This is a genomic window from Aquimarina longa SW024 (assembly GCF_001401755.1).
Classification (GTDB): Bacteria; Bacteroidota; Bacteroidia; order Flavobacteriales; family Flavobacteriaceae; genus Aquimarina; species Aquimarina longa.
The window spans coordinates 1-57,671 of sequence record NZ_AVQK01000023.1 but is presented as its reverse complement, the minus strand read 5'-3'; the positions used below and the strand labels follow the sequence as shown (position 1 = coordinate 57,671).

Below are 57,671 nucleotides of genomic sequence, written 5' to 3'. Positions count from 1 at the left end.
TTATCTCTTCTCTGGTTTCTAGATTGTATTTAAATTCTTCGCCTAAGACATAATTTGGTACAAAATCGAGCAATTCAGGACAGATTGTATAAAGGTCTACTTTCTTTTTAGAATATTTCCAACCTATTAAAAATTTTTCGTCTTCAGAAACTTCAAAAGTTTCACTTACCGTTTCAAAATTAGAAACAGTTTGATTTTTAATATTGATTATGACGTAACTTCCACCATTACCACCTTCCTTAAAACCAAAAATAATATAGTTTTTTAAGAGGCTCTTTATATATGACCATTCTGAATATTCTGGTTCTATTTCGCTTTTTTTCTTCGTGAACAGTGCATCTTTGCTATTTAATATAAATGTGTTTTCTAATTGTTTCGGTTTTTTAAATTTTGGTTTTTTAAAAATATAATAATCTGAGGCATCTGCGCTATCTGAATATTTTTCTAAAACGCCGTAATCAATTCCCTTTTTTGTATGAAACGTAAATAAGGAATCTTCCTCTTTTTGCTCATATAATAAATATTCTGGGTTATCTTTATTCCTATAATCCGTTATTTTTTGAAGCGTATAGTTTCCTGTTTTGGACGTATTATTACAAGACAGCAAAAAGGATGAAAGAATAATTATGAATAGAATATAAATCTTCATTTTCTTTTTTATAATAATGATTAACATCAGTCTAGATTATATATTTATTTCAGTCAGTTCAAAAAACCGATTAATTTGGGCTATTAATTCGTTTTTCGGATTGTTTATCGATTTATCAATAATCATTTTGGTGAGGATCAAGATTTGTTATGGTTCATTACTTTAATCCCTCATTGAGGGTTTAATTCCTCGGCTTGCCTCGATATCAAAATATTTTTTTCGGAAGCATACCTAGTGAGCTTGTTCCGAGGTTGTTGATTACTTAAAGCCGATTTATGTTATAATATCTTTATTACTACAAAAGCTGTATTAGTAGTAGCTATTTTAAAATCCATTACGCAAAACGTCTGTTCCTTTTATGAGTTTTTGTAAGAAATCTTCCATATTTTCGGCTATCCAGCGAATTTTATTTTCGTCAGCTCCAAAAGCAATTATTTGTCCTGATTTTCCTTTGCTACCAGGTGCGTAATCTATCGCTATAAAATTTCCGTCCCCCATACTCATAAAAGGAATCCAATATGGGGTTGTATAGATACCTATTGTTTTTCTTCCGTCTGGGTGATTATTACCAGTCAAATCAATTAACATCCAATCAACACTATCATAAATCTCTTTCCAATTTTTCCATTCATCAAATATTTGTCTTGCAGATAGAAATCCTATGTTTTCAATTCCATTATAGGTATTAAGTAACACTTGTAATTCTTTAGGGAATGAAAAACCTGCCAAAGTTTCAAATTCCTTATAAAACGGTGTGTTGCTTACAGGAGGGGTTGGTTTAAGTTGTTTTATCTTGATAAACTCATTGAATAACTCTTTTAATCTTACTTCATCAATAGTACCATATCCAGTAGTGTCAATATATTTTTTAATATAGTTCTTTTTTTCTTTAGCTATTTTGGTTTCATTGTATTGCTGCGGTGCATTTTTATGTAAATAAGACCCTGTATTTTCATAAGGTCTTTCATCTATCAACATTCCAGAATTCACCCATTTTTGAGAAAATTGCCCCTTTCCTAAAACAAGCATAAATTGTGGATTTGGATTAAGTTCTGGTTGTTGTTCAAATTGCCCATCATTTTTATATTCTTCAAGCTTTTTATATTGTTTTTCAAATATAATATTCATCCATAACCTAAAATTACTGGTATTTTCCAAACGTATTCCAACTATTTTTTTTTCAGATAAATAGGCAAATGCATCATATGATGATTCCTGATTTTTTGGAGTAATAATTAATAGTTTTAAAACTTTAGTTCTTAAATAATCTGATAATTTTTCTAATATAATGTTCTTAAACTCCATTGTATCATACGACTTATAATTTCTGGCGGTAGCACTTTTATGATGCGAGTAATCCTTATAAAATGGCTCAGGAATTTCGGTTAGTGCAATGTCATGGAATATTATATCATCGAATTTTATTTTTTTTAACTGATTGTCATAAGGTATTGTATTCATTTCATTTTTACAGTTTGTAATTAATATCATTAGATTTATGAGTAAATAGTATTTCATCTTAGGCTTCATGATATCACATGTTAAATGGTTTTATTCAGCTAACCCTATAGACATTAAATAATCTAAATAAGGAAATAAATCTACAAGTTCTGGTGGTGTTGCATCTTTTATATTTACATGAAAACATTTAAACTCATTTTTATTCCTCCAACTTTGGTTTAAATCCATAAGATAACTAAATTATAAATGAACAAACCTTAGATTAAGTAACTGTAAGTGTCAATTTATAAGTTGATACCTTTTTAAGGTATTTTAGGTAAGTTCAGACTTTATTTTTTCACTTTTATTATAGGACTAAACCACTATTATTAATAAGATGACTTATTTATATTAATTCAAGTTCAATAGGTGTTTTATAATTTTTAGTTACTAATCCAGCGCTATATGATTTTTTAGCTTTAAGTATGATTTTATTGTCTTTTACGCCAATATCACCAATCAGCGAATAGATGTCTTCATAAAATTTTAATTCAAAATTCTTGGAGTGTGTAACATCATTCTTTTTGTCATAATATTCAATAATTACATTAGATAACTTTCCAAAAGGTGCTATCTGATAATAAATAACTATTCGATACGATTTAGTTTCTTTGGTTTTAAAATAAATTTTAATCTCGCGCCCATATTTTGATAATGCTAAAGCTACTTGATTAACAAGGTCTTCATTATTTCTGTTACTTATAAACTTAAGAATTTTCAAAATTTTATTTTCGATAAACTTATCTTTGTCCTCAATTTTTAGAGAATTAAAATGGCTCGTAGATATTCCATAATCTATATATTTAATTCTTTTGTCAATATTACGACTCGAAATTTTAATTTCGTTTTCTCTAAGAAAAGTTGTAAGATTAATGTAAATATGATCTACCTCTCCGTATGAATACTTTAACTCGTTTAATTTTCTTGCTATTCTTTGCGCAATGAAATTTGTGTTTTCAGTTGGGTTTAAAATACTTCCTAATTCTGATGGTAGATTCTGCCCTGAAATATTTTCAGTTTCACTCTCATAAAGTCGTATGTCCTTTAATGCTCTATTGGTCATTTTTGAGTTATGTGTTAATTACTGCAAATGTTGTAGTGTGTTTTGATAATATTCCAATTCTGGGTTTAGCCCAAATTCTTTGAATATTTTGATTTTAGATTCTTTATTTTTGGGGTTACGTAAATCTTTTTTGAATGTATAAAAGGCGTCACTATTCCAATAGTAATCATTTGAATTGTCCTTAATACAATTGATTAAGATTTTTTTGTTCAGTCTTAATCCAACACCGACTCCCTCATTTCTAAAATAATTCCCAACTATACTTTTAGAAATTTGTTTTATATTTTTCTCTTTGTAAATAAAACCCCATTGAAAATAGATCAGTCCTTTATTGCTGTAATCAATACTTTCTGAAAAAGACATGGGGAATTCCATTTCTGAGTTTTCTAATGGGAGATTTCCAATAATTTCATAATCACCATAGAATAATCTGTTATCCATAATATGCTCTGATGGAAAACACTTTTTATTTTTTAAGATTGAAACATCTATATTTTTAGTCTCAGAAATATGGTGGTAAACCTTTATTGTTAATGGTTGTGCCATTAAATTAGACAAACCATAATGATTTTCTTTTTCAAAGAATTTTTCTTTATGAAGTTTTCTTATGTCTAGGAGCACTCTGCCAAACCCATAATTTTTTCTATCAACTTTGAAAGTGAAAAAATCTCCTTCTTTTACTTTAACTCGTTTCCTTTTCTCTTTTCCAAACTTATTTATATCGAGCAAATGGTTTTTGGAAGATGAATTAATAAAATTATCTAACCACTTTCTCAGTTCCGAAAAATTATTAATCTCTATTTCTTGAAAATAGGTTTCATAAAAAGTTTTTTGAGTAGTATAGTTTCCTATTATTACACCTTGATTACCAGCTGTAAATGAGAAGTAAGTTCCTATTCCATTTCTGGATTGAAACGAAGAAAAATTCAACTTTTTAGGTTTCCCTCTTCCGGTCTTAGGAAGTAATATTGTTCTGTTATTAGATGTTTCTTCGTTCATATCATTTTCCTGATATGAGTTTTGATTTACTGTAATTGATTTTATAATTGTACTCCCATCAAAGAACAAGTATATTTCATCCGTTAGCTGAACAATATCCCAATTGGATTTAACAGGTTTAAGCCCTAAATATTTTCTATCTGTTTTAGTTAATTGAAATATCACTTTTGTTATTTTTTATATATCACAACTTTTAATACTCTCTAATCATTTTTGAGTTTTGTATTAATTACTGTGAGTGTTGTACAGTCATTTTTATTCTAGCCGACAGCATATTCAGACTTAATCGAATCCACTTTTATTACGGTTATATATTACTACATAGAGTGATTTTTTTGCTTTTTTAAAATTAAAAAGTAATTCTCTTGTGTATAATTATCTAAACCTATTTAGTCTATTCATATTTTGATATATAACAAAGTAATTAAATTGTAACCAAATCTATATACTGATGAAGCTATTGTACGTGCCAATTTATAAGTTGGTACGTTTTTTAATGTATAATACTTAATTTTATCTTGAGTAGAATATTTGTTATTAACTTGGTAAGTTTCATTAATTACATTGATTATGCAGTTTATTTATTGATCTACAAAAACAGAAAACATATACAAGAAAATACTCATCTTTTATTTTCAACCAATAATGCTTTTTATGGATATAAAATTAGACAAAAAGGATTTCGAAGATTTAAAGTCTGTATCAATGTGTTATACTGGTAATAATCTTGAACTGGAATTGCAACAGAAAACTGGACAATAAATTAAGCTGCTATTTTGATATTAAACAAATTTTCTATTTCTAGAGATCTAACATAGTTTAAAGTCGAATGTCTTCTTTTTCTATTATAATGTTTTTTGAGGTCTTGTTAAGGCAATCAAAAGAATGTCCAACTAAAAGGACATTTTTTTTTGATTTTTTAGGTAATATCTACACTATTTATTGCCTTTTATTTGTGCGTTTTCATTATGATTAATAGTCAATATGTAGTTTTTTCTTTTACAGTAAATCTAAGGTATAACTGGTATTAAATTCTTTTTCATATTTCGAGGCTATATTCAAGGATACTATCATAGGTAGCATTACAGAAAAGAATAACTCCTAATAATTGCAGTAGTTCATTTGGGGTATAAGCTCTGATACGGTATATCAAAACTGTCATTTTTTCTAATCATACTATTGGTTTTTATCCCGATATAATTTTATATACTATAGGTTTACTGGGAGAGGCATCATTTACGAAAGGTGCTATCTGTAGATTAAGGAAGTATGTCCCATCCGCAATATGATCATTGACATATATCAATTCTGTAATAGTCGCATGATGACGAATCGCATTAGGGTAACCCCAGAAGGCTTTATGAGCTATTAATTTTCCATCATCTTTTTCTTTATCGACAGATGGGAGATCAATGAGGAGATGTTTAACCTGTAATTCTTTGATATATGTAGCTGCTTCTTCGGTAAGGTATGGCCAATTGGTGTTAGAATAGTGTTTATTACGCTTATGTTCTATATTGGGGAGTGTTCTTATTATTAATGCTTCTGGAGTAGAAGTTGTTAGTGCTTCTATAATATGATTCTTGGTTATTATAGTGTCTTTTCCTTTCTGTTCTGGCTGAATAGAAATGATTTCGGCAATAAAAAAAAAATGTGTTAAGGCATCATTGATGCTATAAAACTCAGAAGTGATATGACCAACACATTCGGTATGAGTGCCATGACCATGTGGATTAAAGGTAATCGTATTAAAATTGGTAGAAGCTCCTTTAGATACCTTTCCAATCCATTCTCCATCAGTTACAGGTTCGATTGTTGGTTCATTGATATACCATGCATTTACATTTTCTTTAGAGGCTCTTAAAGGAATGGATAGATCTAATGGTTTAGAAAGATCAATGGTGTAGGACTGATTATTGTGTATTACTGTTGTAACCATATATTAATTAGTAAGTTTTTTTGATAACCATAAAAAGGTAATCTCCTGCTGTATTTTCATATTTGGTGATGACATCATTTATTTTTCCTGATAAGATATCTTTTTTAAGAATATGTAATCCGTGTGTTACTTCTTTGGCATTTGCTAAAGAAGAGAAAGAGGATATCCCATAACGTACTTTGGGATCTAAATATAGTGATGGTTTGTGTTTTCCTGAGTATAAAAAGAGATCTTGTAGATCGGGTTGGATAGTATATTTTTCTGTAATGTCTATATATAGCCCATTTGTTTTTAGGTTAGCTTCGATATTTTTATAAGAAGGCATCTGAGTGATAGAATCTTCTAACATTTTTGGAAAATAGTGATTCAGCCAGTATCCTTTCATTTGCTCAGAGGTAGCTGTAAAGAGTACCATTTTTCCATTTGGTTTTAGTACTCTACCAAGTTCAGAAAAACTTTTGTTTAGATCTTGCCAGTGATGTAGTGTTAAGCTGGCAATAATACCATCTATACTCTCTGTAGGGAGGTCTGTTTTTTCGGCTTTTCCGATTTTCCAGTTCACTGAATTATTTTGACATTTTGCTTTTTTCAACATTTCACCAGAAGGATCGATACCAATAAACTGATATCCTTTTTTAGCAAAAGCTGAAGTATAATTACCGGTTCCACATCCAATATCAAGATATGTTTTGTCGGATAAAGGGTTTAGAAAAGCCTGTAATTTAGTAAAGAGATATGGATCGGCTTTTCGAGTACTATTGTAATGTACTCCTATAGTATCATATTTTTCTAGCATGACTCTTTGATTATAAAATCACTTTAAATTTAATAAGAAAAGATCACTTGCGATACCATCGCTTAAAAACTTTCCTTTTTTGGTGACCAATAATGTATCATTGTCTAAAAATAAAAGATGTTCCTTAATATGTTTCTGAGCATGCTGAAGAAGGTATTCTTTGTATTTTTGCCCAAAATTTTGCTCTATTTTCTGTAAGGATACTCCCCAAATGGTACGTAATCCAGTCATTATATATTCGTTGTAGGCATCAGTGGTGGTTAAATCTTCGATTTCTCTGGGAAGTTCATTTTGCTGTATGGCGTTGATGTATTTTATATTGTTATTAATATTCCAGCTTCGTTGTTTTCCATTATAAGAATGTGCAGAGGGTCCAATTCCCAAATAATGTTTCCCCTGCCAGTAGGCAGTATTATTTTTGCTAAAATATCCTGACTTGCCAAAATTAGATAATTCATAGTGTTCAAATCCTTTGTTTTCTAAGGTTTTTACCAAAATTTCAAAATGTTGTTGTGCTAGATCATCATCAATAGCAGGGATTTTTCCTTTTTCAATTAATTTAGGTAAAGCAGTATTCGGTTCGACAGTTAAAGCATAACAAGAGATATGGGGTATCCCAAAATCTAAAGCGAATTGAATATTTCGTTTCCAGTGTTCTATGGACATATTAGGAATGCCATAGATAAGATCTATTGAAATATTCTCGAAGTATTTTGTTGCCAGAGATAAGCATTGCAGTGCTTCTTTAGCATTATGAGCACGGTTCATCATGCTAAGATCTTCTTCAAAAAAAGATTGAATGCCAATACTTAAGCGATTTACACTACTTCTAGCAAGTGATTCTATTTTTTCTTTAGTTAAGTCATCAGGATTAGCTTCGATAGTAATCTCAGGATCTTCTGTAATGTCATAATGGCTATAAATTACATCGATAATATGTTGTAACTCCTCTACTGATAGTACGGTAGGTGTACCTCCTCCAAAATAGATGGTCTTAATAGTCTGGGGAGTGCTGGTTTCTGATTTTCGTAATCGTATTTCATTACATAATGCTGCAATCATTTCATTTTTTTTCTTCATTGAAGTAGAAAAATGAAAATCGCAATAGTGACAGGCTTTTTTACAAAAAGGAATATGAATATAGATACCAGACATGTAATGTATTTAATTAGGACAATCATCCCAGAATTCTATGCAAGGTTGATTTATTTCTTTATAATTTTTTTTATGTTCAGTATTTACATAAACTCCGTGATCGATCCAAGACCCTATACCTTTGGCTGAATCAAGAATATGTAATGAAAAATTGAATTCAGAATCATTTTTTATAGAGTAGAATGTATATAGATCATTTTTTTTGATGATATTATGGATAGGAAACTCTACAAAATCATGGCTATGAGAGATTGATAATAACGGATTTTCCTCAGGACTTCCTTTTATTTGTATCCATAGATTTCCTGAATCACAAGGGTTTAAAATCACCATTTCATTTTTATATTTGGTTATTGAAGTCCATTCTTTTGAAATTTCATTAAGAAGTTGTAATCCTTGCTTTTCATTAGAGCAAGATATACTAATACTAATCAAAATAGCTGCTATTATTTTTTTCATTGAATTTATGTTACACTCTGATATACTAAATGTAAAACCTTCATTCTGATTTTATCCCCCTGTTTTCAGGGAAAAATGAAATGAATTAATCAGTAGTTTTTTCATAAATTGAATTGTAACAAAAAATTATTTTTTTACTCTTTTTTCGTTTTGTTTTACAAAAGCAGCCCAACCAGTATAACTTTTGCCTATGATATCTGCACGCCCCATGTTATAGAAATGACAGACAGCTGCGGCAAGTCCATCAGTCGAATCTAGGTTTTTTGGTAATGTTTTGAGCTGTAAAAGGTTTTGTAACATTTTTGCAACTTGCTCTTTACTTGCATTACCGTTGCCAGTAATTGCCATTTTTATTTTTTTAGGAGAATACTCAGTGATAGGGACTTCTCGACTAAGCCCTGCTGCCATAGCGACTCCCTGAGCGCGACCTAGTTTAAGCATGGATTGTACGTTTTTGCCGAAAAAAGGAGCTTCGATAGCTATTTCATCTGGGTGATAGGTATCTATAAGTTGTATGGTACGTTCAAAAATAAGTTTTAGTTTTATATAATGATCATCATATTTACTAAGCTGAAGTTCATTTAGTTGTAAAAAAGACATTTTTTTATTTAGGACTTTAATAAGTCCAAACCCCATTATAGAGGTCCCTGGGTCAATACCTAGTATGATTTTTTCGGTGCTCAAAAGAAAGATGCTATGTTAGAGTACAAAATTACACAATTAAGAATAAGTTAGAGACTAATCGATATGTATTACCAAAGGAAGTTTATATAATGTAGTAACGGGTGTGCTACGAGTATGTGCCGGTTTTACTTTTGGTAAGGAAAGAATACTTTTTTGAAGCGTATCTTTTAAATTAGGAATCTGAGTTTCTATAGTTGGTGGTAATTTAAAATCTTCGAGTATAATTTTTCCTTTATTAGTAATAAGTAATGGAACCCAAATAGTGTCATTAATAGCAGTTTTTACGACTATAGTGTGTTTTATGAAGTAGTTGTATATATGCTGGGTGATCGTATTTTGAAAACATTGCTCGAGTTGTTCGATAGGCTTTTGCTTACATACATCGAATAGTGGGGGTTGTTCTACTTGGTTCCAGTTAAGTTTCTCCAAACTCTCTTTTACGATATCATTTTTATGTTCTTTTTTAAGAACAAAATCTTTGCATGAAAATATCATAAAAACCAATAAGCCTATATACCAATTTCTTACACTCATTATCCATAAACTATTTTCCAATCGCCAAGCTACATAAAATTTTTAAGAGAAAGAAGTGTTCTTTGTCTTTGCTATCTGCATCTATTTAAAACAGATATAATTATGATTAAAAATTTGATCTCTCTAAGATTTGTTTAACTGCAATGTGTTTAACATTTTATTTTTAATTTTTAGTATTATTTTAAGATTAGACAAATAGGGTGATCCGTAGATATACTGTTGTGTAGATATTATGAATCATTTTAACTAAAATCACACAAATGAAAAGTATTTCAAAAATTGCAATTGCCGCAGTAGTATTCGCAGGAGTATCTTTAACTTCTTTAAATGCACAATGCACTGTAAGTACCCCATGCGGACAGTATACAGTACCTAACTGTGTACAAAATTCATCAGAAATAATTACTTCTGGTAACTCGACTGCTACAGTCAACTCTAGTTCATCTTCTGTTTCTGTTTCCTCATCAACGTCTAATGGAGTAACCTCAACAGAGATTTTTGTAAATGGAAAATTGTATAAAAAAGTTACTTGTAAGGATACAGGAAACACTTCTATTGGAGCAAAACCTTTTAAGTTTCCTAGTTTTGAGGATTTTTTTAAAAAGTTTTCGTTCTCTTCATTTAAATTTTAGTAGTTAGATCGGGAGGTTTCTTTTATAATACAATAAAAGAAACCGTATAAAGAAAGAGTTCGGTACATCCCAGACCGAACTCTTTTGTTTTGTATTAGTTTTTATAATATGATTTTATTTTAGAGAGAAAAAAATAAATGTTATTTCTGATACATTTGATATAACTTCACTTAGTGTGTTCATTTTTAGTTTTTTCTTTTTTTAGCGATATTATTTATATTAAAAATAATAGGTGATATCTAATACTATAAGACACCAACTTTTTTTCCACGATTATTTGCGGGATAAAGTATAGTATTTTTAACTCCTAATTCTATTTCAAATATTGGTCTACGAGCTTTTATATTAATAACCTCACCGGTTTTATCAATCTTCAAAATTGACATATATTTTATTTACTCTAGGTTTACTAGTATGATTGCATAACCTTTAGATCGAAATTCTCATTTACAAATATCAAATAGGTATTTAGAATAAAAAAAGAAGAGGTTCTTAATTGTCTGTTATTCTTCCTTGGGGTTGAGATAAATCTATTTCGATCATTGTAACCTGAAACGTAATAGGTAGGGTATATGTGTCTTCAAAAGTCTTATTTTTGGTAGTTTCATCATCAGAGTCTTTTGTAGAAATCATATTAGGAAACGATTCTAATGTTCTTATAGCTTCTATTTCTAATTCTGGAGCAGATCCTTTAACCTGAATATCTACTATCTTACCGATTTCGTTAATTCTAAATCTGCTATAAATACGATTAATGCCAGGTTTAGCAAAAGCTGCTACTGCAGAGGTGTTGTAATTAGTATCTACATATTCTTGGATTTCGGTAGTAATACAGTTTTTTCTTATACGTTCATTTGTTACATTTTTACATTTTGGAGTGGTATGATTATTCTGAGAAAATGACATAGAAAATATCATTAAACAAAGGGGTAATACTAAAAAAGATTGCATGTCTAGGGGGGATTTTAGAATCAATTAAAAGTTTAGTGTGTATATTTCGAGAACAAAATAAAAGAATAAAAATGTATTTAAATAATTTTGTAGTTGTTAATGAATTTAACATCCAATTAATTGATGTTTGCGTAACAAATTAGAAACATTACCGTCATATAAATAAAGTGAGATGTGGATATAGTACTAGTGATTCTTGGATTTTTGTTTTGTCTTTTAGGTGTTATAGGAAGTTTTCTTCCTGTATTACCAGGACCATTTACCTCATGGGTGGGGTTATTAATTCTTCATCTTACTAATACAGTTATTTTGGATTGGACTTTTTTGGGAATTACTTTGGTGATATCAATAGTGGTTTGGATATTAGATTATATTGTTCCAGCAATAGGTACAAAACGTTTTGGGGGGACTAAATATGGTATGATCGGAAGTTCTATTGGTCTTATCTGTGGTCTTATCTTTATGGGACCTTTTGGGATTATTGTAGGCCCTTTTGCAGGTGCTTTTATAGGAGAATTAATAAAAGATAGTAAAGAGTCCTCAAAAGCGTTAAAAGCTGCTTTTGGTTCTTTTATTGGTTTTTTAGCAGGAACTTTTCTTAAGTTTATAGTATCTATAGGATTTCTTATATTTTATTTTAAAATAGTTTGGAAAAATTGGGCAGTTTTTTTTTAAGACATTGATGTTTTTAAAAATAATATATCCAGTAAGGTGGACTTGCAAGAGAAATTCGGACAATTTTTCTAAGACCTATGCTACATTTTTAAGTTTATAATATTCTATTTAGACTTCTAAGGGAGTTTTGTATCCCAAATAAGAATGTAATCTTTTCCTATTATACCAGACCTCTATGTAATCAAATACAGTTGTTTTAGCTTCTTGTATTGTTTTAAAACTATGATGGTAAACAAGTTCTGTTTTTAATGTTTTAAAGAACGATTCTGCTACTGCGTTATCCCAACAATTAGCTTTTCTACTCATCGATTGGGTAATTAACTTATTAACAGTAACAACTCTTCTAAACTCTTTACTAGCGTATTGCACACCTCTATCGGAGTGAAAAAGTAAAGGTGCTTCTATTTTTCTTTTAGAAACTGCCATTTTACAAGCGGGTACTATCGTTTGATCAGTAAACAAAGAAGTGCTGAATGACCAACCTATCACCTGGCGGCCATAAATATCAATTAATGTTGTTAAATATAACCATCCTTTATTGGTTTTAATGTAAGTAATATCAGAGACCCAAACCTGGTTTAATCTCTTGGGGTTAAAATCCCTATCCAAATGATTTTTGAATATGGGAAAAGAATGATTGTAGTGGTCTTCTATTTCTTTTTTAATTTACTTCTTACCCCATTAGATTTCATTAACCGGGAGATCCTACTTCTAGATACCTTATATCCTCTTCTAAGAAGTTCTTGTTTAATCCTTGGACTTCCATAAGTTTGTCTACTAGCATAGAAGATGTTTTTTATTTCTAGAGTTAATTTCTGATCTTCTAAAACCCTATTAGAAGGACCACTACTATATCATCTATAATAACTACTCCTACTAACTTTTAACACTTTACACATTCTCTCGATGGGGTAATGTTTATATGAGACTATGAATTGATAGAGTTCCCATCGCTCTTGGAGAAAATGTGAACGGCATTTTTTAAGATTTCCAGTTCTAATTGAGCATCTTTAAGAGCTTTACGCAACTCCTTTGCTTCCTGATTATCTACTTGAGAAGGTGGTTTAGAAACCTTTTTTGAAGATCCCTCTTCACTATCTAGCTTTACGCCATCGATAAATCCTATCAACTTTGATCCCTAGCTCATCGGCTAATTCCTTTATGTTTTCTCACTGATAGCTTAACCGAACAGCTTCTGATTTAAATTTTGTACTATAAAATCATTTCTTCATTGTTCTAAGATATTTATTTAAACATAAAGGGTCTTAAATATCTGTCCGAATAAAGGTAGCAACTCCAATTTAGATTAACCAGAATATTTGCATAAACATAACAATTGGTCTTGATCCCAATCAATTATTGACTTTGATTGACTGTCTATAATTAAAAAAAGCCTCTCCAGATTTATGGAAAAGCTTCTCATTGGTTTACTACTAAACCGCGCTCACGATTAACGTGAGACAACACAACATTTTCTTGCAAAAAAAAGCTTCAAAATATTTTGAAGCTTTTTGCAATTTTGCGGTCTGGACGGGACTCGAACCCGCGACCCCCTGCGTGACAGGCAGGTATTCTAACCAGCTGAACTACCAGACCGTAGCGTATTGCGGATGCAAATATACACCTCATTTCCGTACTCACAAATATTTTTTTGCTTTTTTTTGAAAATATTTTCAAAACACTAATTAAATTTCTGTCTTTCAATGAAATATGAGGTTAAGATTTTGTCAAAATTTTTGGTAGTATCAGCCTCTACGTACTTTATACCGTATTGAATACATTTCATTTTTAGATTATAAAAATAAGAAGCTACCGTTTTTTGATAATCATCCTTAATAGAATCAGCATATAAGTTTATAAAATCCCCAGTTTCTACATCTACAAATCGTGTTGGTTGATTACTAAAGTCAAAATGAACTTCTTTTTCACTATCAAATGTGTGAAAGAGGATGACTTCATGTTTGTTGTATTTAAGATGCCTAAGAGCTTCAAATAACTTTTCAGGATTAGATGTCGCTTGTAGCATATCAGTAAATAAAAAGATAAGTGATCTACGGTGTATTTTTTCTGCTATTAGATGTAAGAAAGTATACGTATCTGTGTTTTTACCTTCAGACGGATTGAGTAGTATTTCATTTAACTGATTAAGTAGCATCTGGTGATGTCTTTCGCTTCCTTTTTCTGGGGCATAATAATCATATGCATTACTATAGATGCTGAGACCTATAGCATCACGTTGTTTTTTTAAGATGTTCATTAAACAAGCAGTAGCTAAAACCGAAAAACTGATTTTATTTAATGAGTCTAGATGATGTTTTTTTACTGCAGGATAATGCATAGAAGAAGAATTGTCTATAATAATATGACATCTTAAATTTGTTTCTTCTTCATATCTTTTAGTAAAAAGTTTATCTGTTTTTGCAAAAAGTTTCCAATCGATATGTTTTGTACTTTCTCCATTGTTATATACCTTGTGTTCTGCAAATTCTGCAGAAAATCCATGAAAAGGGCTCTTGTGCATACCAGAGATAAAACCTTCCACAACTTGTTTTGCTAATAGTTCTAAGTTAGTAAATCCACCAGTTTTATTGATCTCTTTTTGAATATCCATAAATGAATCTTTTATAAAAAAATGAAGGTTATGTTTATTTGATAGCACTCTAGTTTGAGTTATACCAATTAGATTTTTAATTCAATACTAAAGAAAAATACTGTTTTTTATTCTATTGAGTTCAAATTTTGAACGATATTAATTGTGTAATATACAGATTGTAAATTATGATTCATAAAAAAAGAGGTTTGACCTTTACATCAAACCTCTTAGTTTTTATGAATTTTATATTTTTTACAAAAGAGAATCTAACGCTTCTGCATATACATTTTTAGGAGAAACACCAACCTGACGACCTACTACTTCGCCATTTTGGAAAACCAGTACTGTAGGGATATTTCTTACACCATATTTTGCAGCGAATTCTTGATTTGCATCAACATCTACTTTACCTACAATAGCTTTTCCATCATACTCTTCGCTAATCTGTTCAATAATAGGACCTACCATTCTACATGGACCACACCAAGTTGCCCAAAAATCAACTAATACAGGTTTTTCACTTTTAAGTACTACCTCATCAAAGGTTGCATCTGTTATTTCTAGTGCCATAGTTATTTTTTTTAATTCTTATTATTTTAATATTTACAAAATTAGTCAATAATTCTGCCAAAACTTACATGTACAATATTTGTTTTGACTATGCAGCTATTTAATTTTCTAATACCAAATATAGTGAACTCATTTAAACTTTTTGTGTTACCTGTATATTTTACATTTTGACTGCTTTAACAAAAGCATAGTATGCAATTGAGTTTCTGAATGATCTAAAAATGAATGGTTGTATAATGTAAATTTTGTAAACCAAGAACAATGTTAGTGTTAGTGTGGTGAGTAGAGAGGTGAAAAGGGAAATAAACAAGTAGATTTAAGAAGCTTATGTATTAGTTTTTAATTATGATTTTGTTAGACATAATTAACAGTGTGAGAATTTAAATTTGAAGTATAACTTTTAAAACCTAGAGAATTATGTCTACAAATTTTGAATATCTTATTATAGGTGCAGGTCCTGCAGGCTTACAATTAGGGTACTATTTAGAGAAATCAGGAAGAGAATACCGTATCCTGGAATCAGGAGAACAACCAGGGGTTTTTTTTAGAGATTTTCCTCGGCATCGAAAATTAATATCGATTAACAAATATAATACAGGAAGTGACGATCCAGAGTTTAATATGAGGTTTGATTGGAATTCGTTACTTTCAGAAAGCGATGAAATGCTGTTTAAACATTACAGTAAAAAATACTTTCCTGAAGCAGAAAATTTAGTCGATTATTTAAGAGATTATGCTCAGTTTTTTCAATTAAAAATAGACTATGAAACAACTATAGAGCGTATTGAAAAGAAAAAAGATTTTTTACTTACAGATAGTAATGGTAATACATACTCATGTAAATATCTTGTTATAGCCACAGGGGTTTCAAAACCTTATATTCCAGAGATATCAGGGATAGAACTTACAGAAAACTATTCGGATGTATCTGTGGATCCGGATGATTTTATAAATCAAAAAGTATTGATTATTGGTAAAGGAAATTCTGGTTTTGAAATGGCAGATGGTCTTATGGATACAACAGCTATACTTCATGTAGCGGGACCAAAATCCATTAAAATGGCATGGAAAACACATTACGTTGGAAACCTAAGAGCTGTAAATAATAATTTATTGGATACCTATCAGTTAAAATCATTAAATGCAGTCTTAGATGTGCATATAGATAAGATAGAAAAAAGAAATGATAAGTATTATGTATCCTACAGGTTTGTGCGTGCAGAAGAAGCTCAGAAAAATATAGAGTATGATAGAGTGATTACTTGTACTGGTTTTAGTTTTGATAATGAGATGTTTAGTGAAACTTGTAAGCCTAATTTATGTATTAATGATAGGTTTCCTGAACAGACTAATGAATGGGAATCTTCTAATATCGACAATATGTATTTTGCTGGGGTCTTGATGCATATGCGAGATTTTAAAAAATCTACTAGCGGGTTTATTCATGGCTTTAGGTATAATATAAGGGCACTGCATCACATGTTAGAGTGTAAAAACCATAAAAAGAGTTGGCCACATAAGATTATAGATCTAGACTCAAAAAAAATAATGAAAATAGTAATTGATAGAGTGAATAAAACCTCTGCGTTATGGCAACAATTTGGGTTTTTAGCGGATCTGATTGTGATTTCTAAAGAAGACCAAAATGCTAAGTACTATGAAGAATTACCTGTAGATTATATCCATAATAGCGAGTTTGGTAGAAATGATAGTTATTATGTACTTACTCTAGAGTATGGTCCTAATCATGATAAGATGGATCCATTTGATGTTGATGTGGTTAGAATAAAACAATCCGCTATAAAAAATACAGATGAAAGTCATTATTTACATCCAGTACTCCGGCATTTTAAAAATACAAAACAAATAAGAGAACACCATATTGTAGAAAATTTAGAAAATGAGTGGTTTCATGAGATACATACCCAACCATTAGAACAATTTTTTAAAAGCGATATAAAAAGAATCGAACAAGAGCTAATAATTGGAATTGATGAGTAATTCTTCAGCAATTAAATTGGCAGGTTTGAGAGACTTTGAATCTGCTGCATGTACAAAACTTTCAAGAGAGATTTACGATTACTTTTCTGGTGGAGCTAATAATGAAATTACAATTTCCGAAAATGATAGGGCTTATGATCGAATAAAACTGAGACCAAGAATTTTACAAGGAGTGAGAGAGAGGGATACTTCGGTTATGATACTTGAGGAATCATTGTCAACTCCAATTTGTATAGCTCCAACTGCATTTCATTGTCTAGCACATAAAGAAGGGGAGTTAGCGACAGTAAAAGCAGCTGTAAAAGCAAATGCAATAATGATGGTGAGTATGGCTTCTACAGTTGCAATGGAAGAAATTGCATTAGTAGCAAAAAATAACTCAGAAGGACTTACACCAAAACTTTGGTTTCAATTGTATATACAGCCAGATAGAGAACTTACTAAATTATTTGTTAAAAGAGCAGAAGATGCTGAGTATAGTGCTTTAGTTGTTACTGTAGATTCTCCCGTGTTCGGAATGAGGGATCGTGATATACGAAATAATTTTCATGAACTCCCTGATGGACTTTCTTTAAAGAATTTTGATAGTATTAAGAGTAATTCTTCAGTTAGACCAACATTAGAGTTCAATTCAGGTCTTACTTGGAAAGATATAGATTGGTTACGATCAATTACTAAACTACCAATATTTATTAAAGGAGTATTGTGTGGAGAGGATGCTCAACTTGCTATTCAGCATGGGGTTGATGGAATTATTGTCTCTAATCATGGAGGAAGACAATTAGATACGCTACCAGCTACCATAGATGTACTGCCAGAAATAGCGAATGCGGTAGAGCATAAGATACCTATTATTATTGATGGAGGTATTCGTAGAGGAACAGATGTTGTTAAAGCTTTAGCTCTTGGAGCAGATGCTATAGCAGTTGGCAGACCCATTTTGTGGGGGCTTGCTGTTAATGGGGAGCAAGGAGTGTGTACTGTATTAAAGATGCTTCAGGAAGAACTTACTCTAGCGATGGCTTTATGTAATTGCTCTTCGATCAAAGAAATAAAAAAAAGTTTGCTATACTCTATTCTTTAAGACTAACAGTGTTATTTGAGAATAAGAAAAACGATGTATAGCTTAATATAAAAAAAAATAAAATGGATGGAAAAGTAATAAGTATTTTAGGAATAAGTATTTTATTTTTAATTACTTTACCTTATTGGTTACCTCCGCTGGTAGTCAAATTACGAATATTTTTATTTACTAAAGTAAATGGAGAAGAAGGAATTAGTATCCCGAGTGATCGAATTAATGCTTCAGAATTTAGACGGATATACTCTAATAAATCTGCTTCAGGACGAAGTGAAGGAGCGAATTTATCAAATTTATTCTGGTACTGGCTTTCTCCAGGAGCAGAAATGCATCAAGAGCATATCGAAAATGGAGAAGAATATAATCAAATAGCTTCTGTTACTAAAGCAGTGCTTTCAATCTCTAATCAGGAGATAGAAACATTATTACAAAAATGTGGAGCACCTGCTTTTTCAGAAACCATGATCAAATCGTGGAAAATAATCAAACTTAGAGATTTTATAATGCCAATATGGGTGCGTTTTTTTTATGAATTAATATTTGGAGAGAGTTGTTCTAAAGAAGATGAAAAAATAATTCTGAAACATTCTAGTAACGTAGTAAGTGCATTAAAATGTTGTGCTCTTAGGGATATGCCAACACGCAATGTATTAACTAAGTTCTTGATAGATAAATTAAATCAAGGGAAGTTTAAATATGATTTTCCAGGAAATTTTTCTGTAGAAGAAAAAGCGTTGTATTTGCAAGGCGTATTTTTTACAACAGCTATTGTGCAAATGTCTGATGCAATGGTGCATACGTTTCTTGCTTTGTCTAAGCGTATAGATATCCAAAAAGATCTTGTTCAGAATAAAGATAATGCTCGTTTATATGATAATGTAATTACAGAAACGTTACGCTTATACCCTTTATTTGGAATAGCACACCGTATCACAAAAGATGCAATACAAGTAGATGATCAGAATGTAAAAGAAGGCTCTGTTTTATGTTTTAATTATCCTAAATACCATAGAATAGGATATGACAATCCAGATGAATTTATACCAGAAAGATGGAATACTATTTCTAAAGGAAAATCAAACTATATGCCTTTTGGTATTGGTACTAATAGATCATGTCCTGCTAGTAATTTTTCATTGATACTAATGAAAAAAACAATGAGTATCGGTTTGAATCAATTTACTTTTCATTCCTCTGTAGAACATACTCGATCCCTTCCTAATCGAGGATCATGTATACTTGTTTCAAAAAAATATAAACTCACCAAAGGTAAACGAATAGCACTCTTATCTTTTTTAAAAATTCAAGATCAATGGGAAAAAGTATATGTCAGTATTTCTCAATTATTATTTGGTTTTATCATGATATTACATGCCCGAAATCTAAAGTTAACTACTAGTTATTATCAAAAAGAGCGGTATAATAAACAAAAAATCACTCCTTAAATGAAAACTAATAGTGTTATAAATAAAACTATAGAGAACTGGAATAAAGTATATTTTGATGGAGATCTTTCTTTAAAAGTGATACAACATTTAGAGGGGTTAGAACTTGATAAAAGAAACGAAAAAGCACAAGTTTTTTTGGAAAGAATGTTTCGATATATGAAAATAGCAGGTATCCAAGCAATAGATTTTTCTGATCAACAAGCGAAACAATTAAAGCTTGTTTCTAAATTAGTAGAAGATGTTTGGCAAGGATTTATTCTTCCTTTTACTTTAGAAGAGCGCCATAAAAAAATAGATGAATTTATTCGTAAAAGTAGATGGTTGAATAGTGATATACCAGGTAAATTCTTAGATGTAGGCTGTGGTTTTCCTCCTCATACTACTATTGAAACGGCAGCATTATTTCCTGATTGGAAAGTTATAGGTTTAGATCCAAATTTACCTAAATATTTAGTGAAGGATAGAGAAAATAATTATGCTACATTTGATGAGGATTATCATATACAGTATTTTCAAGGAGCGCCAGGGCAATCTCTAGAAATATGGAATGATCCAGAAAAGGCAAAATCGTATTTTAAGGATTTATTTAAAACCTTACTCTTATTATTACCAGATGAATACGAAATCAAAGATTCTATTGTAACTAATGAGAGAGGGGTATTGATAAGAAACCCAGCTCTTAACTATGAAACATCGAATTTATTTTTTTATAAAGGTAGTATAGGTGGTTTTAATATAAATGAAGTTAATGTTGTTCGTTGTTTTAATGTATTATTTTACTTTGATAAAGTATTTAGAAACAAGTCTTTAGGTTGGTTTTGTGAAATACTTAAAGAAGGAGGGTGTTTAATCTGTGGTATTAATGGAAATCATTCAATTAGATGCAGATATACAGTGTATCGAAAAGAAGGTGGCAAAATGGTTGCTAAGGAATTTGCATTTAGTATCGATAATATTCGTCCGTTAGGGAGTGTTGCTTGGGCAGCTTTTCATGACGATGATGAAGAAACGAATACACTTGTAGAATTGATAGGAGTACTACGATCAAATAAAAATTTTACAGAAAAGTATGATATGAGATTAGATCAACTATTAAGAAAGAAAGAGATGTATATTAGAGATAAAGATGGTTATCTGATAGCTTTGGATACAAATATGTCTCCTAAAGAAAAAGAAAAACGAAGTGTAGAAATAGTAGAGCAATTGAGTAATGAAGGCTATGTTGAAGCAGCAGTTTTAGAATTACAAGAACAGGGATATAATGCATATAGAAACGAAATAGGGTTTATAGCGATATCTCTAGAATAATATTATGAAAATTAAATTAACGTGGGATTGTGTAAAAACTCACGTTAATTTAATTTATAATAAATAGATTCATCTTCTAATGCAATAAGTAGTTCTTGTGAAATATTTACTTTTTGTTTCCTACTAGGCATGTGCAGTTTTAATTGTTCTGCCATTTCATAAATTACAAAATTCAGAGTATGGTTTCCGGTATGAGTACCTAATAATTCTTTTAAATCCTCAATTCTAGAGTCAGAAAGCTCATTAATATCTAATTGAATAGTAAGTTTTCTAGCATAAGTTTCCATAACGTCATGTAATAGTTGAAAACTATTAAATTGGATTCTTGGATCTCCTTTTTTGCCAGTATCTCGATTTACCCAACCTTCTTTTATGTATGCTTTAGCATATACAAAGGTGCTTTTTACTAAAAATGGGCGATGTTTTAGATATTCTTCACCAAAAATCCTGAATTCATGAGCAGTATTATAGTCTTCGATTATAAATGTAGCCCAGCCTTTACCATTTTTAGAAGTACGATGTTCTACTGTGGTAATTACCCCTCCAAAGGAAATCTCGCGATTAATATTATTTTCGAGATCTGCAAAATTTAACAAAGTGCCATTACAGAAATATTTCATTTCATACTTAAAGTCATCTAAAGGATGACCAGAAAGGTATATTCCTACAACTTCTTTTTCTCGGGCTAATTTTTCCATTGTTCCCCATTCTTCACAGGGTGGAACTACAGGTTCTGGAATTTGAACATCACTAGATTCGCCAAATAAACTTACTTGCGAAGAGTTTTCACTTTCCTGAAATTTAGCTCCATAACGCATAGCTTTTTCTAAAAAGGTAACACCATCTCCTTCTTCATGAAAGTATTGCCCTCGGTGTGTGTCTGTAAAAGAATCAAGACCTCCTGCTAGTGCTAAACTTTCAAAAGCTTTTTTATTAGCAGCTCTAAGATCAATACGCTTGGCAAGGTCAAAAATAGATTTGTACGATCCGTCTTTTCTGTTTTCTACTATAGTAGCTACAGCACCAGTTCCAACTCCTTTTATAGCGCCCATTCCAAAACGAACAGCTCCATCTTTATTAACTGAAAATTTACGGTAAGATTCATTTACATCGGGTCCTAATACATCTAGTTTCATGCGCTTACATTCTTCCATAAAAAATGTAACTTGTTTGATATCGTTCATGTTATTAGAAAGTACAGCGGCCATATATTCTGCGGGATAGTGTGCCTTAAGATATGCTGTTTGATATGCAATCCAGGCATAACATGTAGAGTGTGATTTATTAAAAGCATATGCGGCAAAGGCTTCCCAGTCTTTCCATATTTTTTCTAATTTATCTTCTGCATGTCCTTTTTCTGAAGCTTGCTTAATGAATTTAGGCTTCATTTTATCTAAAACAGCTTTTTGTTTTTTTCCCATTGCTTTACGCAATACATCTGCTTCACCTTTAGTAAAATTAGCTAGTTTTTGTGATAGCAGCATTACTTGCTCTTGGTATACTGTAATGCCATAAGTTTCTTTTAGATATTCTTCACATGCCTCGAGATCATAAATAATCTCTTCTGTACCATGTTTTCTGTTAATAAAACTAGGGATATATTCTAGTGGTCCTGGTCGATATAAGGCATTCATTGCAATCAAATCAGCAAAAACAGTAGGTTTAAGTTCCTTCATATATTTTTGCATTCCAGGAGATTCATATTGGAAAACTCCTACAGTTTCTCCTCTTTGGAAAAGAGCATATGTTTCTTCGTCATCCAATGGAAAATTCTCGGGATCTAATTCTACTCCATGCTTGGCTTTTACAATTTTTACAGTATCCTTGATTAAGGTTAGTGTTTTTAACCCTAGAAAATCCATTTTAAGTAGTCCGGCATTTTCTACTACAGAGTTGTCAAACTGTGTACAGTACATATCAGAGTCCTTAGCTAATGCTACAGGGACAAACTTAGTGATGTCATCAGGAGTGATGATCACACCACATGCATGAATTCCTGTATTTCTGACAGAGCCTTCTAATATTCTAGCTTGGTTAAGTGTTTCAGCTTCTAGGTCGTTACCTTCTGCAATATTAAGAAGTTCATTTACTTTTTCTAACTCATCACTTCTAAACTTTTTCTTTAATGTAGCTTCATCTACGCCAAAAATCTTTCCGAGTTTTGACATATTAGGGATAAGCTTAGAGATGCGATCTGCATCACCAAGAGGAAGATCCAATACTCTAGCAGTATCTCGTATAGAAGATTTAGCAGCCATTGTACCATAAGTAATAATTTGTGCTACTTGGTTAGCTCCATATTTTTCGATTACATAATCCATAACACGACTACGTCCTTCATCATCAAAATCAATATCAATATCGGGCATACTTACACGATCTGGATTTAAAAACCGCTCAAAAAGTAAATCGTATTTAATAGGGTCCAAATTAGTGATCCAAAGACAATAAGCTACTGCTGATCCTGCTGCAGATCCACGACCAGGACCTACGGAAACCCCCATGTCACGAGCAGCACGTATAAAGTCTTCTACAATTAGAAAGTAACCTGGATATCCTGTTTTTTCGATAACTTGTAGCTCAAAATCCAGACGTTCATCGATTGATGGAGTAATATCCCCATATCTTATTTTTGCACCTTCATAGGTAATATGTCGTAAGTATGCGTTTTCTCCTCGTTTACCTCCATCTATTTTATCTTCACTAGACTGAAATTTTTCAGGAATATCAAATGCAGGAAGCAATACATCTCTGGCAAGTACAAAAGGTTCTATTTTATCAACTACTTCTTGAATATTTATAATGGCTTCTGGTAGATCTTTGAAGAGGTCTTTCATCTCTTCCTGAGATTTAAAATAATATTCTTGATTAGGTAAACCATATCGGTAGCCTCTTCCTCGACCAATTGGAGTAGCTTGTTTTTCTCCGTCCTTTACACAGAGAAGAATATCATGTGCATTGGCATCTTTTTTTTCGCAATAATAAGTATTATTAGTGGCAAGCGTTTTAATACCATACTTTTTTGCAAATTGAATTAGTACTGGATTTACTCTATTTTCATCCTCTTGATTATGGCGCATGATCTCTATATAGAGATCATCTCCAAATTCTTGATGCCACCATAATAGTGATTCTTCAGCTTGTTTCTCTCCAATATTGAGTATCTTACTAGGGACCTCACCATACAGATTTCCGGTAAGAACAATAATATCTTCTTTATATTGTTTGATAATTTCTTTATCAATTCTAGGGAGGTAATAAAATCCATCAACAAAAGCAGTAGAGGACATTTTGGCTAAATTGTGATATCCGTTTTTGTTTTTGGCTAATAATACAATTTGATATCCATTATCTTTTCTAGATTTATCAGTATGATTTTCACAAACAAAAAACTCACATCCTACAATAGGTTTTATTTCTACACCTTCTGGTTCTTGACCATTTTCTATTGCGTCGGCATTTGCTACTTGTACATTTTTATTATGGTTGGCAATCCCCTGAACAAAATGGAAAGCTCCCATCATATTAGCGTGATCCGTCATGGCAACAGCATGCATTTTATGATGTGCCGCTACTTTTATTAAATCAGGAATGCTAGTGGTTGATTGTAGTACCGAAAATTGAGTATGATTATGTAAATGAGCAAAATTAGCCTTGTCAAGAGCTGCAATATTCTCATTAATTTCTTGCTGAGATAAATCTGATTCTCCCGTTTTAGAAAGCGCTTCCTGAATTTTTTGAGAAGCCTTTTTTAGATTAATATGTTTTAAGCCTATTAATTGAATCGACTCGGGATTGGCTGTCGTAAAATTCTGAAAATAATCTGATTGTACATCAAGTTCTTCTTGTGTAAAAATCTGCTTACGAATCAATTCTAGAAAACATCGAGTAGTAGCTTCCACATCGGCTGTAGCATTATGAGCTTCGCCAAATGCTACGCCAAAAAGATGTTGATGGAGTTCGGTTAATGTAGGGAGTTTAAATTTACCTCCTCGTCCTCCGGGAATCTGGCATAATTTTGCTGTGGTTTCTGTACAGGTATCTAAGACAGGTAATTCTTGAAGCTTATTTTCTATGCCAAGGCGATAGAATTCTGCTCCCATGATGTTAACATCAAAACCTACATTTTGCCCGACAACAAATTTAGTTTTTGATAGTGCAATAGTAAACTTATCTAATACTTCTTGTAGTGTAATCCCATCTTGTGCTGCTAACTCTGTAGAAATACCATGAATTTTTTCTGCGTCATAAGGAATGTTAAAACCATCAGGTTGTACTAAATAATCTTGATGCTCGATACAATTACCCATGGCGTCATGTAGCTGCCATGCAATTTGTATACATCTAGGCCAGTTATCTGTGTCACTAATAGGAGCATCCCATCGTTTTGGTAATCCAGTGGTTTCTGTATCAAAAACTAAGTACATATATAAAGAGGTATTTCTAGAAAATTATCCCAATCATGCAATGAGTTTATGGTGCAAGAAAGTCAACTGTTTTTTTTATGTATACAGAGAATAAAAATTAACTATAGTACTTACTACGGTTTATTTTTATTCTGAAGTATAAACAGAAAAAGAGTGTTTTATTGCAATAAATTCATAATATAAATGGTGTTATCCCTTACAAAGGACTTTCAAAAATAATCAAAATGATAGGTTTGTTTTCTAAAAAGTTATTCAGAATTATTAACTAGAGTATTGGTAAGCTGAATTATGAGATATCAAAAGACAAAAAAAGCGATCATTTTGTGTAAATGATCGCTCCTATCAATGTAATTAAATAAAGTAATTATTCAAACTATATTTTATTAGTAGCCAAACTCAAAGTATCCGTCGGATACTTGTGCGCCACTTCTGGTATTAAATTCAAATCTTCCTGTAATACATTTAGTTTCGGAATTGTGCTCGGTTACAATAAGATTTCCAGATAAGGCAGAAGACTTATCATTATTCATAGCGTATGAAGCACTATAGTTTCCAGATCCAGTCAGAGAATATGTCCCTGGTGTGGTATCAGCAGTGAATACTATTGTAATTTCCTCATTTTCATTAGTTGCTGTGATAAGTATTGATGTGTCATCTACACCAAATAACTCGGCATTATGATTGTCAGTAATCATTTCAGATCCATTAATCATAGCAGTTAATGATGCGTTGAGTAAACATGGATTGATTACTGTTTCAGGGTTTTTTTCCTCTTCTACAATTGTTCCGTTTTCTATTGGTAATCGATAAAACCATCCATTTTTAAAACTGATGATGTTCCCATTATCATCTTTAAGGTTTTCAAAATGAAAATTACCAGAAATTTCATTATTATGAATTTCGGTTATAATAACTTCTCCTTCAGTTTCTCCGGATTTAGAGATGAATTTTTCTTGTTCTTTTTTAAAACTAGCTTTACTAACCGTTTTATGGGTAGTTTTATATGTTCCTATTTTTGTAGAAGTGGTGGTAAAACTTATAGATTTATTGCCTACGCTACCGGATATGACTAATGTTCCATCAGGATATATGATTGCTTTTTTGATGGTAGATCTGAATAATTCATTTCCTATTTTTGTTTGAAGTGCTGGATTGTTGACTTCAATATCAGTAGAGCAAGAATTAAAAATTAAGCATATAGCTACTAATGTTAGGGTAATTTTCTTAATCATAGGCTTGGGGCTTTAATATGATTTTATTACGGTTTTACCGTACTTATATTTACTCTTACAAACATATATTTAAAATTTTAAGAAACCAATTTTTCATCGAAAAAATACACATATTATCGATGAAATACACAAAAAATATTTTTTTACATGTATAAAACCGGTTAAATTCTTTTTTTTACTTTCTAAAAGAGAGCGGTTTATGATTAAATGGTATAAAAAAATGTAATCCAAATAATAAACTGTTGTATATTGATTTTATTTAATGAAAAAAAACTATCTTTGCGCCCTTAATTATAAATAGGGTCGAGCACCCAAAAATTAATTTATTATGCCTGTTAAAATTAGATTACAGAGACACGGAAAAAAAGGAAAACCTTTTTATTGGATCGTAGCAGCAGATGCTAGATCAAAAAGAGATGGTAGGTTTCTTGAGAAATTAGGAACTTACAATCCTACTGTAAACCCAGCAATGATTGACTTAGATGTTGATGGAGCTGTGAAATGGTTACAGAATGGAGCACAGCCTACTGATACAGCAAGAGCTATCCTATCTTATAAAGGAGCTTTGCTAAAGAATCACTTGGCTGGTGGAGTAAAAAAAGGAGCTTTGACTGAAGAACAAGCAGCAGAGAAATACCAAGCTTGGATCTCAGAAAAAGAAGGTGCAGTTGGTGCAAAGAAAGATGCATTAGTAAAGGCTGAAGAAGCAGCAAAAGCAAAAGCTTTAGAAGCAGAAAAAGAAGTTAACGCTAAGCGCGAAGAAGCAGCAAAAGCAGCATTAGCAGCTTCTGAGGCAGAAGAAGTAACTGAAGAAGCTAGCAACGAGGAAGAATAGTTGCACTATTAACGATGAAGAAAGAAGAATGCTTCTATCTAGGTAAAATCGTAAGTAAATTCAGTTTTAAGGGGGAGGTGCTGATTAAATTAGATACCGATGAACCTGAAAGTTATGTAAAAATGGAATCTGTATTTGTTGAATATAACAACAATCTGATTCCATTTTTTATAGAAAGATGTTCACTACACAAAAGTGATTTACTACGAGTAAAATTTGAGGATGTAGATTCTGAAGAAGATGCAGATGACCTCATGAAAACAGAATTATACCTCCCACTTACGTTATTACCAAAACTTGAGGGCGATCAGTTTTATTTCCATGAAATAATTGGTTTTACAGTTATGGATATTGTTTTTGGAGAAGTAGGGGTTATTAAGGCTGTTAATGATTCAACAGCTCAGGCTTTGTTTGAGATTGATCGCAATGGTACTGAGATTCTTATTCCTATGAATGATGAATTTATTAATAAAATAGACAGAGTGTCAAAAACAATTATAGTTAGCACTCCTGAGGGACTAATTGATTTATACCTGTAAGTTTTATTTTTATCATTCTGATATAGTAATTCATATTTCTTGATAAAAGTTTACAACTATGACTAAGCCTTTTACATTTAAATGTTTTACAATTCATCAAGATCAATGTGCTATGAAAATAGGTACTGATGGGGTGTTACTCGGAGCTTGGGTTCCGATTAATGATTCTATAACTTCAATTCTTGATATAGGAACAGGAACAGGGGTGATTGCTTTAATGGCAGCACAACGTTCTGATGCAAAAATTATTGATGCACTAGAAATAGATGCAGATGCTTATGAACAAGCAGTAGAAAACTTTGAAGCTTCCTCATGGGGAGATAGATTATTTTGTTATCATGCGTCTTTTCAGGAATTTATGGAAGAAATTGATGATAAGTACGACTTATTGATTAGTAACCCTCCTTTTTATACAGAAGATTATAAGACTGCTGACCATAAAAGAGATGTGGCAAGATTTGAAGATGCTTTACCATTTGAACATTTATTGGTTGGATCAGAAAAGTTATTGTCAGGTAAAGGACAGTTAGCGATAATTATACCGTATAAAGAAGAAGAACGAGTGATCAGTATTGCGGAGCAAGTTTTATTATTTCCTGAAAAAATTACTAGAGTAAAAGGAACGAAAGACTCAGAAACTAAAAGAAGTTTATTGTTGTTTGGGCGAGAGAAGAGAAGTGTTGAAGTTGATGAATTAATTATAGAAAACTCTAGAAATCAATATACAAGTAAGTATATTGACCTTACAAAAGATTTTTATCTAAAGATGTAATCATTGGGATACAACATAAAAAAGGAAGATCTATCAATAAAATCTTCCTTTTCTAAATCTAATCACTCTATAAAAAAAGCTTAATCTATATGGTATATATAAACAAAGCTTTTATTTTTTAATCATGCTTATTTTTTAGCAATCCATTTTCCTTCCGCATCACAGAAAACTTCCATTTCTTTTTCGCCTTGTTTTATTACTAATTTAAATTCTGAAGCATCTTCCTTAGCAGCTGCTCTTTCTATTGTTGATCCAGCATAATCTTTTGCTACAGCATCAAGAACAGGTTGTGGTAAGTTTTCTACAGCTAGATCTATGTACTTGTCCTGAACAGGAGCAATTGCTTCTGTAGTTTCATTAGAAGCTATTTCTTGAGCAGTTATAGTTTGAGTTCCTATTAATAATCCAAAAGCTAATACTGGTAATACAATTAAATTTTTCATCGTTATCGTTTTTAATTAAATTTTATGTCGTTATGCTTTTATAGTATAGAATAATTATGCCATAGGAAATGTGAAATATAAGTATCTTGTTAATATTTTGTTTATCAGTATTTTATGATTTAGGCTGTTATTGTTTTTATTGATGTTTAGATTTTTTTTGTGTGGAGAAAAATAGGGAACTGCGGAATTAATACCCAGATTTTGAATTAATTAGTTATTATGGGGTGGTAATACATTCTAGCAAAAAATAAGTTTATATTTATTTCCCTAATTAAGAACTAAAATCATATAAGTTAATGATTTGTGATAATGTGTCGTTTTATGGGAAATCTATAGGCAGTTTAAATTTTAGCACTTGTGAAATCAGCTAGAATTTGATTTAAGTATAATAAGTCATAATGGATAGATAGTATTTATTCCTTTTTTATTTTTCAGACCAAAAAAAGATTTTAAAATAGAAATTTTGATTGCTTTAGATTTTCTTGTAGTAAATATTAGAGAAAAATTACTGTAATGAATTTTAGAAACTATAAAATATGTAACCTTATGTCGTGTTGAATCATCAAATTAACTAAAAAAAATTAGTGAATTAAAATAATATAAAAACACAAACGTAAATTTTAATATCAATGCCGTTGAGTATATACATAAATATGGTGGGAAGGCTAAAATTACAATATATACTGATGCTGGTCATGACATATGGGAGTTGCCATTTTAAAAAAAATAATTTAATAGATTGGTTATTAGATTAAAGTAAGACCAAGAATATTCCAAGATTTAATCAATTGGATTCAAGTATTTATGAAAAATATACTGGTAGATATACATTGATTGATAGTCCCAAAGACACTATACGAGTTATTTATAGGAATAATAAATTACATTTAATATTTCAGAATGAAAATCTAATTTCTTTATCCTCAGACGCAAAGACCAAATTTTATGTAGATATAGCACCTTGGACAGGAGTTTAATTTATCATTGATGGTGATATGGTAATTGGATTAAATTTACTTGAGCATAGATTTAAGGAATATTCTAAGTTAAAGATATGAGAATAGGATGAGATATATAAAGTCATGAATGGCTAAATCATAGGTGCTAGTAAATGGATTAATAATAAATAGCAAGGATATAAGTGTTTTTTATGATCAATAGTTGTTGAATTGATAAATATGTTGATCAATATTTTTAAAAATGTCAAAAAAATTGCTTCCTTTTTTATCATTACCTACATTTGATATGATAATTTTGAAAATACTTTAAAAATATGAAACCAGACGTATTCCAAGCGCCAGATTATTATGAGATTGATGAATTATTGAGCGATGAGCATAAGATGGTTCGTGATGCTGCTCGTAGTTGGGTGAAACGAGAGGTATCTCCTATTATAGAAGAGTATGCTCAGAGGGCAGAGTTCCCTAAACAAATTGTTAAAGGACTTGCAGAGATCGGAGCATTTGGTCCTTATATACCAGAAGAATATGGTGGTGCTGGATTGGATCAGATTAGTTATGGCTTGATTATGCAAGAGATTGAACGTGGAGATTCTGGTGTGCGATCTACATCTTCTGTGCAATCTTCATTAGTGATGTATCCAATTTGGAAATATGGCTCAGAGGAACAACGAAAAAAATACTTGCCTAAATTGGCATCAGGAGAATTTATAGGATGTTTTGGTCTTACGGAGCCTGACCATGGATCAAATCCTGGAGGGATGACGACTAATTTTAAAGATAAAAGAGATCATTATTTGCTAAACGGAGCGAAACTCTGGATTTCTAATGCACCCTTTGCTGATATTGCAGTAGTATGGGCTAAGAATGAAGAAGGAAGAATTCATGGGCTTATTGTAGAACGTGGTATGGAAGGGTTTACAACTCCGGAGACACATCATAAATGGTCGCTTCGAGCATCAGCAACAGGAGAGTTAATCTTTGATAACGTAAAAGTGCCTAAAGAAAATATATTGCCAGGTAAAAGTGGACTTGGTGCGCCATTAGGATGTTTAGACTCTGCGAGATATGGTATTGCTTGGGGAGCGATTGGAGCGGCTATGGATTGCTACGATACAGCATTACGGTATGCAAAAGAGCGTATTCAATTTGATAAGCCTATTGCAGCAACGCAATTACAGCAAAAGAAATTAGCGGAGATGATTACCGAAATTACTAAAGCACAGTTATTGGTATGGCGATTAGGAGTACTACGTAATGAAGGAAAAGCTACATCAGCACAGATTTCTATGGCAAAACGGAATAATGTAGAGATGGCTATTACTATTGCTAGAGAAGCGAGACAGATCCTAGGAGGTATGGGAATTAGTGGGGAATATAGTATAATGCGACATATGATGAATCTAGAAAGTGTAATTACATATGAGGGAACGCATGATATCCATTTATTGATTACAGGAATGGATATTACTGGTTTATCAGCATTTAAATAAATAGTACAAATTGTAGAATATATATGCTGAGTGCAATATAATCAGATCAATATGAGTATTAAGTTGTATTGATCTGATGGATTTAAAAATGGCTTCTTTTTTTTATAATCAACAGCCTTGGGGAAAGGCTCTCGATGAAGTATTAAAGAATATTATATATAAGGTTGTATTTTTTTTGAAGCCATATCTTTACTAAAAAAACCAAATTTAAAACCAACAGCTTTTACGTAAACATAACTTTGTAAATTAACATCGTATTCTAATGGAGCATTTAATGCTTTCATAGTGTTAATGGTTCTGTAAAGCTTGGTTTTAGAAACTTCTAAACGTGCAGCTAATTCTACAGGAGTTCCTGTAGCTTTCATGCGAATTAATTGATCGATTCGTTCCATGAGTTCAATGTGTTTAATGATAACATTCATAATTATTCTTGCTAAAAACTAAAATTATTAAATCAATATCTATTAGGGGGTACATTATTTTATGTCATGAGAAGTAGTTTTGTTACCCTGTAATATGCTTTTTTTTTGAAAAAAATAAAAGATTAAGAATGTTTTAGCTTTAATACACTCTTTTATATTGAAGTATAGAATAAAAAAGATTGTGTACAGCTATTCTAATATAAGAATGAAGTTGTTCGTTTTATTTAAAATTTGAATAAATTAATAGCCTCGATTTTAATGATATTATGATACCATTTTAGAATGATAATACTGTATTTGAATGCAATTGGTGAAATACTTCGGAAAAGAATACTAGACAAAAACAACTATTCTACTAATGCTTTTAATAACTGAGATGCTTTATCTTTATATACACCATCATAGTTAATAATATTTTTAAGCAGAGTTTTTGTTTTTTTAGAATCATTCATTTTTAAATAGGTAAGTGATAAATACCATTGAGCGATTTCGTAATATCTATCTTTATTTCTGATAGCTATAAATTGTTTAATTGCTTTTTCTTCTTGATTCGTATTTAAGTAACTATTTCCTAGATATAACCGTAATCGTTGTTGATTCATTAAATTAGGATGTTTCTCTAGTGTAGTAATTACTGCTTCGTATGCTCCTTTTGTATAGTTTTTAAGAATGCCTTGTTCTTCAGTTATTTCTCCTCGTATAGTATCTTCTGAGGGAAAAGGAACGTAATATGCTTTATATAAACCCTGTGTTTGATTAATAGTGTTAGATGTGTACCATAGAGATATTCCAATACCTATTAAAATAGCAATAGAGGCAGCAATTTTCCAAAAAGAAAAAAATGTACTTTTTTTTTGAGAAGTAGTATCTTGTTGTTTGATCGTACTACTAATTTGTGCTAATTTTTCTTTAAAGATTAATGTATCTTGATCTTCTAGGATTTTATGAAGAACTCTATGTTTTTCAATTTCTTCTTGTAGTTGGGGATTAGTATGTATTTCTTTTTTAAAAGCAATTAGATCTTCTGGCGATAATCTATTTGTAAGATACTGTTCTATTTTTTCAAATATTTCTGGAGTCCTTTGCATAACTGTTATTCTTTATCAGTAATTCTTTTTAACTCCTGGTATATCGAGTCATTTTCGATCATTTCCATAAGGTGTCGTTTACATTCAATTTTTTTCTTTCGGGTATATCCTTCAGAATACCCTGTGATGTGAGCAATCTCTTTCATGCTATTTCCTAAAAAAAGTAAATTTAATACTTTGCGACATGAACTATTTAATTTTAAAAAGTACTTACGATAAACATACTCACGCTCTTTTTCCTCTATGTCTTTAATTACTACAGGGTCACTAATTATAGCATTATCGTGTGTATCTTCTGTAATAACCATTTTTTTGTTTTTTCTTAATCGATTCCGCCATATATTTTTACAAACTCCATAAAAATAGAAACGTAAAGAAGAATGTAATTTTAGGGAATCAGTATTTAATTTTTGATATATAAAAATCAATGCGTCCTGAAATACATCTTCAGCATCTTCATCATTTCCAAAATTTTGAAGGATATAGGGTTTAATATACGGCAAGTTTTTTTATAAAATGCAGTTATAACCTCTTCATTACCAGTTACGATTCCTTCCATAATCTTACGATCTTCAATACTATTCATATATTGATGTACTAAAACAACAAATTGTTACCTTTTTTATTTGATTAAATTAAAAATAACATCATTTAAAATTAATAAAAACAGTCTTTTTGATTTAAAAAAGACTGCAACCAAACTGTATTGCTACAAAATATTTAGACAAAAAAAGAGGATATAATATGTAGCTTTTTTAATAGATGTAAAATTGAGAAACAATAAATTTTTAAAATTAATTAGTATATGTTATAGTGTTTTTCTTTTATAAAATACTAAGATAAATAATATCGATGAAAAACAAGTGCTTTGATATTTTTAGAATTAAATTAGTTATAGTCAAGCGAAGCAAAACACTATTATGGCATTCCAATATTTTACTAAAGCAGATTCTCTTTTGCTTCATGGGGAGCATGATCATTCTGCAACGGTTTATAACAAGGAATGATTAAATCAAAAGTGTTACATCAAGCAAAGTTAGAGTACCTTATGAAAACAGACATAAACAGGACACAGCCATTCTATGGGGCAGGATTTTATCTAGTCGGTGATTCAGGCTCAATCGATTTTGGAAATGATATGAGATTGTATTGGATAGTGGGGGGTAGGAGTTGTATTGATAATGTTTATAGTTTTTTTGTAGTATCGAAGAAAGCAAAAGTTATATAGTGTATAGGTAGAATAGAAGAATCAAAATCATATAAAAGTGATGGTATCATCATAGATTTTCCGAATTTTGTAAGATGAATTATGATTTGATTATTGTAGGAGGTGGAGCAGCCGGTTTTTTTACAGCTATTAATGTTGCGGAGAACGCCCCTAAGTTAAAAATAGCCATTTTAGAGCGGAGCAAAGAAGTATTGTCTAAAGTTCGAATATCTGGTGGAGGACGATGCAATGTAACACATGCAGAGTTTATCCCTAATGAATTGAGTAAAAATTACCCTAGGGGAGAAAAAGAACTTAGAGGACCGTTTCATACCTTTATGACGGGAGATACTATGGAATGGTTTGATCGTAGAGGTATCGAACTAAAGATTGAAGATGATGGCAGGGTATTTCCTGCTTCGGATTCTTCTGCAACGATTATCAACTGTTTTTTGTCTGAAGCAAAACGATATGGAATAGAAGTTTTAAAAAATCATGCTGTTAAGAGCTTTTGCCCAAAGAATACTTACTGGAACATACAAACTAGTCAAGGAGAATTTATAACTAAAAAATTAATGATTGCTACGGGAAGTAATCCTAAAATATGGAAACAATTAGAAGGATTAGAACATCGTACCATAGCAGCAGTTCCTTCATTATTTACATTTAATAGTAAAGATCCAAGAATAGTAAATCTACCAGGTGTTGTAGTAAATGCCACAGTAAAGGTTGCAGGCTCTAAATTATCAAGCAAAGGACCGCTGTTAATTACCCATTGGGGGATGAGTGGTCCAGCAATTTTAAAACTTTCTGCTTGGGGAGCGATAGAATTAGAGGAACGTGCATATACTTTTGAGATTATAGTCAACTGGCTTAAAGAGTATTCGCAGCAAGAAATTTTTGAAGAACTTATTGTATTAAAAAATCAATACTCCAAACAACAATTGTATACCTATACACAATTTGATTTGCCAAAAAGATTGTGGCAGAGTTTGGTTTTGGCATCAGGAATTAAAAACAATACACGTTGGGCGGATACTAATAAAGTACAACTTAGAACGTTATCAGAAGAATTGACTCAAGGGAAATTTCAGATCAAAGGAAAAAGTACATTTAAAGAGGAATTCGTTACTGCTGGAGGAGTTGATCTAAAGGAAATAAATTTTAAAACTTTTGAAAGTAAAAAACATCAAAACTTGTATTTTGCAGGGGAGGTCTTAAATATAGATGCAATTACAGGAGGGTTTAATTTTCAGAATGCTTGGACAGGGGCTTTTATTGCAGCACAGGCTATAATTTCTGGTTAGTGTTATTGTATAACTAATAAGAATGAAATTATCTATTACTTTAGAGTTTCTAATAGTTTTTTCAATCAGTTATGAGTATAGTATTGAATTCGTTAGAACCTTTGATTAGGATAACATTCTGTGGTGAAATACTGTGTATAATATTTCAAAAAGAATTTAAGTTTAAAAAAAAGATTTAAAAACATGGAGACATATATTGCTTTATTACGTGGAATTAATGTAAGCGGTCAGAAAAAAATAAAAATGGCAGATCTTAAGGTGATGTTCGAAGATCTTGGTTGTATCTCGGTTACAACGTATATCCAAAGTGGAAATGTAGTTTTTCAGTATAAGAGTATTGATACAAAAAAAATAAGTGTTTTGATTACAAAAGGAATTTTAACTCACTTTGGTTTTGATGTTCCTGTTTTGGTTCTTACTCATAGAGCACTGGTGTCTATTTATGAAAATAACCCATTTTTAGAACAGCTTAAAACTAAAATGATAGAGGATAAAAAAATGTATTTCACATTACTTTTTAATGAGCCTGATAGTACAACAGTAGCAGAGTTTGCGAATATCTCTTATGATAACGAAACGATTATTAGTACTAGCGAAGTAGTCTATTTATATGCAGGCAATGGGTATGGTAAAACGAAACTAACTACTGTTTTTTTTGAAAAAAAATTAAATGTTATGGCTACTACTAGAAATTTAAAAACAATGCATAAGCTAATTGAGTTAAGCAAACTATAGTACGTTTTTTTTTTCGGGGGTTATGAAATGATCGTTTGATCTTTTAAGAACCCTCTCCAGGAAATTTCAATAGCTTGATTGATGTGCTTTTCTTGTAGTTTTACAGTTTCATTTTCATGAATTTTAACCATTGATACGACATTGCCAAAAAACAGTTCTTCCATAACCAAAGTATTATAAGATTTAAAAACCTTTTCTTTTATACCTTTCCTAAAATATTCTTCAATTTCGTTATAATATTGTCTAGCCTTATCTTTTAGAGATTGCGGGATTTCTGGAGAACGTGCAATCTGCTCAGAAAATATAAACGCGAGAGGGTTATTGACAAAATAATAAAACAAGTTAAGCCACATTATGGTAAATTGTTTTTTAGTATCCTCTTCTGGGATATTACGCATTACAACCGTTCCAAAATCTTTGGTGAGCATTAAATAGAGCTCGGTAATGATTTCTTCTTTATTTTTAAAATGATGATAAACTGTTCCATTAGCTACACCAGATTCTTTAATAATTTGAGAAAGAGAAGTAGCATTGATCCCTTGCTTGGTTATTAACTCTAGAGTAGTTTGTAATACTATTGCTTTTTTGCTCATAAAAAATCAAATTCCTTATTCTTTTTAATTTAGTTGCCATATGCCAAAATTTAATGCAGTTGCAAAAGCAACCCAGATAATATAAGGGATAAGTAGGTAAGCTGCAACAGAGTTTACAATAGTAAACCATTTAATAGTAAACAGCAATAGGATAAGTAGGGCCACGATATCCAGTAATGCAATTAGAGGGTTTTGTAGTCCAAAGAAAAAAACAGACCAAGCTACATTAAGAAGTAACTGAAACCCAAAGTGGTATAACGCAGTTTTTACCCATTTATGATAAAAACCTTTACTCCAGACAATTCCAGCAGCAACTCCCATCATAATATAAAGGACAGTCCATACAGGTCCAAAAATCCAGTTAGGAGGAGTGAAAGAGGGTTTGTTTAGTGTAGTATACCAAGTATCAATAGAAGTCTGAGTAGCAATACTACTTAACAAACCTATTAAGACACATAATAGTATTGCAATACTAATACGGAATAACTTTTTTTTCATTTAAACAAGTTAGTGCACTACTAAAATAGGAATTTATTTTTACTCTGAAAGTGCTTAAAATATACTATAGCACTTATCTTTGCCTAAAATCATTGTATATTATGACAGATTACCCTCAATTTATTTCTCCTATAGTTTCAGAATTACCAGAGGAAGGAGTACTGTCCTGTAGTGCTCCCAGCAATATTGCTTTGGTTAAATACTGGGGTAAACGACCTATTCAATTACCAGAAAACACGTCGATTAGTTTTACATTAGATAATTGTAAAACTACTACAATTTTAAAATATAAAAGACGAAATGTAGTCGGAGAAGATTTTGATTTCGACCTTCTCTTTGAAGGAAAGCCTAAGCCGGATTTTAAACCTAAGATTCAAAATTTTTTATACAGAATTCAAGAATACCTTCCTTTTTTGAAGCAGTATACATTTATGATAGAGACTAGCAATACCTTTCCTCATAGTAGTGGAATTGCTTCTTCAGCTAGTGGAATGAGTGCATTAGCATATTGCTTGGTGCAATTAGAAAAAAAGATAAACCCTGATATATCAGACTCAGAACTTCTTCAAAAATCTTCGTTTTTAGCTCGTTTAGGATCAGGAAGTGCGTGTAGAAGTATTGAAGGTCCTATTACAGTATGGGGAAAACACCCCTATATTGATGGAAGTAGTGATGCCTTTGCAATACCATTTCCGTTTCTGGTGCATCAAAATTTTAATAATTATCAAGATACAATTTTGTTGATTGATAAAGGAGAAAAACAAGTAAGTAGTACTGTAGGTCATGATTTGATGCATGATCATCCTTTTGCAGCAAAACGTTTCGAGCAAGCAACAGATAATAGTACTAAGTTAAAAGAAGTATTGATTTCGGGTGATCTAGATGCATTTATTCAGATCGTAGAGAGTGAAGCATTAACATTACATGCTATGATGATGACTTCTTTGCCTTATTTTATCTTAATGAAACCTAATACGTTATTAGTACTTCAAAAAATATGGGAGTATCGCGCGGCAACTGGATCTAAAATTTGTTTCACATTAGATGCAGGAGCCAATGTACATATTCTATATCCATATACTGAAAAGAAAGAAGTTTTAGGTTTCATAACCAACGAGTTAGTTGCATATTGTCAGAATGGGCAGTATATTTGCGATAAAATAGGATTTGGAGCAAAATTATTGTAACTTTAATCCTAATAGTTAAGGGAAAATACATATTACAACTTTATATTGATAATGAAAGGACCGTTATTTTATTCTAAGATACTTTTGTTTGGAGAGTATGGTATTATTAAAGATTCTAAAGGTCTTTCTATACCATATAACTTTTTTAAAGGAGCATTAAAGGTATCTGAAATACCTGATCAAAATGCGATTGAATCTAATGAAAATCTTAAGGATTTTGCAGCATATTTAGAACAAATTCAAGATAAAGAAGTAGTAAAGTTTGATTTTGAAAAATTACATTCTGATATCAATTTAGGAATGTATTTTGATAGTAGTATTCCTCAAGGATATGGAGTAGGTAGCAGTGGAGCTCTTGTAGCTGCTATTTATGATAAGTATGCAGAAGATAAAATTACAATATTAGAAAACCTTACTCGAGATAAATTATTAAAGCTTAAAGAGATTTTTGGATTAATGGAATCTTTTTTTCATGGTAAGAGTTCTGGCTTAGACCCTTTAAATAGTTATCTTAGTTTACCCATCCTTATCCATTCTAAAGATAATATAGAACCAGCAGGAATTCCTTCTCAGAGTGTAGAGAATAAAAAAGGAGCAGTTTTTTTATTGGATAGTGGTATTGTAGGAGAAACGGCACCAATGGTTACGATATTTATGGATAGTATGAAGCAAGAAGGTTTTCGTAGTATGCTTAAAAATCAGTTTGTAAAATATACTGATGCATGTGTAGATGATTTTCTAAAAGGAGATGTTAAATCCTTATTCTTTAATATAAAGAAATTATCTCATGTTGTTTTGGATAATTTTAAACCAATGATTCCTAAACAGTTTCATAATTTGTGGAAACATGGTATAGAAACTAATGATTACTATCTTAAATTATGTGGTTCTGGTGGTGGAGGCTATATTCTAGGGTTTACTCAGGATTTTGATAAAGCACAAGCGTCTCTTAAAGACTATAAATTAGAGGTAGTTTATAATTTTTAACAAGCATCATTTTTTATGCTTACAAGAAAACATAAACTCATTCTTCTTAAATTATTGAGTTTATTTTCTGTCGTTAGAGGATATAATATTCTGGTCATAGTACTGGCTCAATACTTTACTTCAATATTTATTTTAGCTCCTCAAATAAGATTGAGTGAGGTTATTTTTGATTCCAATCTATTTGTTATTGTATTAGCTTCTGCAGGAGTGATAGCAGCAGGATATATTATTAATAATTTTTATGATAAGGAAAAAGATTTAATTAATAGACCACAGAAGACTATGCTTGATCGTTTGGTTAGCCAGAGAACTAAACTAACAGGGTACTTTATTCTTAACTTTCTTTCGGTAATATGTGCCAGTTATGTATCATTTAAAGCAGTTGTTTTCTTTTCTCTATACATATTTGGAATATGGTTTTATTCTCATAAACTCAAAAAATTTCCAGTTATAGGAAATATCACCGCTTCTTTATTAGCGATAACCCCTTTTTTTGCCATATTTATTTATTATAAAAACTTTGAACAAGTGATTTTTGTCCATGGAACATTTTTATTCTTAATGTTAGTGATGAGGGAAATGATTAAAGATTTAGGAAATTTAAGAGGAGATTTAGCTCAGAACTATAAAACGATTCCTATTGTTTACGGAGAATTGATTTCAAAACAGGTAATAAGTATTTTAATTTTAGCATCTGGAGTTCCTGTATATTTACTACTTACCCAATATGAAATCGGATTTATGTATTTTTATTTCTATACATGTATTATCCTTCTACTATTATTTTTACTAGGTCTTTGGAATTCTAAAGAAAAAAACCATTATGTGTGGTTACATAATATTTTGAAGCTAATTATTCTAGTGGGAGCATTTAGTATTATCTTGATTGATGCGAATATGATCCTAGATAGAATTTTCTGGTAAAAAAAAAAGCAGTTGTAAAATACAACTGCTTTTTTATAAGTTGGGTGGCTAATATTTATGCTTTTGGCTTTAATATTTTTAGAGAAATTTTAAATACTTTATTTCCTATTGTAGATACTTTAGAATTTATTTTCTTGTAGTTTAATCTTGATTTAATGTAATTTGCTACATTAGTTTCTTCAGAAGCTACAGATAATACTACGATCTCACCTTGTCCATTTAAAGTAAATTGGATATCAGCACTAAGTTCTTCTTTTTGTAATTTGAATTCTGGATTCTTTAAAAGAACTGCAATTTGGTTTCTTAATTGTTTTTCTGAGTTATAAGGATTGTTGTCTGAAGCAGAAATTTGCGTTGATCCTAATACTAGAGCGATTAATAATACTGTTAATTTTTTCATTTTGTTTATTTTTTAGATTTGAGTTTTCTCTATTTATTTGTTTTAATTTGATGGTACAAATGTATGATTGAATACCAAACTATTTCTATGATTAGGTTTTATTAGAATGTATTATAATGATTATGATAACGTTAAAGAGTGTATATTTTAACATTAATTAAACTTTGCGAAATAAATACTTTTTAGAGCTTTACTTTTTTAAAATGAATAGTAAATAGTGGTTCAGATATAGAATTGTTAAATTTAACAATATAACGTTGCTATTTTTTAGTTTTTTGACAACACTCTAATGTTACCTAAATGTTAAGATATGGTTTTTCCATAATCCTATTGCAGGTATTTAACACATTGTAAATCAATTTTTTACATGTTACCTATTTGTTAACTGCGTAGCGGTATTTTATGGGGTTTAAGGGGTGCTAATAAAAATATACCTATATAATATATTATAATGAAAGAACAGTTATTGACAGTTGGATTAGCCCAAATCTCACCAGTTTGGTTAGATAAAATGGCTACTATTAAAAAAATAGAAGATTCTATTATAGAAGCATCTTCACAAAAAGCAGAGTTAGTTGTTTTTGGAGAAGCTCTTTTGCCAGGGTATCCATTTTGGGTATCACTTACTGACGGAGCTCAGTTTGATAATGTGATTCAAAAAGAAATTCATGCACATTATGCACATAATGCAATTTGTATAGAAAAAGGTGATTTAGATACAATATGTACTCTAGCAGAAGAAAATAATATAGCTATCTATTTAGGAATTATAGAACGACCACTGGATCGTGGTGGACATAGTTTATATGCCTCACTAATATATATTGATCAAAGAGGTGAGATTAAATCGGTACATCGTAAACTGCAACCAACATATGAAGAACGATTAACGTGGTCGCCAGGAGATGGTAACGGTTTGTTAGTACATCCATTAAAAGCCTTTACGGTTGGAGGGCTAAATTGTTGGGAAAACTGGATGCCATTGCCAAGAGCTGCATTATATGGGCAAGGAGAGAACTTACATATATCAGTATGGCCAGGTAGTGATTATAATACTAAGGATATTACTCGTTTTATTGCCAGAGAATCTAGATCTTATGTAATTTCGGTTTCTAGTTTGATGCGGAAAGAAGATTTTCCTACAACTACGCCACATTTAGATATCATTTTGAAGAATGCACCTGATATATTAGGTAATGGTGGTTCGTGTATTGCGGGTCCTAATGGAGAATGGATACTAGAACCAGTACTTCATAAAGAAGGAATACTTATTGAAACCTTAGATTTTAATAACGTATTACAAGAACGTCAAAATTTTGATCCTGTAGGGCATTACTCAAGACCAGATGTAACGCAATTGCATGTAAATAGAGAACGGCAAACTACTATAAGGTTTGATAAATAATAGTTGTTATACCTATACTATAAACAATTATCTTTGTACAAAATTTAAGATATGAGTCGTGGAGATTATTCCCGAGGAGGAAAAAATAGTGGAAGACAAGAAGGAAAATCAAAAGGTAAACCAGATGGCAGAAGTAATGCCTCAATGAAAAAGAAAGGAACTACACCTAAGAAAAAACCAGATTCTGATGAGATCAGACTTAATAAGTTTGTAGCTAATTCAGGTGTTTGTTCTAGAAGAGAAGCTGATCTGTATATTCAGACAGGAAGTGTATGGGTTAATGGAAAACCTATTACAGAGATGGGATATAAGGTAAAGTTAACTGATGAGGTAAAGTTTGATGGAAGATCGATTACTCCTTATAAAAAAGAATATGTACTGCTTAATAAACCAAAAGGTTTCGTCACTAGTACCAGCCCTGAGAAAACTAGAACAGTAATGGATCTGGTGGCTAATGCTTCTAAGTCTATACTGAAACCTGTAGGTAGATTAGAACGTAATACTACTGGATTGTTATTATTTACAAATGACGTGGATTTAGAAAAAAAATTGACACACCACAAAAGTGGAGTTAGAAAGATATTTCATGTAGAATTAGAACGTAATTTAAAATTTGAAGATTTTCAGAAGATAGAGAAAGGAGTTAAACTAGAAGAGGGTTTTATAAATGTAGATGAGATTTCTTATATAGAAGGTAGTTCTAAAAATGAAATAGGAATTCAATTACAATCTTCTAAGAATGGGATTATTCATAAACTTTTCGAACATCTTAATTATAGTGTAGTTAAATTAGATAGAGTAATTTTTGCAGGATTGACTAAAAAAGATCTACCTCGTGGTCATTGGAGAATACTTACAGAACAAGAAGTGATTAATCTAAAGATGATGTAAAAAGTAACATGTTTTTATAGAATTTTATTAATCTAAAAAAAAAAGCAAAGAGGTCTTCTCAATTATAGAGAAAACCTCTTTTTTTACTTATTCTCTTATTGCTACATTACGATTGGGGTGTATATAGTATTGTATAAAAGTTTAACTACCTTATATGTAATGATAGACTATCATTGTATTTTTTATAGCAATTGTAGGTTAAAAGGGGACAAAAAAAGACAATTTTAGGGCTTCACTAAATAGAAAAACTAAGCAATAGAAAACAAATAATATGTTTTTTTATTGGTGACATCTAATATAAATTCTTAAAAATTTATAGAATGTATATACTTGTATAAGTGTTATAAATGGAGTGTGTGTAAAAATGCATATAATGTAGGTTTTAGTTCATTTGGGGCGCAAAATTAATGGTTTTTTTAATTTAAAGGCATGAATATTAGAGATTAACTAATAATTAGGTTTTTATTAACGAATTTAATAAATAGTTATAATGATGTGAATTGTTGTTTTTTGATACATAGATCTTTAGAGATTTTTTAATTGTTAAATATTGAAATGTAAGTAAAAATAGCTCTAGTTATAATATGTACTATAGTATAGTCTATATAGAGTGTATGATTTTATCTGTTAAAGGTTAGAAACACTATTTTTTAATTTAGAGCTGATACATTTCATGTAATTTTAAGTTAGTAATATCCCAAAGATATATGGTTGCATTTGTGTGTGCTGTATAAATAATTAGAATTAACTTTTAATTATAATGATACAGGTAGTAGTGTATATATCAGAGTATTTTTAATATATTGATCTACTACTGTTTATTGTATTTATACTCAATAAAATCCTTCATAAGGAGATAGGTGATTTTGCTTTTTTTTAACGAATAGGATATTAAGCTAAGATTTCATTAAAATTATTGTTTTTTTTATAGACATTTTCAAAATAAAACTGAATGTAGAGTTATATGTTTTGAAATTCAATCGAATTGAGTACAAGTACTTCGTTTTAGTTTTACAACAAAAAATTACCTATTCTAAAAATCTTATTGGGTTATTTTTAAATAGTATAAACTTTTTTTTACGAAATACTTCTAAAACTTCTTTGATAAAGAATATGAAAACAAAAATATATTCTAATCCTACCATCCATAAATTTTCTTTAAAATCAGAATGGATATAAGCTGTATAACTAAAGATAACTACAAAAGACCAAACAATAGGAAATCGGTATTTTGTAAAGAGACATAGTGATAGTGGCACAGCAATATACCACGGATGTACTGTGGTTGATAGAAAATAGTATGTACAAATACCTAAAAGCATACCTGTTATTAGTTGCGGAGTAGTTTTGTTATTTCTAACAAAGGTTATTCCTAGAAGGATAATGAATATTACTAATGGTAGGATCTTACCTGCGGATTGGATGATATTCCATCCTACAACCTGATAACCGATCCAACGAATAATAAAATAGATACTGGCATTAAATTCAAAGTTTTGAAACCAAAGACTAATGGTTTTACTAAAATTGGCTAAGAATTCTTCTGATAAAAAAGGAGCAAATGTTAAAAGAACAGTAAGAATAATGATGCTATAAAATCCTATTAACCTAAATAGTCCTATGGCTAAACTATCTGTATTTTTCTTTTTTTCTTTGTGGATTACAAATTTTTGAAAAAATATAGGTAAGAACATTAATGGAATGAGTTTTACTGAAACAGAAAGTGCTAGAATAATGGCTGCCCAATACCAATATCCTTTATGTAAAAGATATAAAGACCAAATGATAAAAAATATCATAATAGCTTCAAAATGAAGATTTCCTGTTAATTCTATAATGATAAAAGGATTAAGGATATACCAGAAAATTCTTTTTTCTGGAAGATTAAAGGATTGCAATAGTTTTTTTCCAAAGAAAAACGTACCGATATCAGCTAATATAATAAGTGCCCTAAATACGATAGCAGATCCTAAAATACTTTTACTGGCAAATAAGGCTGCGAGAGCATAGCATAATTGACTTACAGGTGGATAATTGGTATAATGACTGCCATTGAGTGTTCCCATTCCATTGTAGAGTTCCTGAGCTTGGGAAATAGGGATATTGCCTTGTTCTATCCATGTTTTTGGTAAGGATAAGTATGGATTGAAGCCCTCGAATAACATACGTCCATCCCAAATAAAACGATAAAAATCTTGTGATAAATTAGGAATTGAAACTATAAAAACAATTCTAAAGAGTAGTGCCGAGACAGCTAAAATTTTCCAATCATTAGAGTTGAGTTGAATGATTTTATAAGAAATAAAGAAAACTACAGTCCAGAGACTAAACATCTTAAAGAAATCAGTTCGATCTAATTGATAGGCAAAACTCCAATAAAAGAGAATGCCTAGTATAATAAAAAATATAGAAAATTTATTATGTTTCCATTGCTGAAACATTATAGCTTTGAGGTTACGGATTTAAAAAACACAAACCCAAACCCTAGAAATAACATAATATGAAATAGAAATAACCCAAAATCCTGAAGTTTAAAAGCACTATACAATGCAAAACCAAAATACCCCATAAGTAATGCTTCTATAATGGTATTTCCAGAAATATTTTTATTTACATATTTATTACCCTTCCAAGAATCTTTTAAGGTATTGATATTAAATTTTGGAGTCCGTACAAACTCGCTTTTCTTTCCAAAATGCCCCTCTAGAACTGCCATAGAATTATGAACAGAAAACCCCATTGCTATAGAGAAAAAGGTAAAGAACATCTTTATATATTCCATAAAATTCCAAAACCCTTTACCATGTATCTTTTTAAAAGTATGCCAGTAACAAAAGAAAAAGATAACTGTACTCGTAGCAAAAAATGCAATTACATTAAAATACCAACTAAATAAAGGATTATTGTTCTTAATATACATTACAGGGACACTTAGTATTGCAACTAATAATACTAATAAAAACATGCTGCTATTTAATAAATGAAAAAAGCTATGAAACTTAGTTTTAAGAGGCACTGTTTTATCTCTAATCATTTTCCAATATAATTTCTGGAAATTTTCTGCAGCACCTTTATTCCATCTAAATTGTTGTGATCTAGCGGCACTAATAACTACAGGTAACTCTGCAGGGGTTTCTACTTCTTCAAGATATTTAAATTTCCATTTTTTTAGCTGTGCTCGGTAGCTTAAATCTAGATCTTCGGTTAATGTATCTCCTTGCCAATTTCCTGCATCTTCTATACAGTTTTTTCTCCAAACACCTGCCGTACCATTAAAGTTAATGAAGTGATCTTTATAATTACGACCTACTTGTTCCATTGTAAAATGAAAATCTAAAGCAAATGCTTGTATCTTAGTAAGCATAGAGTAATCTCTATTAATATGCCCCCATCGAGTTTGTACTACCCCTATGTTATGATCTTTAAAATAAGGAACTGTTTGTAATAACCAATCTTTTCCGGGAAGAAAATCAGCATCAAAAATAGCAATAAACTCACCTTTAGCAATTTTAAGACCTTCTTTTAAGGCGCCAGCTTTAAATCCAGTTCTATCTTCGCGACAAATATGTTTAATATCTAAACCTGTTTTCTGTAATTTTTGGATATGCTTTTTAGTAGAAATAACAGATTCATCTGTAGAATCATCTAACACTTGTATTTCTAACTTATCTTTTGGATAGTTTAATTCTGCAATATTATTCAGTAAACGATCCATTACATACAATTCATTAAATACTGGTAATTGAACTGTTACATTAGGGATTTCTTCTTCTTTAGAAAAATCAAAAGTAGGGGAATCATCCGGTTTCTTTCGAGATTTTAAATAATTGAAAAGAAGATTTAGTTGTGCCAGACTATACATAAATATGATGAGTAAGGCTAGTGTATAGGTAATGATGATAGCAATATCCATTATGTAAAGCTATATTTAAAAATCCAACTTAAAATCTTAATGCCTGCAAATATAGCACCTTTTATAGTTCCAGAAACCTTTGAGACACCGATTCTCTTTTTATAATGCACAGGCACTTCAGTATATGTATACTTTTTCTTTAGTGACTTTAATTGCATTTCTACTGTCCATCCATATGTTTTATCTACCATTTCTAATGCCAATAGCTTATCGTATTTGATTGCTCTAAAAGGTCCAAGATCGGTAAATTTTGCGTTAAAAAAAAGTTTCATTAGCTTGGTTGCTAGCCAATTGCCAAAAATCTGAGGAGTTGTCATAGAGCCTGGTTCACGTAATTGTTTAACTCTAGCTCCTATCACCATATCGATATCATTACTAAGTATTGGATGTACAATCTGAGTGAGTTCGGAAGGAAAATCACTATAATCTCCATCTAAAAACACAACAATATCAGGTTTTGTGTCTTTTAGCGCTATGTATTCCATTCCTTTGAGGCAGGCATAACCATATCCTTTTTGTTTTTCTTTCAATACTGTTGCTCCTGCGTTTTTAGCAACATGTTCTGTATGATCAGAAGAATTATTATTTACCACAATAATTTCTGAAACAATATCAGGAATCTCTTTGATTACATGTGATATAGAATCTTCTTCGTTAAAAGCAGGTATGATAACGTCTATAATAGGATACATTTATAGGGAAGCATTAGGGTTGTCTTTTTTAAAACTAGTGATATCGGTCCACTCACCGGTTTTATTATTATTGATATATCGCTCGGCTTTAAAAAGTTTATTGTTTTTATACACTAGGCAAAACCCTTCTTTTTTGTTGTTTTTATATTGATATTTTCGTGTTATTGAAGGTGCAATATCGTAAATAATCCACCATTTTTCTGCTTTATTGTTTATAAAATGACCTTCTTTAATAACTTTTCCATTTAACGAATAAAAATACCAATATCCCTTTTTTTTATTATGAAGATAATGACCTTCCATAGAAACTTTTCCATTAGGGTGATAGAAATACCAAAATCTCATTTTCTGATCACCTGATTTCCAACCTTCAGCTTTAAGAGAACCATTCGTATAATATTCATAGTGATATGTGTATTTAGAACTAATTTCATTTCCTGAAAAAGAACACATTACTATAAATATTAAAAACTTGTACATTATTAAAAATGAATTTCTTTAGGACTTAGACGTAGATAAGTTATGATACCAACAGATAAATATGTTTTTTTTTATTACTAACGATACTTCTACTATAAAATAATTATTATAGGTATTAACTACAGAAGCTAATATGTTGTCAATATTTTTATTATATTTAATAGGAATCACGAACCATCAAAAAGTGTTTTTTTTCATATTTATTGGGCTTATTCGAATGAAATAGTTTTTATGGGTAAAAAAATAAGAAAGAAATTTAATAATATTTTGTTTGACAAAATATTAGTTCCTGTTTTATTTATTTTTATATGTACCATTATACATGGTATAATAGAATATTTTAATGCTGGAATTAGTCTATATTTTGTTAGAAATGGAATCATTTTCTTAACTATTATAATATGTTATTTATTATATAGACGATCTGTGATTACTAGATCTTTTCTATTAATTTTTTCGATATATGTTATCGTGATAGGGATATTATTTACCTTTTTGTTAGCATATAATAATCCTAATTTTTTATTTGAAATTACATTTCTTAAAGCAGAATTGATCTTAATGCTATTTATTTTTGCAATCGGGATGTTGATACATTTTAAGCATATTATTTTTTTGGTTGGATTCAATATTATTTTTTCAATCGTTTGTTATACTACAATAGCAAAAAATTATCCTATAGAAAACTTTTTATTTATTGTTATGCTTGTATCTGGATCAGGAATGATTACCTATATTATCAAACGTAATTCAATGGAATTAGGATGGAATATAAAGCAGAAAAATAAACTGATATTACTTCAGAATAAAAAGCTTAAAGAAATGAATAAATCTAAGGATCAGGTTCTTAGAATAATAGGGCATGATTTAAGAACTCCTTTTCATCAACTTAAAGAGTTGATTAGAATGATGAAAGAGGTAGATAATGAACAAGAAAGAATAGAAATAGAAGGATACATTAAAGAATCTGCAGATAAAGGGAGTCAATTACTAGAAGATTTATTAAGTTGGGGAAAAACATATCAGAATGAATCTAAAATAGTGTTGGTAAAAATGTCATTATATGAGATAATAGAACGTGTATTTGAGTTTTCTGATCAGGAAAGGAAAATGAAAAAAATCAGTCTAATCAACAAATTGTCAGCAGATATAGAGTTTATGATTAATCCTATCATGATGGAAACAGTTTTTAGAAACCTCATATCTAATTCAATTAAATTTTCCCATCTACGATCTAAGATTATAGTGTCGGGCAAACAGTTTGATGAGAAAATAAAAATTTCTGTTAGAGATACTGGAGTAGGTATGACTAAAGAATATATTGATCAACTTTTTTTGCAAGACCAAAATATTTCTACACTTGGAACAGATAATGAAGAAGGGATTGGATATGGTCTTGGAATCACTAAAAAATTAGTAGAAAAACAAAATGGAATATTAGAAATCGAAAGCAAACCTAATAGAGGAACTACCATACACATGTGTTTTCCGTTATACTCTGAATAATATTAATAGAATTTCTTAAAATTTATGCTGCTTTTTTCTGGTATATATTCAGAACGTATATAATTTGATAAACCAATTTTCTAAAGTTATTGATTTATAAGACAAATGAATCTTAAATTACCTTGAAATAAAAATTTCTCGAAAGTTTAAGATTCATTTGAATAGTGTTATAAATTATTTTTCTTTTTAAAAAAATATTTATGCTGATATATATGGTTTATTTTTTATTTACATAATCCATTAAATCTACATCATTACCCAATAGAATTTCATTAGAATTAATACGTCCATCGAGTTTATCATTTTCTAATTTTAATACTCCTCTTGGACAAACAGCAGAACATATTCCACAACCTACACAACTAGATCGTACAATATTTTCACCCTTTTGGGCATAAGATCGCACATCGATCCCCATTTCGCAATAGGTAGAACAATTACCACAAGAAATACATTGTCCGCCATTGGTAGTGATTCTAAATTTAGAAAATAATCGTTGTTGAAATCCAAGAATAGCAGCCATTGGGCAGCCAAATCTACACCAAGCACGATTTCCTAAAATAGGATAAAAACCAGTACCTATAACTCCTGAGAATATAGACCCAATAGCAAATCCATATGTAGATCTCAGTGTTTCTGCTTTGATAAAAAAGATTTCCCCTCCATAGCCAAATATATGAATACCAATTAATAAGGCAATTACTGTAAAATATCCTATTGCACCATACCGAGCATCTTTTCCTAGCTCTTTTCTTTTAAAAATCATAACTCCAGCAAAAACAAGTGTTAAGAATCCTGCAACACTTAGTAGAAACACCCCTTTAGTTAACCAATATTTATCAGGATCATATCCAAGGTAGGTATAAATTACTGCAGTAGTCATTACTACGGCAAATACTAAAACAGTATGGATTAACCAACGTTCTAACTTCCATGCGCTTAATTTTTTGCTAGATAATTGTCTAAAAGAATCTCCAGCAGTTTCTGCTAATCCTCCACATCCACAAACCCAAGAGCAATACCATCTTTTACCAAACTTGTATGTTAATATAGGAGTAATAATAAATATAGAAGCAATTCCGAAAATTAATAGTGCTAAACCTACATTACCAGCATTAATAAATTGATCTATTCTATATTGTTCAAAATTATAGTAATTAAGAGGCCAAACATTTTTTAAATCGTAGTAAGGTAATTTAAAAGTATCAGAATTTAATCTAGCCATAAACTCAGGGATCAAAAATGCAAATCCCAATTGAAAAAACATAACCGATATTGTACGTATTTGTTGATAACGATTATGTCTATATTTTAGAATAAATTTATACCCAAATGCAATAATTGCAACAGTATATAAGGTTCCATAAACAAACCATTGGCTAGCAGGATTACCACTTAGGAGTTTGCTTAGCGGATCAAATAAAGCTACTAAGCCTGTATTGGCTTCTCCATTAGTTCCTAGTCCTAATAACTCTGCATAAAAATAGAGTACGATATAAAATGTAGTTAATCCAACACCCGTTAACCATCCTAAAACACCACGAGAGGATATAGATGTAAACCAAACACCATCATTTTTGATTCCTTCTAATTTAGTTAGATAAGCATCATTAGCAAATAATATAGTGCCTATAGTGATTAAGACCAGTGCTATAGTTAAAAACACACCTTGATTAGGGAGATTGATATTACATAAGGCAAGAATTAAAATAAAGAATCCAATAAGCCCTATAGCCGATGCTACTTTTTGTTTTATGCTTAGCCCTTTAGCCTCAGGGCTAGCAAGAGACATGCTATGATCTAATTTATTACTCATTATTAGTTTTTTTTTTGATTAGCCTTTTACAGGTTTTAAAAAACCTGTGAGAGGTACAATTTTATTTTTAAGATGTTTGAAACTCCATTTTTTTATAAGCATTAAGAATTTCAGATTCATATGGAGCATAGAATTCTGGATCAAAATTAGCTTCACTTAGATGTTGCATTACATAATCAACATCTCTTTGTTCGGTTAGCCATCTATCAAACACTTCATGTCTCATTCTAATTCCGAATGTGTTTATTCCAAGAAATTTTTTAGTTCGTTTATGATAAGAGACGGTTATGCATTTAGTATCATCGGCATGTATCCAATGAAACTGTTGTTCATATTCTTTAGGTTTACCAAATACCCAACCATAGGTCTGGTATTCGATATCTAAGAATTTGGCACTATTAAACCAATGTCCAGGTTTATACTCAGTTTTATTACCACATATAGTTTGCGCTACAGTTTCTCCCATCATACGACCAGTATACCAGACAGCTTCTATTGGGCGACGATTACCAATAGCCTCATGCTGTTCTGCACAATCTCCTATGGCATAGATATCCGGAATATTAGTTTCCAGAAATCTATTTACTTTAACCCCTCGTCCTAACTCAATACCAGAATCTTTTAAAAATGTTACATTAGGAGATACCCCTGCTGTTAATCCAACAACATTACAATCAATAATTTCTCCAGTTTCTTGGATAACTATAGCTTTAGCCCTACCATTATCATCGGCAATGATTTCTTTTAGATTTACACCTAATCTAAGGTCTATATGATGATTTTGGATATGTCGATTGATCATAGCACTTTCACCGGCAGGTAATACACCATTCCAAAAACTATTTTCTCTAACCAAGAATGTTACAGGGATATCACGAGAACGTAGCATTTCTGCTAACTCTATACCAATTAACCCACCACCTACAATTACGGCTCTATTGCAGACCGTATTATTTGGAGCATAATTTTCTAGCTTTTCTAAATCTTGTTTATGATACATCCCTAGAACTCCATTAAGATCTTGACCAGGCCATCCAAACTTATTTGGTTTAGAGCCTACTGCAATAATAAGTTTATCATAATTCATGACCTCTTTATTAGTAAAAACCAATTCATTAGCTTGATGATTTATCTTAGAAACAAAACCTTTTTTTAGCTCTATTTTATTCTTTTTCCAAAACCAATTTTCATAAGGTTGTGTATGTTCAAATTTCATATGTCCCATGTATACATACATAAGTGCGGTACGAGAAAAGAAATAATCGGTTTCTGCAGAGATTATAGTAATTCGTTTATTAGACATTTTGCGTATATGTCTTGCCGCAGTAATTCCCGAAATTCCATTTCCAATAATTACAATATGTTCCATAAAAAAGATTTGTTTTTGATACTAATTAAGAAATGACTACTTCATCAAGTCTGTCGTACATAAATATAAGAACTTAAGCAGTTGTATTAATTTAGAATCAGTCTAAAAAAAATGAACTTTTGTAAGGTTTTTATGATTTGTCGGACGAGAGTTTTAGTGTAGAACAATATTATGTATAGATAAAATAAAACTAAAAAAGATTTGTAAGCAGATGATCTCTCATTCGACTGACTGTCCATTATCTAGATAAGTTTTGAAAGTTTTTGAAGAAAACATATATAGCTAATTTAAAAACTAAAATTTATAATAAATTGTAATATGAAAAAAATAACAATCTTGCTATTAATTCTCTTTGTTCAATTTGGATTTTCACAGGATACCAAGGATTTTTTTGCTAAATCAGATCATTTTTTTAAGACATATGTATCTAATGGAAGAGTACGTTATAAGGCAATTAAGAAAGATCCATCTTCATTAGAAGAATTATTGGAAATGGCAGCAACAATAAAGGTTGCTAAAAATCAAGTTAAGACATACCAAGCTTTTTATATTAATGCTTATAATTTAGCAGTGATTAAAGGTATAATTGATCAATACCCAACCAGATCTCCTTTAGATAGTAAAGGTTTTTTTGATAAAATAACTTATGTCTTAGGAGGTAAAAAAACGACTCTTAATGATTTGGAGAATACCACTCTTCGTAAAAACTTTCCGAATGAGGCTCGTTTTCATTTTGTACTAGTATGTGCGGGTTTAGGATGTCCTCCTATTATTAATTCGGCATATAAACCTTCTATATTAGAGAAACAATTGCAGAGCCAGACAGTTAAAGCATTAAATAATCCTAATTTTATAAAAGTAAAAGGGAAAAAAGTACAGTTGTCACAGATATTCGAATGGTATAAAGAAGATTTTACTCGCCACGGATCAGAAATTGAGTACATCAATACGTTTAGAAAAGAGAAAATACCATCAGGAGCTAAAATATCTTACTACCCTTATGATTGGAGTTTAAACCAAGTTAAATAATCATACTAAAATAAGGAAACCAAATACTAACCTGTTTTAATACTAAATACCCAATATAAATAATGAAATATAATAGAAATATAATAGCGATACTTTTACTAGCACTAACAGTTACATCTGTTTTTGCACAAGAAGAGAACGATGTAAAATCTAATATTCAGGAGTTTACACCATCTAAACTGTTAAAGAAAGGACAGTGGGATGTGAAGTTTTTTAATAGCATTTATACACAGACAGAGCAAACAGATTCGGGATCTAAATCCCAAAAAATAGCTAGACAAACGTTTTTTACGAATACTACAGAAATTTATACAGGAGTAAGTACTACCTCTAGGATTAATGTTGGACTAATTTTTCAGGTACGTGCTAATACATATGGTGGAGCAGGAGCATTAGAGGTTTTGAATTTTAAAGATAATACTACAGATGCCAGAAGTGGATTAACTACAATTGCACCATCGATACGAGTACAACCATTTAAGAGTATTAGTAATTTCTCTTTTACCAGTTCATTATACCTACCCGTTTTTAAAGATGTACCGAATGCACCATATCTTGATAAGAGAAGTTTTTTCTGGGAGACTAAGTTTTTCTATGATAAGACATTTGGAGGAGATAAATGGCAAGTTTTTACCGAAGCTGATTTAGGATTTAATTTTGGAGAAAAATCAAAAGAAGCAAACGCAGCAGAATCTAATATTATTGAGCGTTTTGCAAATAATAGTTTATTTGTACCGGTAAGCGCATTTTTAAGTTATTTTCCTTCTTCAAAATCAACACTTTTTGTAAATGCACAACAAGCATTTTTAATAGACTTAGGGAATGATTTTGCGCAGAATTATACACAATTAGGACTAGGAGGGAAGTACCAATTAACGGATATATTTAACTTAGAAGCATCTTTTGGTAAAATAGTTAGAGGAAATAATTTTCAAGGACTTGGGCAAACATTTAGTTTAGGAATCAGAGCATTGTTCTAAAAAAAATAAATAGAAAAATTGTACTTTTCGGCAGTAACAAAATAAAACAATTGAAAAATTGCTATGAAAAAGATTTTTGTACTACTGCTGTTAAGTACTGTTTTTATAAATTGTTCTGGGCAACGAGCTAAAGTAAACGGAATTAGTTTTGTAGCCTCTCCAAAAGAGATTACCAGTACAGAGATTGATCCCGTTGTAAAACTTAATGCTAATTGGGCTGCAGTAATGCCTTTTGGATTTGTGAAAAGTCTACATACTCCAAGTGTAGTTTTTAATATCGAGCAACAATGGTGGGGAGAACGAAGAGAGGGAGCTAGAAAAACTATTGAATTACTAAATAATAAAGAGGTTACTGTAATGTTAAAACCTCAGATTTGGGTATGGAGAGGAGAGTTTACAGGTAATATTACCATGAAAACCGAAAAAGACTGGAACATATTCGAGAAATCATATGAAGATTTTATAATGCTATATGCAGCACTGGCAGAAGAAATGAAAGTACCATTATTATGTATTGGTACTGAGTTGCACACATTTGTTCAGAAAAGACCAGAGTTCTGGAAACAATTAATTAGTAAGATCAGATCAGTATATAAAGGGCAATTAACCTATGCAGAGAATTGGGATCAATATACTAAAGTACCATTCTGGGATCAGTTAGATTATATAGGCATAGATGCCTATTTTCCTATTTCGGAGCGTAAAACCCCTACAGTAGAAGAACTTAAAAAAGGGTGGAAAAAATATAAAAAAGCTATTATAGCATTACAATCAGAATTAAAAAAGCCGATCTTATTTACCGAATATGGATACCGAAGTATTCATTTTACAGCAAAAGAGCCTTGGGATTCTAGCAATGTAACAGAGAATATTGATCTACTAGCACAGCATAATGCCTTAACAGCGCTATATGAAGAATTCTGGGACGAACCTTGGTTTGCAGGAGGATTCCTCTGGAAATGGTATCATAATCATGATGAGGTAGGAGGTGAAACAGATAATCGATTTACAATACAAAATAAACCTTCAGAAAAATTAATAAAAACATTTTATTCTATAAAAAAATGAATCTTAAGCCTGTTATTCTAATCTTTTTGTGTATTTCTTATTTTGGTTTTGGGCAAGATAAACTTATTTCAGAATTAATAATCCAAGGAAATACCAAAACTAAAACCTCAGAGATTATAAAACTGACAGATATTAGGCAAGGAAATATTCTAGACTCTATAGTTCTCGAAAAAGATATTAAAAAATTAAAACGATTACCCTCTATTGCACATGCCTATTATCAGGTTAATGAAGAGCAGCACGGTTATAAGGTAGTATACGGTATAGAAGAAAACTTTACTATTATCCCTTCAGCTAATATATATACCACCAATAATGATGAGTTTGCTTTTAGGCTAGGATTGTATGAATTTAATTTCCTAGGGCGCAATATTACAATAGGAGCAACATATCAAAATGATATTTATAATTCTTATGGGGCAAATCTCAGAGCACCATTTTTATTTAGTAAAAGAATAGGGCTAGCGTTTAATTATAGTAACCTTACGACACAAGAACCTGTATTTTTAGATAGTGGAATAGCGGATTATAAATATAATAATACCTCCTATGAAGCCTTAGGGTTATACCAATTTAATGTTCAGAACCGTATGGAGCTAGGAGTTAATTATTTTAATGAAGCATATACTTATAAAACAGGAGCTACAGAAGAAGGAATACCACAAGATTTTAATGTAAATAAGCTGTTATATAAACTCATTTATGAGTATAATAATCTAGATTATGAATACCAATACGTATCCGGTTTTAAGAGCATACTAAACCTACAATATGTGGTAAGTACAGAAAATGTTTTACCAGATTTTGTAATCGGATGGAATGATTTTTTATATTATAAAAGAGTAGGGAAGAAAGGAAACTGGGCATCTAGATTACGGATGGGATTAGCAACCAATGACAATTCTCCATTTGCGCCATTTGCAGTAGATAATAATCTTAATGTTAGAGGAGTAGGGAATACAATTGATAGAGGAACAGGGGTAGCTGTTCTTAATACAGAATATAGACAAACCTTATATGATAAAGATTGGTTTGTCTTACAAAGTAATGTTTTTGTTGATGTAGGGAGCTGGCGTAATCCAGGAGGAGATTTTGATGACTTTCTAGATTCTAAGAATGTTAAGCTATACCCAGGAGTAGGACTACGATTTATGCACAAGCGAATTTTTAATGCCATTTTTAGAATCGATTACGGATATGGAGTTACTAAAGATGCTACTAATGGATTCGTATTTGGGATAGGGCAATATTTTTAAGCAATAGTACATATGCCATATGTTATTTTATAAAGAACATGTTCCAGCCACATACCAATATTACAATTGGAGTTGCTAATAATAGACCTGTGCGGTTTTTAAAACCGCACAGGTCTTATTTTTTGTAGATACCAGAATATCTCTTCCTAAAAAAATAGTACCAACATATTTGTATTGGATA

At 30.8% G+C, this 57,671-nt stretch carries 55 protein-coding genes and 1 tRNA gene (1 of these 56 running past the window's edge); 23 read left to right on the top strand and 33 right to left on the bottom strand.

Annotated features, from left to right (window positions below; translation table 11 throughout):
• The 11 genes from N456_RS05005 to N456_RS04960 form a co-directional block, all read right to left on the bottom strand.
• Window positions 1–649 carry the 5' portion of a hypothetical protein gene (locus N456_RS05005; RefSeq protein ID WP_148639192.1) on the bottom strand. 35 nt of this gene lie to the left of the window's left edge, so 649 of the gene's 684 nt are visible here — the first part of the coding sequence; the start codon lies at window positions 647–649; its stop codon lies off the left edge, out of view.
• 324 nt (window positions 650–973) lie between these two features.
• Entirely contained in the window at window positions 974–2,140 is a 1,167-nt protein-coding gene (locus N456_RS05000) for an SMI1/KNR4 family protein (protein WP_062054558.1), read from the bottom strand.
• A gap of 60 nt (window positions 2,141–2,200) precedes the next feature.
• Window positions 2,201–2,338 carry a hypothetical protein gene (locus N456_RS24245; RefSeq protein WP_158447827.1) on the bottom strand — a complete coding sequence of 46 codons (138 nt, stop codon included), beginning with the start codon at window positions 2,336–2,338 and terminating at the stop codon, window positions 2,201–2,203.
• Window positions 2,339–2,495: 157 nt separating this feature from the next.
• Window positions 2,496–3,212, bottom strand: a complete 717-nt coding sequence (locus tag N456_RS04995) for a hypothetical protein (RefSeq protein WP_062054556.1) — start codon at window positions 3,210–3,212, stop codon at window positions 2,496–2,498.
• 18 nt (window positions 3,213–3,230) lie between these two features.
• The gene (locus N456_RS04990; RefSeq protein ID WP_062054554.1) at window positions 3,231–4,376 is read right to left on the bottom strand and encodes an immunity 26/phosphotriesterase HocA family protein; all 1,146 of its coding nucleotides are present in this window, start codon (window positions 4,374–4,376) and stop codon (window positions 3,231–3,233) included.
• Between the two features lie 1,021 nt (window positions 4,377–5,397).
• A complete protein-coding gene (locus N456_RS04985; protein ID WP_062054553.1) occupies window positions 5,398–6,150 on the bottom strand; it encodes a cyclase family protein in 753 nt (250 codons plus the stop codon).
• 7 nt (window positions 6,151–6,157) lie between these two features.
• The gene (locus N456_RS04980) at window positions 6,158–6,946 is read right to left on the bottom strand and encodes a class I SAM-dependent methyltransferase (protein WP_062054551.1); all 789 of its coding nucleotides are present in this window, start codon (window positions 6,944–6,946) and stop codon (window positions 6,158–6,160) included.
• Window positions 6,947–6,964: 18 nt separating this feature from the next.
• Window positions 6,965–8,101: a radical SAM family heme chaperone HemW gene (hemW, locus tag N456_RS04975; protein WP_062054549.1), complete on the bottom strand. Its 1,137-nt coding sequence runs from the start codon at window positions 8,099–8,101 to the stop codon at window positions 6,965–6,967.
• Between the two features lie 9 nt (window positions 8,102–8,110).
• Window positions 8,111–8,560 (bottom strand): hypothetical protein, encoded by a 450-nt coding sequence (locus tag N456_RS04970; protein ID WP_062054546.1) that lies wholly within the window; start codon window positions 8,558–8,560, stop codon window positions 8,111–8,113.
• 126 nt (window positions 8,561–8,686) lie between these two features.
• Complete coding sequence (gene ruvC / locus N456_RS04965) at window positions 8,687–9,244, bottom strand: crossover junction endodeoxyribonuclease RuvC (RefSeq protein ID WP_062054545.1); 558 nt, start codon at window positions 9,242–9,244, stop codon at window positions 8,687–8,689.
• A gap of 54 nt (window positions 9,245–9,298) precedes the next feature.
• Window positions 9,299–9,778: a hypothetical protein gene (locus N456_RS04960; RefSeq protein WP_062054543.1), complete on the bottom strand. Its 480-nt coding sequence runs from the start codon at window positions 9,776–9,778 to the stop codon at window positions 9,299–9,301.
• A 260-nt stretch (window positions 9,779–10,038) separates the two neighbouring features.
• Between N456_RS04960 and N456_RS04955 the strand changes: the two genes are divergently transcribed.
• Window positions 10,039–10,410, top strand: a complete 372-nt coding sequence (locus tag N456_RS04955) for a hypothetical protein (RefSeq protein WP_062054541.1) — start codon at window positions 10,039–10,041, stop codon at window positions 10,408–10,410.
• 245 nt (window positions 10,411–10,655) lie between these two features.
• Here the strand turns inward: N456_RS04955 and N456_RS24240 are convergent, their stop codons facing one another.
• Entirely contained in the window at window positions 10,656–10,796 is a 141-nt protein-coding gene (locus N456_RS24240; protein WP_158447826.1) for a hypothetical protein, read from the bottom strand.
• Window positions 10,797–10,902: 106 nt separating this feature from the next.
• Window positions 10,903–11,328, bottom strand: a complete 426-nt coding sequence (locus tag N456_RS04950; RefSeq protein ID WP_205410251.1) for a hypothetical protein — start codon at window positions 11,326–11,328, stop codon at window positions 10,903–10,905.
• Between the two features lie 207 nt (window positions 11,329–11,535).
• Here N456_RS04950 and N456_RS04945 point away from each other — a divergent pair, with 207 nt between their 5' ends.
• Window positions 11,536–12,036, top strand: a complete 501-nt coding sequence (locus tag N456_RS04945) for a DUF456 domain-containing protein (protein WP_062054537.1) — start codon at window positions 11,536–11,538, stop codon at window positions 12,034–12,036.
• A 108-nt stretch (window positions 12,037–12,144) separates the two neighbouring features.
• Here the strand turns inward: N456_RS04945 and N456_RS04940 are convergent, their stop codons facing one another.
• The 5 genes from N456_RS04940 to trxA all read right to left on the bottom strand — a co-directional run bounded on the left by N456_RS04940 (window position 12,145) and on the right by trxA (window position 15,205).
• On the bottom strand, window positions 12,145–12,690 hold the full coding sequence (locus N456_RS04940; RefSeq protein ID WP_262482806.1) for an IS3 family transposase: 546 nt from the start codon (window positions 12,688–12,690) through the stop codon (window positions 12,145–12,147).
• The gene (locus N456_RS25330) at window positions 12,687–12,827 is read right to left on the bottom strand and encodes an IS3 family transposase (RefSeq protein WP_420834721.1); all 141 of its coding nucleotides are present in this window, start codon (window positions 12,825–12,827) and stop codon (window positions 12,687–12,689) included. Before N456_RS25330 ends, N456_RS04940 begins: the two co-directional genes overlap by 4 nt.
• Before the next feature lie 731 nt (window positions 12,828–13,558).
• A tRNA-Asp gene (locus N456_RS04930) sits at window positions 13,559–13,632 on the bottom strand.
• Window positions 13,633–13,717: 85 nt separating this feature from the next.
• The gene (locus N456_RS04925; protein WP_062054535.1) at window positions 13,718–14,647 is read right to left on the bottom strand and encodes a DUF58 domain-containing protein; all 930 of its coding nucleotides are present in this window, start codon (window positions 14,645–14,647) and stop codon (window positions 13,718–13,720) included.
• Window positions 14,648–14,881: 234 nt separating this feature from the next.
• On the bottom strand, window positions 14,882–15,205 hold the full coding sequence (trxA, locus tag N456_RS04920; RefSeq protein WP_476726729.1) for a thioredoxin: 324 nt from the start codon (window positions 15,203–15,205) through the stop codon (window positions 14,882–14,884).
• Window positions 15,206–15,616: 411 nt separating this feature from the next.
• Between trxA and N456_RS04915 the strand changes: the two genes are divergently transcribed.
• The 4 genes from N456_RS04915 to N456_RS04900 all read left to right on the top strand — a co-directional run bounded on the left by N456_RS04915 (window position 15,617) and on the right by N456_RS04900 (window position 21,037).
• Entirely contained in the window at window positions 15,617–17,200 is a 1,584-nt protein-coding gene (locus N456_RS04915) for an NAD(P)-binding domain-containing protein (protein WP_062054531.1), read from the top strand.
• Window positions 17,193–18,284, top strand: a complete 1,092-nt coding sequence (locus N456_RS04910) for an alpha-hydroxy acid oxidase (RefSeq protein ID WP_062054529.1) — start codon at window positions 17,193–17,195, stop codon at window positions 18,282–18,284. Before N456_RS04915 ends, N456_RS04910 begins: the two co-directional genes overlap by 8 nt.
• 62 nt (window positions 18,285–18,346) lie before the next feature.
• Window positions 18,347–19,726, top strand: a complete 1,380-nt coding sequence (locus tag N456_RS04905; protein ID WP_062054527.1) for a cytochrome P450 — start codon at window positions 18,347–18,349, stop codon at window positions 19,724–19,726.
• Window positions 19,727–21,037 carry a hypothetical protein gene (locus N456_RS04900; protein ID WP_062054526.1) on the top strand — a complete coding sequence of 437 codons (1,311 nt, stop codon included), beginning with the start codon at window positions 19,727–19,729 and terminating at the stop codon, window positions 21,035–21,037. It begins immediately after the preceding gene.
• 44 nt (window positions 21,038–21,081) lie between these two features.
• On the opposite strand, the gene dnaE is transcribed toward N456_RS04900, so the two are convergent.
• Window positions 21,082–25,464, bottom strand: coding sequence for a DNA polymerase III subunit alpha (gene dnaE / locus N456_RS04895; RefSeq protein WP_062054524.1), 4,383 nt, complete (start codon window positions 25,462–25,464; stop codon window positions 21,082–21,084).
• A gap of 383 nt (window positions 25,465–25,847) precedes the next feature.
• Window positions 25,848–26,696, bottom strand: coding sequence for a DUF6252 domain-containing protein (locus tag N456_RS04890; RefSeq protein WP_062054522.1), 849 nt, complete (start codon window positions 26,694–26,696; stop codon window positions 25,848–25,850).
• A gap of 328 nt (window positions 26,697–27,024) precedes the next feature.
• Here N456_RS04890 and N456_RS04885 point away from each other — a divergent pair, with 328 nt between their 5' ends.
• Genes N456_RS04885 through N456_RS04875 form a run of 3 tightly spaced genes read left to right on the top strand, consistent with a single transcriptional unit; the run spans window position 27,025 to window position 28,842 of the window.
• The gene (locus tag N456_RS04885; RefSeq protein ID WP_062054520.1) at window positions 27,025–27,531 is read left to right on the top strand and encodes a 30S ribosomal protein S16; all 507 of its coding nucleotides are present in this window, start codon (window positions 27,025–27,027) and stop codon (window positions 27,529–27,531) included.
• A gap of 14 nt (window positions 27,532–27,545) precedes the next feature.
• Window positions 27,546–28,070 carry a ribosome maturation factor RimM gene (rimM, locus tag N456_RS04880; RefSeq protein ID WP_062054518.1) on the top strand — a complete coding sequence of 175 codons (525 nt, stop codon included), beginning with the start codon at window positions 27,546–27,548 and terminating at the stop codon, window positions 28,068–28,070.
• 58 nt (window positions 28,071–28,128) lie between these two features.
• Entirely contained in the window at window positions 28,129–28,842 is a 714-nt protein-coding gene (locus tag N456_RS04875) for a tRNA1(Val) (adenine(37)-N6)-methyltransferase (protein ID WP_062054516.1), read from the top strand.
• A 128-nt stretch (window positions 28,843–28,970) separates the two neighbouring features.
• On the opposite strand, the gene N456_RS04870 is transcribed toward N456_RS04875, so the two are convergent.
• Window positions 28,971–29,285, bottom strand: coding sequence for a hypothetical protein (locus N456_RS04870; RefSeq protein ID WP_062054505.1), 315 nt, complete (start codon window positions 29,283–29,285; stop codon window positions 28,971–28,973).
• Window positions 29,286–30,073: 788 nt separating this feature from the next.
• Between N456_RS04870 and N456_RS24005 the strand changes: the two genes are divergently transcribed.
• Both N456_RS24005 and N456_RS04865 read left to right on the top strand, forming a co-directional pair.
• Complete coding sequence (locus N456_RS24005) at window positions 30,074–30,262, top strand: hypothetical protein (protein ID WP_148639191.1); 189 nt, start codon at window positions 30,074–30,076, stop codon at window positions 30,260–30,262.
• A 296-nt stretch (window positions 30,263–30,558) separates the two neighbouring features.
• Window positions 30,559–31,737, top strand: a complete 1,179-nt coding sequence (locus tag N456_RS04865) for an acyl-CoA dehydrogenase family protein (RefSeq protein ID WP_062054503.1) — start codon at window positions 30,559–30,561, stop codon at window positions 31,735–31,737.
• Window positions 31,738–31,889: 152 nt separating this feature from the next.
• On the opposite strand, the gene N456_RS04860 is transcribed toward N456_RS04865, so the two are convergent.
• The 3 genes from N456_RS04860 to N456_RS04850 all read right to left on the bottom strand — a co-directional run bounded on the left by N456_RS04860 (window position 31,890) and on the right by N456_RS04850 (window position 33,750).
• A complete protein-coding gene (locus tag N456_RS04860) occupies window positions 31,890–32,129 on the bottom strand; it encodes a hypothetical protein (RefSeq protein WP_148639190.1) in 240 nt (79 codons plus the stop codon).
• A 377-nt stretch (window positions 32,130–32,506) separates the two neighbouring features.
• The gene (locus N456_RS04855) at window positions 32,507–33,247 is read right to left on the bottom strand and encodes a tetratricopeptide repeat protein (RefSeq protein ID WP_062054499.1); all 741 of its coding nucleotides are present in this window, start codon (window positions 33,245–33,247) and stop codon (window positions 32,507–32,509) included.
• A 5-nt stretch (window positions 33,248–33,252) separates the two neighbouring features.
• Window positions 33,253–33,750, bottom strand: coding sequence for an RNA polymerase sigma factor (locus tag N456_RS04850; protein ID WP_062054497.1), 498 nt, complete (start codon window positions 33,748–33,750; stop codon window positions 33,253–33,255).
• A 799-nt stretch (window positions 33,751–34,549) separates the two neighbouring features.
• Here N456_RS04850 and N456_RS04840 point away from each other — a divergent pair.
• Both N456_RS04840 and N456_RS04835 read left to right on the top strand, forming a co-directional pair.
• Entirely contained in the window at window positions 34,550–35,761 is a 1,212-nt protein-coding gene (locus N456_RS04840; RefSeq protein ID WP_062054493.1) for a BaiN/RdsA family NAD(P)/FAD-dependent oxidoreductase, read from the top strand.
• A 183-nt stretch (window positions 35,762–35,944) separates the two neighbouring features.
• Complete coding sequence (locus N456_RS04835) at window positions 35,945–36,496, top strand: DUF1697 domain-containing protein (RefSeq protein ID WP_062054491.1); 552 nt, start codon at window positions 35,945–35,947, stop codon at window positions 36,494–36,496.
• A 20-nt stretch (window positions 36,497–36,516) separates the two neighbouring features.
• Here N456_RS04835 and N456_RS04830 read toward each other — a convergent pair whose 3' ends face one another.
• Window positions 36,517–37,089, bottom strand: a complete 573-nt coding sequence (locus N456_RS04830; RefSeq protein WP_062054489.1) for a TetR/AcrR family transcriptional regulator — start codon at window positions 37,087–37,089, stop codon at window positions 36,517–36,519.
• 24 nt (window positions 37,090–37,113) lie between these two features.
• The gene (locus N456_RS04825; protein ID WP_062054486.1) at window positions 37,114–37,587 is read right to left on the bottom strand and encodes a TspO/MBR family protein; all 474 of its coding nucleotides are present in this window, start codon (window positions 37,585–37,587) and stop codon (window positions 37,114–37,116) included.
• Window positions 37,588–37,688: 101 nt separating this feature from the next.
• Between N456_RS04825 and N456_RS04820 the strand changes: the two genes are divergently transcribed.
• From N456_RS04820 to N456_RS04810, 3 genes are read left to right on the top strand one after another with little or no spacing between them, the layout of a single operon-like run.
• Window positions 37,689–38,774: a diphosphomevalonate decarboxylase gene (locus tag N456_RS04820; protein WP_062054484.1), complete on the top strand. Its 1,086-nt coding sequence runs from the start codon at window positions 37,689–37,691 to the stop codon at window positions 38,772–38,774.
• 51 nt (window positions 38,775–38,825) lie between these two features.
• Entirely contained in the window at window positions 38,826–39,761 is a 936-nt protein-coding gene (locus tag N456_RS04815; protein ID WP_062054482.1) for a mevalonate kinase family protein, read from the top strand.
• 15 nt (window positions 39,762–39,776) lie between these two features.
• Window positions 39,777–40,685: a geranylgeranylglycerol-phosphate geranylgeranyltransferase gene (locus N456_RS04810; RefSeq protein WP_062054480.1), complete on the top strand. Its 909-nt coding sequence runs from the start codon at window positions 39,777–39,779 to the stop codon at window positions 40,683–40,685.
• 55 nt (window positions 40,686–40,740) lie between these two features.
• On the opposite strand, the gene N456_RS04805 is transcribed toward N456_RS04810, so the two are convergent.
• Complete coding sequence (locus N456_RS04805; protein ID WP_062054479.1) at window positions 40,741–41,085, bottom strand: hypothetical protein; 345 nt, start codon at window positions 41,083–41,085, stop codon at window positions 40,741–40,743.
• A 451-nt stretch (window positions 41,086–41,536) separates the two neighbouring features.
• Between N456_RS04805 and N456_RS04800 the strand changes: the two genes are divergently transcribed.
• Both N456_RS04800 and N456_RS04795 read left to right on the top strand, forming a co-directional pair.
• Window positions 41,537–42,490, top strand: a complete 954-nt coding sequence (locus N456_RS04800; RefSeq protein WP_062054477.1) for a carbon-nitrogen hydrolase family protein — start codon at window positions 41,537–41,539, stop codon at window positions 42,488–42,490.
• A 51-nt stretch (window positions 42,491–42,541) separates the two neighbouring features.
• Complete coding sequence (locus N456_RS04795; protein ID WP_062054475.1) at window positions 42,542–43,381, top strand: pseudouridine synthase; 840 nt, start codon at window positions 42,542–42,544, stop codon at window positions 43,379–43,381.
• 1,028 nt (window positions 43,382–44,409) lie between these two features.
• Here the strand turns inward: N456_RS04795 and N456_RS04790 are convergent.
• Genes N456_RS04790 through N456_RS04775 form a run of 4 tightly spaced genes read right to left on the bottom strand, consistent with a single transcriptional unit; the run spans window position 44,410 to window position 48,466 of the window.
• Window positions 44,410–45,822 (bottom strand): MptA/MptB family glycosyltransferase, encoded by a 1,413-nt coding sequence (locus N456_RS04790; RefSeq protein WP_062054473.1) that lies wholly within the window; start codon window positions 45,820–45,822, stop codon window positions 44,410–44,412.
• Window positions 45,822–47,294 (bottom strand): cellulose synthase family protein, encoded by a 1,473-nt coding sequence (locus N456_RS04785; protein ID WP_062054471.1) that lies wholly within the window; start codon window positions 47,292–47,294, stop codon window positions 45,822–45,824. The genes N456_RS04790 and N456_RS04785 overlap by 1 nt, the downstream gene beginning before the upstream one ends.
• On the bottom strand, window positions 47,294–47,986 hold the full coding sequence (locus N456_RS04780) for a glycosyltransferase family 2 protein (protein ID WP_062054469.1): 693 nt from the start codon (window positions 47,984–47,986) through the stop codon (window positions 47,294–47,296). The genes N456_RS04785 and N456_RS04780 overlap by 1 nt, the downstream gene beginning before the upstream one ends.
• Window positions 47,987–48,466, bottom strand: a complete 480-nt coding sequence (locus tag N456_RS04775; RefSeq protein WP_148639189.1) for a toxin-antitoxin system YwqK family antitoxin — start codon at window positions 48,464–48,466, stop codon at window positions 47,987–47,989. It lies immediately after the preceding gene.
• 231 nt (window positions 48,467–48,697) lie between these two features.
• On the opposite strand from N456_RS04775, the gene N456_RS04770 reads away from it, so the two are divergent.
• Window positions 48,698–49,972: a sensor histidine kinase gene (locus N456_RS04770; RefSeq protein WP_062054464.1), complete on the top strand. Its 1,275-nt coding sequence runs from the start codon at window positions 48,698–48,700 to the stop codon at window positions 49,970–49,972.
• 217 nt (window positions 49,973–50,189) lie between these two features.
• On the opposite strand, the gene N456_RS04765 is transcribed toward N456_RS04770, so the two are convergent.
• Together N456_RS04765 and N456_RS04760 are read right to left on the bottom strand one after the other, a co-directional pair.
• The gene (locus tag N456_RS04765; RefSeq protein WP_062054463.1) at window positions 50,190–51,788 is read right to left on the bottom strand and encodes a 4Fe-4S binding protein; all 1,599 of its coding nucleotides are present in this window, start codon (window positions 51,786–51,788) and stop codon (window positions 50,190–50,192) included.
• A 67-nt stretch (window positions 51,789–51,855) separates the two neighbouring features.
• Window positions 51,856–53,157 (bottom strand): NAD(P)/FAD-dependent oxidoreductase, encoded by a 1,302-nt coding sequence (locus tag N456_RS04760; RefSeq protein ID WP_062054461.1) that lies wholly within the window; start codon window positions 53,155–53,157, stop codon window positions 51,856–51,858.
• A 318-nt stretch (window positions 53,158–53,475) separates the two neighbouring features.
• On the opposite strand from N456_RS04760, the gene N456_RS04755 reads away from it, so the two are divergent.
• The 4 genes from N456_RS04755 (at window position 53,476) to N456_RS04740 (ending at window position 57,490) form a co-directional block, all read left to right on the top strand.
• The gene (locus tag N456_RS04755; protein WP_062054459.1) at window positions 53,476–54,186 is read left to right on the top strand and encodes a DUF547 domain-containing protein; all 711 of its coding nucleotides are present in this window, start codon (window positions 53,476–53,478) and stop codon (window positions 54,184–54,186) included.
• A gap of 62 nt (window positions 54,187–54,248) precedes the next feature.
• Window positions 54,249–55,166, top strand: a complete 918-nt coding sequence (locus N456_RS04750; RefSeq protein ID WP_062054457.1) for a hypothetical protein — start codon at window positions 54,249–54,251, stop codon at window positions 55,164–55,166.
• Window positions 55,167–55,229: 63 nt separating this feature from the next.
• On the top strand, window positions 55,230–56,234 hold the full coding sequence (locus tag N456_RS04745; RefSeq protein ID WP_062054455.1) for a glycoside hydrolase family 113: 1,005 nt from the start codon (window positions 55,230–55,232) through the stop codon (window positions 56,232–56,234).
• A complete protein-coding gene (locus N456_RS04740) occupies window positions 56,231–57,490 on the top strand; it encodes a POTRA domain-containing protein (RefSeq protein WP_062054453.1) in 1,260 nt (419 codons plus the stop codon). Before N456_RS04745 ends, N456_RS04740 begins: the two co-directional genes overlap by 4 nt.
• The last annotated feature ends 181 nt before the right edge of the window (window positions 57,491–57,671 follow it).

What these genes read in the sequence shown, in the direction of transcription:
- N456_RS05000 (WP_062054558.1), bottom strand. Translation starts at nt 2,140, where the DNA reads ATGATATTAATTACAAACTGTAAAAATGAAATGAATACAATACCTTAT.
- N456_RS24245 (WP_158447827.1), bottom strand. Translation starts at nt 2,338, where the DNA reads ATGGATTTAAACCAAAGTTGGAGGAATAAAAATGAGTTTAAATGTTTT.
- N456_RS04995 (WP_062054556.1), bottom strand. Translation starts at nt 3,212, where the DNA reads ATGACCAATAGAGCATTAAAGGACATACGACTTTATGAGAGTGAAACT.
- N456_RS04985 (WP_062054553.1), bottom strand. Translation starts at nt 6,150, where the DNA reads ATGGTTACAACAGTAATACACAATAATCAGTCCTACACCATTGATCTT.
- N456_RS04980 (WP_062054551.1), bottom strand. Translation starts at nt 6,946, where the DNA reads ATGCTAGAAAAATATGATACTATAGGAGTACATTACAATAGTACTCGA.
- hemW (WP_062054549.1), bottom strand. Translation starts at nt 8,101, where the DNA reads ATGTCTGGTATCTATATTCATATTCCTTTTTGTAAAAAAGCCTGTCAC.
- N456_RS04970 (WP_062054546.1), bottom strand. Translation starts at nt 8,560, where the DNA reads ATGAAAAAAATAATAGCAGCTATTTTGATTAGTATTAGTATATCTTGC.
- N456_RS04960 (WP_062054543.1), bottom strand. Translation starts at nt 9,778, where the DNA reads ATGAGTGTAAGAAATTGGTATATAGGCTTATTGGTTTTTATGATATTT.
- N456_RS04955 (WP_062054541.1), top strand. Translation starts at nt 10,039, where the DNA reads ATGAAAAGTATTTCAAAAATTGCAATTGCCGCAGTAGTATTCGCAGGA.
- N456_RS24240 (WP_158447826.1), bottom strand. Translation starts at nt 10,796, where the DNA reads ATGTCAATTTTGAAGATTGATAAAACCGGTGAGGTTATTAATATAAAA.
- N456_RS04950 (WP_205410251.1), bottom strand. Translation starts at nt 11,328, where the DNA reads ATGATATTTTCTATGTCATTTTCTCAGAATAATCATACCACTCCAAAA.
- N456_RS04925 (WP_062054535.1), bottom strand. Translation starts at nt 14,647, where the DNA reads ATGGATATTCAAAAAGAGATCAATAAAACTGGTGGATTTACTAACTTA.
- N456_RS04915 (WP_062054531.1), top strand. Translation starts at nt 15,617, where the DNA reads ATGTCTACAAATTTTGAATATCTTATTATAGGTGCAGGTCCTGCAGGC.
- N456_RS04910 (WP_062054529.1), top strand. Translation starts at nt 17,193, where the DNA reads ATGAGTAATTCTTCAGCAATTAAATTGGCAGGTTTGAGAGACTTTGAA.
- N456_RS04905 (WP_062054527.1), top strand. Translation starts at nt 18,347, where the DNA reads ATGGATGGAAAAGTAATAAGTATTTTAGGAATAAGTATTTTATTTTTA.
- N456_RS04900 (WP_062054526.1), top strand. Translation starts at nt 19,727, where the DNA reads ATGAAAACTAATAGTGTTATAAATAAAACTATAGAGAACTGGAATAAA.
- dnaE (WP_062054524.1), bottom strand. Translation starts at nt 25,464, where the DNA reads ATGTACTTAGTTTTTGATACAGAAACCACTGGATTACCAAAACGATGG.
- N456_RS04890 (WP_062054522.1), bottom strand. Translation starts at nt 26,696, where the DNA reads ATGATTAAGAAAATTACCCTAACATTAGTAGCTATATGCTTAATTTTT.
- N456_RS04885 (WP_062054520.1), top strand. Translation starts at nt 27,025, where the DNA reads ATGCCTGTTAAAATTAGATTACAGAGACACGGAAAAAAAGGAAAACCT.
- rimM (WP_062054518.1), top strand. Translation starts at nt 27,546, where the DNA reads ATGAAGAAAGAAGAATGCTTCTATCTAGGTAAAATCGTAAGTAAATTC.
- N456_RS04875 (WP_062054516.1), top strand. Translation starts at nt 28,129, where the DNA reads ATGACTAAGCCTTTTACATTTAAATGTTTTACAATTCATCAAGATCAA.
- N456_RS04870 (WP_062054505.1), bottom strand. Translation starts at nt 29,285, where the DNA reads ATGAAAAATTTAATTGTATTACCAGTATTAGCTTTTGGATTATTAATA.
- N456_RS04865 (WP_062054503.1), top strand. Translation starts at nt 30,559, where the DNA reads ATGAAACCAGACGTATTCCAAGCGCCAGATTATTATGAGATTGATGAA.
- N456_RS04860 (WP_148639190.1), bottom strand. Translation starts at nt 32,129, where the DNA reads ATGGAACGAATCGATCAATTAATTCGCATGAAAGCTACAGGAACTCCT.
- N456_RS04855 (WP_062054499.1), bottom strand. Translation starts at nt 33,247, where the DNA reads ATGCAAAGGACTCCAGAAATATTTGAAAAAATAGAACAGTATCTTACA.
- N456_RS04840 (WP_062054493.1), top strand. Translation starts at nt 34,550, where the DNA reads ATGAATTATGATTTGATTATTGTAGGAGGTGGAGCAGCCGGTTTTTTT.
- N456_RS04835 (WP_062054491.1), top strand. Translation starts at nt 35,945, where the DNA reads ATGGAGACATATATTGCTTTATTACGTGGAATTAATGTAAGCGGTCAG.
- N456_RS04830 (WP_062054489.1), bottom strand. Translation starts at nt 37,089, where the DNA reads ATGAGCAAAAAAGCAATAGTATTACAAACTACTCTAGAGTTAATAACC.
- N456_RS04825 (WP_062054486.1), bottom strand. Translation starts at nt 37,587, where the DNA reads ATGAAAAAAAAGTTATTCCGTATTAGTATTGCAATACTATTATGTGTC.
- N456_RS04820 (WP_062054484.1), top strand. Translation starts at nt 37,689, where the DNA reads ATGACAGATTACCCTCAATTTATTTCTCCTATAGTTTCAGAATTACCA.
- N456_RS04815 (WP_062054482.1), top strand. Translation starts at nt 38,826, where the DNA reads ATGAAAGGACCGTTATTTTATTCTAAGATACTTTTGTTTGGAGAGTAT.
- N456_RS04810 (WP_062054480.1), top strand. Translation starts at nt 39,777, where the DNA reads ATGCTTACAAGAAAACATAAACTCATTCTTCTTAAATTATTGAGTTTA.
- N456_RS04805 (WP_062054479.1), bottom strand. Translation starts at nt 41,085, where the DNA reads ATGAAAAAATTAACAGTATTATTAATCGCTCTAGTATTAGGATCAACG.
- N456_RS04800 (WP_062054477.1), top strand. Translation starts at nt 41,537, where the DNA reads ATGAAAGAACAGTTATTGACAGTTGGATTAGCCCAAATCTCACCAGTT.
- N456_RS04795 (WP_062054475.1), top strand. Translation starts at nt 42,542, where the DNA reads ATGAGTCGTGGAGATTATTCCCGAGGAGGAAAAAATAGTGGAAGACAA.
- N456_RS04790 (WP_062054473.1), bottom strand. Translation starts at nt 45,822, where the DNA reads ATGTTTCAGCAATGGAAACATAATAAATTTTCTATATTTTTTATTATA.
- N456_RS04785 (WP_062054471.1), bottom strand. Translation starts at nt 47,294, where the DNA reads ATGGATATTGCTATCATCATTACCTATACACTAGCCTTACTCATCATA.
- N456_RS04780 (WP_062054469.1), bottom strand. Translation starts at nt 47,986, where the DNA reads ATGTATCCTATTATAGACGTTATCATACCTGCTTTTAACGAAGAAGAT.
- N456_RS04775 (WP_148639189.1), bottom strand. Translation starts at nt 48,466, where the DNA reads ATGTACAAGTTTTTAATATTTATAGTAATGTGTTCTTTTTCAGGAAAT.
- N456_RS04770 (WP_062054464.1), top strand. Translation starts at nt 48,698, where the DNA reads ATGGGTAAAAAAATAAGAAAGAAATTTAATAATATTTTGTTTGACAAA.
- N456_RS04765 (WP_062054463.1), bottom strand. Translation starts at nt 51,788, where the DNA reads ATGAGTAATAAATTAGATCATAGCATGTCTCTTGCTAGCCCTGAGGCT.
- N456_RS04760 (WP_062054461.1), bottom strand. Translation starts at nt 53,157, where the DNA reads ATGGAACATATTGTAATTATTGGAAATGGAATTTCGGGAATTACTGCG.
- N456_RS04755 (WP_062054459.1), top strand. Translation starts at nt 53,476, where the DNA reads ATGAAAAAAATAACAATCTTGCTATTAATTCTCTTTGTTCAATTTGGA.
- N456_RS04750 (WP_062054457.1), top strand. Translation starts at nt 54,249, where the DNA reads ATGAAATATAATAGAAATATAATAGCGATACTTTTACTAGCACTAACA.
- N456_RS04745 (WP_062054455.1), top strand. Translation starts at nt 55,230, where the DNA reads ATGAAAAAGATTTTTGTACTACTGCTGTTAAGTACTGTTTTTATAAAT.
- N456_RS04740 (WP_062054453.1), top strand. Translation starts at nt 56,231, where the DNA reads ATGAATCTTAAGCCTGTTATTCTAATCTTTTTGTGTATTTCTTATTTT.